This window comes from Pseudoalteromonas sp. OOF1S-7 (assembly GCF_022347765.1).
Taxonomy (GTDB): domain Bacteria; phylum Pseudomonadota; class Gammaproteobacteria; order Enterobacterales; family Alteromonadaceae; genus Pseudoalteromonas.
This window is the reverse complement of record NZ_JAKRFZ010000002.1, coordinates 519,044-567,492: the sequence shown is the minus strand read 5'-3', so window position 1 is coordinate 567,492 and position 48,449 is coordinate 519,044. Positions and strand designations below refer to the sequence as shown.

Sequence of the window (48,449 nt, the reverse complement as noted above, 5' to 3'; positions counted from 1 at the left end):
GATAAGAGCTTTATTGTAATCACGCCAGTTAGTGATACGCTTTTCTTTCAAAGTTCAGTCTCGGTGTTTGCTTTTTAGATCTGATCACACAAGGCAAGATTAGTTCAATGATTTAGGAAACAACGCCCATTTGAGGAAGATTCAGTATATCAAATAGAAGATTCAAAGTTTCTTCCCGGAAATGTGAAGCCGGTAGAGTTTTTATGGATCCCACCGACAGGGGGCAAGCTTGTTTTAGTTGAAGCCAAATCTTCGTTTTCCAATCCATCAAACGCTAAAGATTTCAATAAAAACTTACAAGAAATCTATACGAAACTGGTCGACAGCTTAACTGTATTGATAGCAACTAAATTAGGCCGACACCCAAATATAGGGCAAGAACTACCCGCTCAATTTCAGCAAATTTCCTGGAGCGATGTGACGATACACTTGCGATTAGTCATTCCAGGTTTCGAAAAAAGTTGGCTTCCCCCGATTACTGATGCTTTGAGAGTTCGACTGAAACATTTTCTTGCTGCTTTTGGAGTATCGGACATGCACTTTCAGGTTCTGAATAAAGAACTGGCTTTGAAACAAAGGTTATTAAAAGAATAAATCTGCTAACTCGCTTTTTGGCGAAATCGAGTCAACGTAGATTGGCAATCTTCAAACCGGGCGGCTGATTAAGAGCGCATGGAATAAATAATAAGGATAAAGGGTTAATGATCACAGAAGACCAACTAGAACAACAATGTCTCGACTGGTTTCAAGCGTTAGGGTATCAATACCAAAACGGCTATGATTTGGCACCGGATGGTCCGGTTCATCCAGCCACGGGCGCCCCGGAACGTGAAAACTATCAGCAGGTCTTGCTTGTGGCGCGGTTAGTGGCGGCGCTGGAAACCTTAAACCCCATTGTACCGCATGACACCTTAATCGAAGTGGCGAAAACGGTCGCCACAGCGCAAACGCCAGTTTTGATTAAAAACAACAAAGCGTTTCACCAATACCTCATTGAGGGGGTGCCCGTTGAATACTCGGTACTGGAGCACGATCAGCGGGTGACTAAACATACGCATGTCCGGTTAATTGATTTTGATAACCCCGAGCATAACGAATTTTTAGTGGTCAATCAGTTTACTATCTCGGGCACCAAAGGCAATCGTCGCCCTGATGTGGTGGTGTTTATCAATGGCTTGCCGCTGGCGGTAATTGAACTCAAAAACCCAGCCGATGATCACGCCGATATTTGGCATGCCTACAATCAAATTCAGACTTACAAAGAAGAGATTGCTGACCTTTTTGTGTTCAACGAGGCGCTGGTTATTTCTGATGGCTGGACGGCACGAGTAGGCTCGCTGACCGCGAACAAAGAGCGCTTTTTGCCCTGGAAGACCATAGAGAGTGAAGACGATAAACCACTACTGGAATTTCAGCTGGAAACCCTGGTGCGGGGCTTTTTTAAGCCAGAGCTGTTGCTTGATTATATTCGTTACTTTGTGCTGTTCGAAAACGAGGGCGGTCAGGGCGATTCGGCCACAGGCACCATCATCAAAAAAATTGCGGGTTATCATCAATTCCATGCCGTGCGTGCTGCGGTAAAAGCGACGGTTATTGCGGCCACAGCCGCTGACCAAATCACCGAGCCACGGGCAAATTATGCCAATACCGTGGTGCCCGGAAGCAAAAAAGCGGGCGTGGTGTGGCACACCCAGGGCAGTGGAAAAAGCATTTCGATGGTCTGCTACGCCAGTAAATTGCTGCAACAAGCACAGATGAATAACCCAACCTTAGTGGTGGTGACAGACCGCAATGACCTCGACGGCCAGCTATTTAACACCTTTACGATGGCGCAGGAAACCCTCAAGCAAATCCCGCAACAGGCAGAAGACCGCGACTCATTGCGCGATTTACTACTCAATCGGCAGTCCGGTGGCATCATCTTTACGACGGTACAAAAATTTGCGCTGCTCGATGAAGAAATGGCACATCCGGTGCTCTCGGAGCGCTCGAATATCGTGGTGGTGTCTGACGAGGCGCACCGCAGCCAGTACGGCAATAAAGCGCGCCTTGTTGATGTGAAAGACGACAATGGCAATGTGGTAGCTCAGCGTTATGTGTATGGCTACTCCAAGTACATGCGTGACGCGCTGCCGAATGCCGCTTTTATTGGCTTTACGGGCACGCCGATTGCGCAAGATGACAAAGACACCCGGGGTGTGTTTGGAGAGTATGTGTCTGTTTACGATATTCAGGATGCGGTGGATGATGGCGCTACCGTGCCCATTTACTACGAATCTCGCTTGGCCAAACTCGATATTAATCAGGATAAAATTGAAGCGCTTAACAGTCAGGTTGAAGAAGAAATAGGCGAAGACGAAGAAACGCAAAGTCGTGAGAAAATAAAATCACAGTGGTCAGCACTTGAAAAACTGGTTGGTGCGCAACCACGCATTGAGCAAGTTGCCCAGGATTTGGTCGCGCATTTTACCACCCGCTGTGAAACTTTTCCGGGCAAGGCGATGGTCGTTGCCATGAGCCGCGAGATTTGTGTGGATTTATACGATGCCATTGTGGCCATCAAACCCCAGTGGCATAACGATGATCCAAACAAAGGCGTAATCAAAATTGTGATGACAGGCAGCGCTGCCGACAAAGCCAAAATGCAGCCTCACATTCATGATAAAAAAACCAAGAAGCTATTCGAAAAACGCTATAAAGACACCAGTGATGAGCTGCAACTGGTGATTGTCCGTGATATGTGGCTAACCGGTTTTGATGCGCCTTGCTGCCATACCATGTATATCGACAAGCCAATGAAAGGCCATAACCTGATGCAGGCGATAGCGCGTGTGAACCGGGTGTTTAAGGATAAACCCGGCGGCTTGGTGGTTGACTATATTGGGATTGCCAATGAGCTTAAAAATGCGCTTAAGACCTATACCCACAGCCAGGGTAAAGGCAAGCCAACCGTGGATACCGCCGAAGCTTTTGCTGTCTTTATGGAAAAAGTCGATATCATCCGTGGTATGTTTGCCACCCCAGTGGATGGGGCCGTCTTTCATTATCGTCCGGACTTTGAAACCAAACCGCTGCAACTGCTTCCGGGCGCTGTAAACCATATTTCAGGGCTCTGTAATCGCAACGGCAAAGGCGAGGAAGTCCGTGATGGTAAACGCCGATTCCTGGATGTGATGGCGGCATTGATGAAAGCGTTTTCTTTGTGTAATACCTTGGATGAGGTGGGCGGATATAAGAGTGAAATTGCTTTTTATGGTGCGATAAAAACAGCCTTCTTAAAGCACTCTACCGTAGACAAAAAACGTAATGACGAGCTACGCAATTCTGCTCTGAGGCAGATCCTCAATAACGCCATTGTGGCTGATGGCGTTGATGACATCTTTAAAACGGTCGGGTTAGATAAGCCGAACATAGGGTTACTATCAGAAGAATTCCTTGAAGATGTAAAGCATATGAAGGAGAAAAACCTGGCCGTTGAACTGCTTGAAAAATTGTTGCGGGATGAGATAAAAGCACGGATGAAAAACGATGTGGTGCAGGAGAAAAAGTATTCTGACCGTATCATGTCGACACTGCAAAAGTACCATAACCGCAATATCGAAACCGCTCAGGTCATTGAAGAGCTGATCCAGTGGGCCAAAGAAATGCAGGCGGACAGCGAGATGATGGATAAGCTGAACTTGTCAACCGATGAAATTGCATTTTACCGGGCACTGGTAACCAATGAAGCGTCTGTAAGAACGCTGGGCGACGATAACCTGCGTCAACTGGCCATTGAACTGACGCAACAACTACGTAAATCAGCAACGGTTGATTGGCAAAAACGCGAAAGTGTTCGCGCAAGAATGCGCAACCTGGTGCGTCGTTTACTGCGACGCTGGAAATATCCGCCAAATATGGCCGAAGAGGCGATAAAACTCGTGCTTGAACAAGCCGAGGTGCTGGCTGATGGCTGGTATAACTGATTGCCAGAAAGCCCATTAACAGTGTGACCTTATAACACATCGGGTTTTTATCTGCTTTTATCGCGTATCAAGTGACATCTGTGGCGCACTGCATAACTATGTGGCTCTTATTAAAACGACAACAATAGGAGGCTGTTTATGCCTTTTGGACTGAAACGTACTTTGCAATGCTCCTTGCTGGCGTTTGCAACATTACCCGTACTGGCGCAGGCGAATGCCGGGTTACAGGCTGAGGATATTTTTGAGCTGGAGTATGCAAGCGACCCACAAATATCGCCCAATGGTGAGCAAGTGGTGTACGTGCGTAACAGCAACGATGTAATGAAAGACGCCAAAAGACAAAACCTGTGGCTGGTGGATGCCAAAACCGGCGCACAGTCTCCGTTGTTCTCAGACGAAAACCGTTACTACCAGCCACGCTGGTCGCCCGATGGCAGTAAAGTTGCCTTTCTGAGCGATGTGTCTGGTAGCACTCAGGTGCATGTGCATTATATCGCGCAAAACCGCACGGCTTTGCTGACTCAGTTACAGTCTGGGATCAGTGATTTAACCTGGTCGCCAGATGGTAAATGGCTGGCTTTCAGCCAGAAAGTAGAAGAAAAGCCGGCGGTGATTGCCAAAATGCCTGCCAAGCCTAAAGGGGCGCAGTGGTCAGAGTCGGCGATTGTGATCGATAAAGCCTACTATCAGGCGGATGGGCGCGGTCTGGTTAAGCCAGGGTTTAGGCAGATCTTTGTGTTGCCAAGTGAAGGCGGCACGCCTCGTCAGCTGACTTCAGGTAACTATCACCACAGCGGTAAACTGGCCTGGCGCAGCGACTCCAAGGGGATTGTATTCTCGGCTAACCGCATTGCTGACTGGGAATATAAACGCTTAGAGGGCGATCTGTTTGAGGTTGATTTTGCAGGTAAGATCACACAGTTGACCAATGCACCGGGTCGTGAGCACTCTCCGAGCTTTTCGGAAAATGGCAAGCAGCTGGCGTTTTTGAGCTCATCAGGCGAGCTGAACCCGTACCGCAATCACAAACTGAACATTATGAACTGGCAAAGCAAGCAATCTCGCATGATTGCGAAAGACTTTGACCGTTCAATCCAAAGCCCAAGCTGGATAGGCAGCGCTAAGCTGGCCGTCGCCTATGACGACCACGGTATGCGCAAGCTGGCTACCATTACCACTAAAGGCAAAATTAAAGATCTGACCGATACGCTGTCGGGCACCACGCTGGGGCGCCCCTATCTGAGCGGTCAGTTCAGCGCTAACTTTGATGGTGAAATCGCCTTTACCAAAGGCTCAGGCTCGCGTCCTGCGGATGTGGCCGTGACAACCAGTAAGGGCAAGGTCAAGCCGCTGACCGCGCTGAATGAAGACTTACTGGGGCACAAAACACTGGGTAAAGTGCATGAGATCACTTATAAATCGTCGTTTGATGGTGAACCCATCCAGGGCTGGTATATCACGCCGCCGGATTTTGATCCGAGTAAAAAGTACCCGCTGTTGATGGAGATCCACGGTGGTCCACACCTGGCTTATGGCCCACACTTCTCGGCCGAGCTACAGCGCTATGCCGCTCAGGGTTACGTGGTGTTTTACGATAATCACCGGGGCAGTAGCTCATATGGTGAGCGCTTTGCGATGTTGCTCAAATACAAGTACAGCTCAAAAGAAGACTTTGCCGACCACAACTCGGGCGTAGACGCCATGATTGCCAAAGGCTTTATCGACCAGAATAACCTGTTTATCGCCGGTGGCTCAGCGGGTGGAATTGCCACGGCGTATGCCATTGGCCTGACTGATCGCTTTAACGCCGCTGTCGTGGTTAAGCCGGTGATCAACTGGTTAAGTAAAGTACTGACGGCCGACAGTGGCCTGGTGCAGATCCCCACTCAGTTCCCGGGGATGCCGTGGGAGCACGTTGACCATTACTGGGAGCGCTCGCCGCTGTCTCTGGTAGGTAATGTCACTACACCGACTATGCTGATGACGGGCGAAGAAGACTTGCGTACCCCAATGGCTGAAACAGAGCAGTTTTATCAGGCACTGAAACATCGTAAAATTGACTCCGTGCTGGTGAAAATTCCAGGCGCACCACATGGTATCGCCGGGCGTCCTTCGCGGATGATCAGTAAAATAGAACACACGCTCGCGTGGTTCGAAAAATATAAAAAATAATAGAAAAGCCGCGCAATGCGGCTTTTTTTAACGATGTAGTTCAGGAGTTTTAATGAAGTTTTTAAAAGGATTTGGTCTGGTAGCTGCCTGCTGGCTGAGTACAGCAGCAGCCGATGTTCAACCTGCCAGTGTTTACGATAAAGCCCGTGACAGGGCCATTCCGGTTGAGATCACTTACCCGGAATCTCACACACAATGCAGTGAAAAAGCCCCTTGTCCGGTGGCGTTTCTCGGTGCGGGTTACGGTATGTCGCATACCGATTACACCTTTTTGGCCAAGGTGCTGAATAAACACGGGTATCTGGTGGTTGCAATCGGACATGAGTTGCCGGGCGATCCGCCGCTGTCTGTCTCTGGTAATTTGTTTGAAACGCGCAGCGAAAACTGGCTGCGCGGAGCAAAAACACTGGCGTTTTTACACGATGAATTGCAAAGCACTATAACCGGGTACGATTTTAATCATTTAACTTTGGTTGGCCACTCCAATGGCGGTGATATTGCTGCCTGGCTGGGCAATCAAGGCGAGCCCTATGTAAAACAGATCATTACCTTAGACCACCGCCGTGTACCGCTGCCAAAAACCAAAGCGATCAAAGTGTTGTCGATACGCGCCAGCGATTTTCCGGCAGACCCGGGTGTGTTACCCAGTGAGGCGGAGCAAGCTGAGTTTGGCAGCTGTGTGGTGACCATTCCCAAAGCGCGCCATGATGATATCGCCGACTTTGGTCCTGGCTGGTTGAAGGATAAGATCACGCTGCTTGTTCACCTGCACCTGGCTGGAGACTCGTGTCCTCAATTGCAAAAAGCGTGACGGGCTGATAGAAAGTGCAGCTGGATTTTGATATCGAAAATTAAACCATTGCACTTTTGCTAGTACATGGCAGAGGATATATTCACCCTTGCTCAATTTCCTCTAAAAATCGACTAAGTATTGCTTTACTCTCGACCAGTCGTGCCGATTGTTCTTCAACCGCTTTTATTTCACGGTGCAACAGGGTTCGAAGTTCGTCGCAGGGCTCAAAAATGGGCCTGTCACCACGAATACAGGGCAGGAACTGTAAAATGGTATTGAGTGTCATCCCTGCAGCGCTTAATAGCTGGATGCGTGTCAGTGTTTGTATATCCTTTGGGTTGTAATCACGATAGCCTGACTGGGTGCGCCCGGGATGAAGCAAGCCCTGCTCTTCGTAGTAGCGCAGCATGCGTATGCTGATCCCCGATTGTTTCGATATTTCCCCAATTTTCATTATGTTCTCTTGACTCTCACAGTGCTGTCAGGGTTTATAGTACTGGCTTCCATCAATGCATTCAAACTGGGAGTTAATTGTATGAATGAACACACTTTTACACCGCAAACTGTACTTAATGGCCGGATAATTCAAGAGTCACAGATGAGTCGCCTGGCCTTTGCCGGCTTTGCACATTTTACCGCCATGCAGGTACGAGATGGTATGGTAAAAGGCATGGACTTGCATCTGGACAGGTTACGCAATGCGTCGGTGGCGTTGTTTGGACAAGCGCGGCCTGACGCTGACATTCTGGATTCAGTTCGCGCTGCGATGGCTGTATCGGACAAAGACGCTTCTTTGACCGTGACTGTGCACTCGACCCATGGAGAGTTTACCCCTGCCAGTATGAATGGCCAACCAGAGATTTTGGTGCGTACAGGCGCGCCTGCAAATGGACCTACCGGGCCGCTGAAACTGCTGGCCACGGAATATAGTCGGCCGTTGCCTGAGATTAAGCATGTCGGTGAGATCAGTAAAACTTACTATCTCCACAGGGCGGTAGAGCAGGGCTATGAAGATGCAGTGTTCACAGATAAGAAAGGTTATCTGAGCGAAGGGACCATCTGGAATCTGGCCTTTTGGGACGGTGAAGCGGTAATTTGGCCACAGGCTCCAAAACTGCAAGGTACCATGATGAGTATGGTACAACGGCAACTACGGCTGCTTAACATCGCGCAGCGAACCGAGCCTGTGACATTGGCGAGCTTGCCATCGCTGCGCGGGGCTGTGGTGATGAACTCCTGGACACCGGGTGTGGCGGTGGCAGAAATTTCGGGGCATAAGCTGAGAGAGTCTGAGCCTTTGCGCACGCTACTTCATCAGGCATATCAGGTGGAACCTGCTCGGGCAATCTAGTGCGCTGAGCCCCGTTGCGACGGCATTTCGGGGCTCAATGATGCACTGCGAAATGTGTTTATTCGTCATTCAGTTCATTCAGCTGCTGTTCGACGCGTTCAAGCAAAGGTCCAAACCTTTTCCTGGCGGCGCGTCTATTCCAAAAGTAGATCCCCACCATACCAAGCAGTACGAGCAAGTAATACAATTGCATGTGTGGCTTGAGTTGAATAACACCTTCATCATCCATATTGGCGCCCAGCGTGATCAACATGACACTGATAAAAATCGGTGCTATGTACCACCACACAATGTTCTCCAGTAGTTGCTTTTGCTGAGCAAGTCTTTGCTGCTCCTGGTGTAAATACGCACGGATACTGTCTTCTTTGCAAGGGAGCAGGCGTCGGGCTTTTAGCAATTTGTACGGAATATACAGGCTCGTTAGCGTCGCCAGAATACAGCCTGAAGACTGGACCCAGTTAGCACTGATAGTCAGGCCGTACAGCCAGACCGGGATAAGCAGCAATGAAATGGAGATTTCCATAAAATCACGCATTTTAATATCGCGCTGATACTTTTTTGTTTTGGCTTTCAGTTCGTCAACTTGCAACGCCAGCTGTGCTTCCGCGCTGCTGTCTGCAATTTGCTGCTCAAAGTTGTGCTTTAGATCATCCAGTTTCATGGCTCATCTCCTACAAAGTTTTGTTCAAACTCACGTTTAATGCGTTTTATTCGCGAGCGCACTGCGTTATCGCTTATCCCCAGGACTTCTGCAATATCCTCAGATTTGAGCCCGTCCAGGTACATGATGAGGACACCCACATCAATATCACCCAGTTGATCCATAAACTGCGTCAGAATATCGGCCTGGCAGCCTGTGTGCTCAGCTTCTGATTGCAGCTCAACGTGTCTCGATATCGAATGCCGGAGGTCGTTGTGCTTGATTCTGTTTTTGACAAATGAATTGGCAGTGTTGAGCGCCACTTTATACACCCAGGTGCCGATTGATGCGTGCCCTGAAAAGCTTTCATAGCTGCGCCACAATTGCAGTAGGATCTCCTGATACATATCATCGCGCTCACCCGGGCCACCATAGCGTGAAGCAATGTACCGTATTCGCCCGTCGTTCTCAGCGAGCATGTGTTCGAATGAAGGTTGGGTGTTCACTTTGTCCCTGCTTTTTGTTGTTGATGTTATTAGGTTAGTTGTGTTCAGGACCTGAATGTGTCACAACCTGTCAAAAAAAGTGCGGTGAATTTAAGGGTGGGGTGGTATGCCATAACTTCAGATATGGGTTATGGCATGTCCCCCGGTTGACCAGCCGGGGATGATTGTATCGAGCGTGCTAGAGTTTCCCTTCAGCCAGGCCAATGATAAAACCATAGCTCAGCGCAATATCATTGATGCGCTTAAAGCGGCCCGATGCGCCACCATGTCCGGCTTCCATATCGGTTTTTAGCAGCAAAGTGTTGTCGTCCGTCTTATACTCGCGTAGCTTGGCCACCCATTTGGCTGGCTCAAAGTACTGTACCTGAGAGTCATGCAGGCCCGTGGTGACCAGCATGTTGGGGTAGTTCTGCGCGCTCACCTGATCGTACGGAGAATAAGAACGCATATAGTCGAAGTAGACCTTGTCATTTGGGTTGCCCCACTCATCGTATTCATTGGTGGTCAGTGGCAGTGAATCGTCCAGCATGGTATTGATCACATCCACAAAAGGGACCGCAGAGTGCACACCGTGATACAGTTCAGGCGCCTGATTGATCACCGCGCCCATCAACAGGCCACCGGCGCTGCCGCCACGGGCATAGAGACGTTCAGAGTCGCCATAACCTGACTTAACCAGAGCCTTGGTGACATCAATAAAGTCATTAAAGGTATTCTTTTTATTAAGCTTTTTACCGTCCTCATACCAAGGTCTGCCCAGTGCCTGCGAGCCACGAATATGCGCAATGGCATACACAAAGCCACGGTCCAGCAAGCTCAGGGTGCTGACTCGGAAATAAGGGTCACGGGTTGAGCCGTACGAACCATAGCCATATTGCAATAGCGGGTTCGTGCCGTCCTTTTTGAACATCGACTTTTTATAGACCAGCGTCACAGGCACCTTGACCCCGTCTCTGGCTTCAATAAACAAGCGCTCGGAAGCGTAGTCATCGGCATTGAAGTCGCCCAGAACCTTAGTTTGTTTACGCTGCGTTTTTTCCAGTGTGTTCAGGTCAATGTCATAAATGGTTTTAGGCGTGGTCATGCTCTGATAGCTAACCCGAACAAACTGGCTGCCTAATTCGTGATTGCCTGTTAGTGAGGCCATATAGGCGGGATCGTTAAAGGTCAGTGTCTGGTGCTTTTGGGTTTTCAGACTCAACACATTCAGTGTACCTATGCCTTCAACGCGAGACTGATACACCAGGTGATCATTAAACAGCTCCACGCCTTCCAGCTTGGCATCCGGGTTATGTGCAATGATGGTTTTCCACTTACCTTTGTCCGTTACGTCATTTTTGTGGGCTTTCATGAGCTTAAAATTGACGGCATTGTCGTTGGTGTAAATAAAATAGAAGTCGCCCTGCTTAAGCAGGCTGTATTCATGGCCTTTGGTACGTGGCAGCAGACGTTGTGGTTTAGCCTTAGGATTATTGGCATCGAGGATAGAGAGCCCTTTGGCTTCTGTCGCATGGTGGACGATATGGACTTCGCTGCCGTCTTTGCTTTTGGCCAGATAAGTGTAGTACGTATTGTCTTTTTCTTCGTAAACCAGTTCATCCTGCGACTGGTCCTGACCTAATACGTGACGATAGACCTGGAAACCGAGCAAAGTAACCGGGTCTTTTTTAATGTAGTAAATACTGCGGTTGTCATTGCCCCACTCGATGCTATCCGCAGCGCCTTCGAGCTTATCTGTGTATATCTCACCGGTTGCCAGGTTTTTAACGCTGACCGTATAGATACGGCGGCTGAGCGTATCTTCAGCAAACGCGATGAGTTTACCATCCGGGCTTACGCTCAGTGCACCCAGGCCGTAATACGATTGACCTTCAGCGCGTTCATTAGCGTTAAAAATCTCCGCGGCTTCGCTGCCATCGGCGTGTTTGCTTCGATAGTAAGTACGGTACTCCTGATCGCCCTTGACTTCACTGAAATAGTAATAGTCACCGCGTTTGTGCGGCACGCTGCGATCGTCTTTGGCGATTTTATTTTTTATTTCTTCGAACAGAGTACTGCGTAGCGTGTCAATAGGTGCCAGTTTTGCATCGGCGTAGTGGTTTTCCTGCTCCAGGTGAGACAATACCTGAGCTGAGCTGCGCGTGTCATCACGCAGCCAGTGATAATTATCGACCAGCTTATAGCCATGGATCTGGGTTACATGAGGTATTTTTTGAGCGACAGGTGGCTGGACCTGTTGCTGGTTAGCCTGGGTGTCTGTGCTGTGCGTTGTTTGGGTTTGTACATTCTGTGTTGATGTCATCTGACTGCACGCGCTTGCCAGCAAAACCGCACCGGCAATGGTGCTTAGTTTAATTGTTCTCATGTTTGTCCTTTTTGACACTCGGGGTGTATACCGGTTGGTCAGTAATGTGAGCAGGTGCCCAAAATGTAAATAACTTGATTGTTGTCGGATTGTAATCACATCCGAAACAAAAGTACAAAAGGGCTGAGATAAGCGGGGTAGTTTCGCGGATAGTTGAAAAGGGACGAAGGGGCCAGCTCTGTTATGAGCTGGCATGCCCTGCTGTTAGCAGTTTTCGTTTTCTGCATTAAGGTTTTCTTTGGCTTTTTCACACAAATCTTCGGCCTTGTTTTGAACGTCTGTGATGGCTTCGTCTACGCGCTCGCCAGCGTCTTCTGCCGGGCCGTCAGAACAACCAGCCAGACCTAAAATGGTGATAAAAAAAGTGGTCTGAAGTGCAGTAATAATGTGGTTCATAATGAGCTCCTTAATAAAATTCAAACTGGGTTATTTGTGACTGCTATGCGTTTGGTTTTTTAATCACAGGCAGCACAAACGACAGCAAAACCAGAGCAATAAACACAAAGAATAGTATCTGTGCAATGCCTGCAGCGGTGCCGGCGATGCCCCCAAAGCCTAAGATGGCACTGATCAGTGCAAGGACTAAAAATCCAAGTGACCAACGTAACATGTGAACCTCCTGTTGGTGTTTAATCAAGCAGGGCCCTGGCCCTGCGTCATCAATAAAGCGGTGATCATCACTACTATGCGGTCAGCTTCTGCAATGTTTTCATTTCATTGTGGCAGGCCTGCATGCGAACCTGGATTTGCCTTAGATCCTGAACACACTGAGGCGGTAGTGCCTGCTCCAACGCATCGGCTACTTTTTCCAGCACCTTGTCTTCGACTTCTTCAAGCTGCGCGATGTAGGTGTGTGTTTTGTCGGTACTCAAAACACCCAGCACTTTAGTGTAATGTTCACGCAGCGTAACCAAGGTGTCTGAGTCAGTTTCGCGCTCGCCTTCATCAATCAGCACATAGGTTTGCAGCTTCGAGATAGCTTGTACCTTTTCAGTGATCATCGTGTTGAAAATGGCACTGATATGCTCATCGTCCACTTTCTCCTTGGCGTCTTTGTAAAATTCCACCCCACCATTGAGCACCTTCACTAATTCCTTCAAAGGCGCCATTTCGTAGTTTGAATGTGACATAGTGTAACTCCTTACTAGATTGCTTTAGTTCGATACTTGGACTGATGCATGGCCCGTACCAGATTTAAATGTGTTTAACATCAGATGTTTAAGTGTTTTCAGTTGAACGGGCGATGCAAGCTTTACCGTGTGTCTGTAACTTTTACGCTTAACTGTTCTGTACTTCTTTCTCACTTTGCTGCTTGTGTGCTCGCTGGCGCATATTGATTTGCATGTCTTCCAGATTGGCACCGCCCTTGGCATTAAAATCCAGCGTACGGATAGGAAAGGGGATAAGAATGTCGTTTTCTTCCAGGGTTTTATGGATTGCAATAATGGCTTTATGGCGCATCTGCATAAAGCCAATCTCCCCCGGATAGTCAATCCAGAACCACACCAGTAAATTGATAGAGCTGTCGCCAAACCCGCAGGCATAGACATCGGTTTCGTGTTGCTTTACAACGCCATCCAGCGCATTTATTGCTTCCACAATCACAGACTCGGCCTGCTCAATATCATCGGCATAAGAGATCCCAACTTCTATTTCAATACGTCGGGTGGCCAGGCGTGAGTAATTGATCAATTCATTTTTAAACAGGATCTTGTTGGGCACGATGGCCAGCTGACCATAAAAGTTCTCAATTAAGGTATTACGTAGATTGATACGTCGGACTGTGCCGAAGGTGTCGCCGGCCTCTACAACATCACCAACCCGAAAAGGTTTGCGAATACCCATCACGACCCCGGCTATCATGTTTTCGGTCATATCCTGAAAGGCAAAACCAATGGCCAAACCTATGATGCCGGCACCGGCAAGTAAAGAAGCCACCGCTTTTGACAGCCCCATGATGTCCAGCGCAAAGAAAAATCCTATTGCAACCAGGACCATGCGGCAGATCCCCGCAATCAATCCGGCAATCTGATTGGACTCAAATAAGCGTTTCAGTAAAGTCAGCAGCCAACGAGCGAGGAATTTAGAGAGGAACACAAACACAATAAAAATGAGTGTTGCTATGACCAGGTTTGGCAAATTCTTAATCGTAAGTTCGGCCCAGTGGACGAGCTTTTCATTGATCAGCGACCAGAACTCTTGTGGGGTAAATGTAAATGACATAACGCCTCCTTATTTGTATCTGGTGATAGCAGCAGGGAGCGTGCCATTGAACGATGTGTTTAATTTCAATAGGTTAGTAAAAAGCTCGACGACTTGTGTAGAAATTGCCAGTAAATAGTTCCACATCGGTATGTAAAAGATACAGGCGAAAGGCAGAGGGATTTGCTTAACTTTTTGATTTTAAATGGCTAATTCAGCTGGCATGTAAGCTGCAAATGTGAAAGTGAACTCATCCACAAGGAGAATGATTATGAAACGCACAATTTTAACACTGGCTTTTGCGACGGCTTTTTCAACTACTGCGGTTAATGCTGCTGACAATCAGTGGGAAAAAGAGGCCAGCGACGCCTGGATAGACGGTAAAGCCGAAGCCACTTTACTGTTCAATGGCAACCTGAATTCGTTTGACATCAATACAGATGTAAAAAACGGCGTGGTGATCCTCACAGGTAAAGTTGACCACAGTGTTGATAAAAAACTCGCCACTGAGCTGGTGATTGGTATTGACGGTGTAAAAGAAGTAGACAACCGCCTGACTGTGGTACCAGAGAAAAAAGATAAAGACGACAAAGGCGATGTTGAATCTGACTTTGTCGATGCCAAAATCGCGACAGTGATTAAAACACGTCTGCTGTTCGATACTGACATCAGCGGTACCGACATCGACGTTGATGTCGACAATCAAACGGTCACGCTCACCGGTGAAGTAGAGTCAGACGCCGAGAAGCAGTTGGTGGTGAATATTGCAGCCAATGCAGACGATGTAAAACGCGTTAACAACAAGCTGACTGTGGTTGATGAACGCTCTTAAAGCAACACAGATTACTCCCTTGACTTACAGGCACGCACAGCGTGCCTTTTTTATACGCTTTGCACAATGGCGGCCAGATCGGGGAGTGAAACGGGTTTTAGCAGCACCTGGCTGACCGGGTAAGAGAGCAGGGCGTCAGGGTCGGGTTCACTGCCGCTAACCACCACCAGTTTGGCCTGGCTCTGGCGCTTATTAACAGCCGCAACCAGTGCCAGCCCGGAGCCATCGGGTAAGTTCAGGTCCAGCATCACAACATCAAATTCAAGGTGTTTGTTCAGCTCATTCAGGCCCTCAGCACAGCTGCCCGCAGCGATGACCTCACACTCTAATGATTCCAGTAAGAGCTTCATTAAGTTGCGCGCATCCGGGTCATCTTCAACCAGTAAAATCCGCTTGTTTTTGGCGTGTGAATCGCCCGGCTGTGTGGTGAGCGTGTCTTGTGCAGGTTGCGCGGATAAATATTCCTGCAAGCAGGATTCAAGCTGAGTAACATTTATGGGCTTAGTCAGTGTGTCATTAAAGCCGATGGCTTTGAGGGTTGCCAGGTTACCTTTTTGGGCTGCGGCTGTCAGTGAGATAATCGGTGTACTAATGCCCTGTGCGCGCAGTTTGACAATGGCGTCTTTGCCGTTTAATACCGGCATGTGTAAGTCCATAAACACCAGGTCAAAATCCGCATCAGCCTGCGTGAGTAAATCACACGCAACTTTGCCATTTTCAGCAGAGCTGACCTGGGCACCGGTGGCTGTAATGAGCTGCCCCAGTAGCTGGCGAATTTCGGGTAAATCTTCGACTACAAGCACCTTGCCGGATAAATTCGTTATTTTTGCTGAAGGCCGATTAACGGTCGTACCCAGCAGGTTTAACTGACCAAGTCGCCCAGAGCACTGGCCTGCCTTGATGGTAAAGGTAAAGGTACTGCCGCTGCCCACGGTTGATTCAACCTGCAAACTCCCTCCAAGCAGTCGGATCAGGGCTGAACTGATTGCCAGTCCAAGGCCGGCGCCTTCCTCACTGCGCGTTGTGCTGTCCTGCACCTGCTCAAAGGGTTTAAAAATATGGGTCAGCTTATCTTGTGGAATACCTATACCAGTATCTTTAACGGTGAAACAGAGCTTACTCTCTGCGGCTGGTTGCACCCGAATTGACACCTGACCACTCGGCGTGAACTTTATGGCGTTGTATACAAGATTAATCAAAACCTGCTTCAGCCGTTTTTCGTCAGATTCTAAGTAGGCGGGCAAAGAATCGTCGGTGTGAATGGCGAACTGAATACCTTTCTTGTCAGCAGCTATAGAAAACAGGTTATGCAGATCGGCAAGTAACGAGGCCAGGCAGATCTCGTCGAGTTCAACCTGCAGGCTGTTGGCATTGATTTTCGACAAATCCAGCACGTCATTGAGCAGGTTTAGCAAATGCTGACTGTTATTGTGAATAATCGACAGTTCGGGTTTGATATTGTCCAGCTCACGGCGGGTCAGTAACAGGTCGGTATAACCCATGATAGAGGTCAGGGGGGTACGTAGCTCGTGACTCAGGTGCGCCAGAAAGCGGTCTTTGGCGCGACTGGTGGCTTGTGCCCGCAGCCGCTCCAGGCGCTCACTTTCAAGCTCTCGACGGGATAAGGCGTAGCGGATGGCACGGATAAATCGCGGGCTGCTGATCTCAGATTTAAGCAGGAAGTCTTCCGCGCCCAGTGCCAGGGCATCGGCGTCCAGTACCTCATCAGCCTGGCCTGTGAGCATCATAAACGAGGTATTGATGGGCAGCGCTTTGGCGGCTTCAAGAATGGTCAGACCGGTATGTCCGCCAAGCTGATGATCGAGCAGGCAGAGATCGAACTGATCAGATTCCAGTGCCTGAAGCACTTCATCGAGTTCACTGAGCCAGGTCACTTCAAACTGGTAGTTGGGCACTTGTTGTAAGTAATCCAGTGCCAGTACATAGTCGTCTTCATCATCTTCTACCAGCAGTAGCTTAACCACCTGCGCATGTTGCATCTGGGCCTCCTAAGGTAACTCGACGATTTCGATCCAGTATTTACCCAACTGACGCATCAGCTCGACCAGGCCATCAAAGTTCACGGGCTTGGAGATGTAAGAAGCGGCACCGAGGTCGTAGCCTCTCAGTTTATCTTCTTCTTCCTTTGAGGTGGTGAGGATCACCACGGGGATTGAACGCAGTGTCGGATCAGCCTTTATTTTTTGCAGTGCCTCACGACCATCCATACGCGGCATGTTCAAGTCCAGCAGGATTATACTGGGCCTGGGGTGTTTGGTTTTATCTTCGAACGGTGGTTGATTGTTAAGGTATGCCAGCAGCTCAACACCATCTTGCACAAAGTTCAGATTATTCAGTACCCGACTTTCCTGCAGGGCGTCCTGGGTAAGCAAACGATCGTCTTCATCGTCGTCTGCCATCAAAATGTTAATGCGTCTGGTCGGTAAACTGCTCATCGGCGGTATCCTTTAAGGTGAGAGTGGAAGCAAGGTCGGGTAACAGGATCCGAAAAGTGGTGCCCTGGCCTTCAATACTGTGCGCGCTGATCTGCCCGCCATGGCGCTCGACAATGCGTCGGCATACGGCCAGGCCAATCCCTGTGCCTGCATAGGTTTTGCGGTTGTGCAGGCGCTGAAATGGGGTAAATATTTTCTCGCTGTATTCGGTGGCAAAGCCAATACCATTGTCGGTCACATCAATTTCCAGCCAGTCGCATTCCATGTCTTCGAGCAACTTGTTGGGGGCGGTGGTTTGGCTCATGGTAATGGTGATCTGTGGCGGGATGCCCTCGCGACGGAATTTCATGGCGTTGGATAACAAATTCAAAAACAGTTGATGGAGCTGGCTTGGATCGCCTTCAATGGTCGCCAAGGGGGCGACCTGAATGCTGGCCTGGGCGTCACTGATAGCGAGTTCAAGGTCATCCAGTACAGTGTCAATCAGTGGGTTCAGTGCCACGTCTTCGAATTCCTTGCCTTTGGTGGTCACCCGGGAAAGCGCGAGCAGATCGGTAATTAACACCGACATGCGGGTTGCGGCGTTATCCATTCTCGACAGGTAGTCTTTACCTCTGTCGTCAAGTAGCGTCTCGTAATTGGCTTTGATGCGATCGGAGAAGGCGCGAATTTTTCGCAGTGGCTCCTGCAGGTCATGCGAGGCAATAAAGGCAAAGTCTTCGAGCTCCCGGTTGCTGCGGGTTAGTTCATCTGCATATAGTTCCAGTGCCTGGGTGCGCTCTTTGACTTTGTCTTCAAGTTGCTCGTTGTAACGTTCAAGCTGCTCTTTAGAGCTGCGAATATTATGCAGGTGCTTAATTAAAAACAATAAAAACAGCGCACTAACCGAGATGCTCAGAACCGTAAACCAGATCAGGTTGCCTTGTGCACTCTCGCGTGCCTGTGTCAGCCGTGCCATCAGCAGGTTTCGGATCTCGGTTTCTTCGGTCATGATGGTGGCATACAAGGTACGCAAATCTATTCCGGTACTTCGCACGTCGTCCAGCATCCTGTGTGGCTCAAGCTGCTCATTGTTACGGGCAAGCGCGACACTGGCCGACAATGACTCAAACTTTATCCGGGCGTACTGAATGTAACGTTCAAGTCGCTTTTGTTGTGGCGGACTTTCTGACTGAATAGTCTGCGCCTGACTCAGGCTGTGTTCAAACTTTTGCAGTGCAATCTTGTATGGGGCCAGATCGCTTTCGCGCTGAGAAATCAGATAGCCCCGTTGTCCTGATTCGGCATTAAGAATATCTATGTGCAGCTGATCAACCCTCAGCATAACCTCGCCTGTATTTTGCAAGCTCCGCTGGATCCGGGCGATTTCGTCGGTATTTCTTAACCCCAAAGTGGCAACTAACAGGATCCCGGCCAGGATCAACAGAGGGACCAGCCAGACCACATTTTGAATGCGGCGCGGTTGAGTGAATGCGTGCACATCGGCTCCTGCTAATCTAGTTCCATCAAGGTTTGTAGTAACTCACTACAGGCCTTGCTGGCTTTAATGATGTCGTCGGCTGAGTGCTGAATTTCTGTTTCTGAGCCCGGCTTTTGGCTCAGGATCTTAATCAGCTCCGCGTGCATGGAAATATGATTAAGTGGCTTTCTGGCATCATGGATCAGGGTCGCCAAATCGGTTTTGTCTGTCATGTTTCCCCTCGCTTCACTTTGTGTCTTCGGGTGATGATTGTTCGTAAGCGTTCAAACGGTTATACAATGTTTTAGTGCTGATCCCCAGCATTTTAGCCGCCAGGGTTTTATTGCCGTTCACTGAGCCCAGAGTCTGATATATCAGTTTTTTCTCGACTTCTTCGATGGTTTCTCCGACTTTAACCGGTGCGGATGGGGTTGTAATACTTGCGGTTCTGGCAACGGGAGCCGGGGTCTGGACTTGTTTGTCCGGCTCTTGTACGGCTGCAAATGGTGAACTGACAATCTCGTTTATCGTCAAGGTTGTTGTATCGGGATCGGCCATGATAAATGCCCGGTGGATACAATGTTTAAGCTCGCGTATGTTGCCCGGCCAGCTGTGTGCAGCCAGTACTGAGTGGGCCTGTTCGCTGAGCTGATAGTGTGTTTTATACTCCTCATTAAGCTGGTGGACAAAGAACTCACTGAGCAGCGGAATATCCTCTGGGCGTTCGCGAAGCGGTGGAATTTCAATGGGAAATACAGCCAGGCGAAAATAAATGTCTTCACGGAGTACATTTTTATGTGCGATTTCAGCCAGTGTACGATTGGTGGCAGAAACCACTCGACAGTTCACCTCTATGGGTTTTGCGCCTCCCACCCGAGTAACCGTTTTCGTTTCAAGTGCCCGTAGCAGATTGGGCTGCATTTCTATGGGCATTTCGGTAACTTCATCCAAAAATAACGTGCCGTCCTGTGCCAGTTCAAATACCCCTTGTTTTTGGCTGATTGCGCCGGTAAAAGCGCCTTTTTCATGGCCAAATAATTCGCTGCCGATCAGATCTTTGGCAATCGCACCACAGTTAATTGAGACTTGCTCGCCACGACATTGACTGGCGTTATGAATGGCCTGAGTAACCACTTCTTTACCGACGCCGCTTTCTCCCATCAGCATCACATTAGCATTGGTTTTGGCGACTCGTTCTATCATAGTGACCAGCTTTTTCATAGCAGGTGAATGGCCAATCAGACAACCAAAATGGCGCTCAAAGGGATCTGTCTTGCGATGCTTTGGTGCGGTTTTTCTGCTCAATACGCGCTTAACGTCATCGGCCTCAATTGGCTTAGTCAGATAGTTGATTTGTTCGTCGCACATGCTGGCTAATGCAGTTTTGACAGAAGGATGGCCGGTGATAAGCGTAATGTGTGCTGAGAGCTTTTGGTCACGTATGTGGTCTATCAGGTGCAAGCCACTGCCGTCGGGCAGCATAAAATCCAGAAAAAGGTGATCAAAGTGCATATCAGCAAGCCACTGTTTTGCTTCACTAATGCTACCTGCGGTGTACACGTCACAACCGATAAACTCGATGATCCGTGCGGCGATTGTCGTAAATTCCTGGTCATCATCAACCAGTAGAACTGTCTTCATTCGGATTCCTTGCTATCTTAGATGCGCGGCTCTGGGTGCCATTATCCATAAAGAGTCTGGGTTCACCTCAATATTCAGGCTTTCGGCACTTTTCACTTCGCCATCAATACTATACTGTATTGATTCGGAGTCTGTGTGTAAAGTCACTCGCTGGCAGCGGGAGTGTGATGTGGCGCTTTCTTGTGCCGTTAAGCCCGAGATGCCATGTGCGATAAGCTGCGCCACACTCAAAGCTCGAGATGCAGACTCAGGCTCGTGACGGAGCAATGTCAGGTCCAGCAAACCATCCTGATAATCCGGCTCTCCTCCACCTTGTGCCAGCACTGTGGTAACGGGGGCGGCGTTGGCCACCACCAGGCTGGCAATATCCAGGCTCTGCTGCGGTTGGTTATCGACACTTAATGTCACGCGTTGCTTTTGACCATCAGAGACCGCATTAATAAAGCCGCTGATGTAAGCCAGCTGGCCACTGCGGTTTTTTTCGCTACGATTAGCATGCTCAATCATTTGTGCTTCAAAGCCAAAGGCAGCGACCAGCAGACCAGTTTCGCCGTTGCAGCGCATGGTATCTATCCGGATGTGATGCTCGCTCAACAAGGTATCACAGGCGCTGTTGATGGGATCAACCTTACTGCGCACGCCCAGTAGTACGTGCGCCAGCGCATTGGCAGTGCCCAGCGGAATAAACCCCAGTTTACATTCACGATTGACCAGTGCATGGGCAACGGCAGTCAGAGTGCCGTCACCGCCACAGGCAACCAGGCGCGCGGTGTTTTGGCTCAGTTTGTTAGCCAGTGCCGCAACGTCGGTGTCTTTTTCAGTAAAGTGCAGCTGGGGAGTATATTGGCTGCACAGCAAGCCAATCACCTGATTATCGTATTGATGCCACTTTCCTGAGCCCGAAACAGGGTTAATGATCATCGGCAGGCGTGGGCTTGGGGTCTCGTGCATATACCGTATGAGCGCACTGAGACGGCGGTGCTGGTAATGGTTTAAACGCGCCGTCTGACGTTTGTAATTGATAAACTGCATGGCATCATCCACACACAGAGATGGGTCTTTTGCCATCAGGTACGCCGCAACCACAAACACCGAGCGGCCGCGCCCTAGCGCACAGTGGACCACCACCTTTTTGTTGAGCTGATGCATGACACTGAGCCAGCTCAGCGCATGCCTAAGCTGGACTTCGCTGGGGGTCTGGTGATCTAAGATGGGAATGTTCAGATAATACAGGCCTTGCTCTTCGGCAGACCAATTCAGCCCGTCAAACTCGGCGGTCACATCTAAAATGGCCTCAACCCGCATGGATTGCAGCATGGGGATGTCGCTGGGAAATAACCGACAGGCCAGAAACAGGTTGTCTTTCACTTCCTGAATGGGTGGAACGCAGTCCTGATATCGTTGCCAGGCGTTGTAAAGCTGAGCGCCCATAAAATAAGGCATGAGTAATACCTTAATATACAATGGCACTTGTCCTGTGGTGCGCTTACGGAATAGCCCCGGCCTGTCCAGCGCGTAGGCCACATAGACACAAGCAACAGAAGCGCTGAGCCAGATAGCGGGCAAGAAAAACACGCTGTTCAGGCTAAGCATGGTCAGTACCAGGGTAAACAGTAATAGAGCAAGATAGTAGTGCGCAGTGCTCATGAATACTCCTTAATTGAGAGACTTACCGACACTATTCAATTTTCATTCCGCCCTGAGGGCCGCGAAAACTGTGTGGGCTCCTGTCAGCGTAGGTGAGTTTTACAGGGTGTGTAAAATTTACTGACCCATATCGGCACATGAGTACTTGTCGGTCTGGGCCTTAAAGAATTTACAAGAAAGGTGAGATGTAAATGAGTTGGACGAACGGCCTCACAGAAAAAGCACTTTGCCGGGTGATTCGTCACAAGCATGGGTACCAAGCGGTACCCACATCCCGGCAACCAGGTTCATGTTCTGGCCAGTTTTTTCAGCGCTGAGCTGGCTTTTTTCTTTAGCTGCTTGCTTAGCGTTTCAGTAATTACTTCGTCCAGTAGCTGTCTTGCCATTGCGGTTTTGCTTCTATCTATGGCTAGCTCAGCCAGCCTGAATTTGACCTGGCTTTTGTCGGGTAAATCGTAGTGATAGGCCGCCTCTTCCAGATACTGATGCAGCGCTGCTTCGCCTTCATCCTGGTATTTTCCAAGTTGCTGACTTAGTGTTCCGATGAGCACCAGTGCGTGGTATCTGGCTTTTTCCTGCTGTGTGGTGGTGGTTTTCATGGCGGCGGCTTTGCGGAACTGGAGTAAGGCTTTTTCGGGCTGTTCGAGCTCTCGATATACCTGGCCCAGAGTATAAAAGAACCGGGGATCAGCAGCAAAGCTCTGCTGCCCGATAGCAATTAAGCGTTTGAACTCATTCTGTTCATCTGACTTTCCATACAGGTGTAAGTGAGTCAGGAAGGCTTCAAAGGGAGCGATTTTTTCTAACTCTCTGATATGTGTCAGTGCAGCTTGCTCATCGCCGCCAAACATGGCTGGGGCGTTGATGTAGAACTTTATCAGCGCACTGCGATACTCAGTATTGTCTGGCGCTAACTCTACAGCCCTGATAAATGACGCTTTGAGCTTTTTGATGTAACCAGAGACTCGAAAAATACTCGCCTGCTCAGCGATTTTGGCGACCACTTCAACATGGGCAAAATAGAGTTCAGGGTTGTCTGGATACTGCGTAAGGGCATTTTCTATGTGTTGTAGTGCGGCTTCATCCTGATCACTTTTCAGCGCAATGCGGGCCAGAAGTAAAGGTTTTTGATAGTCAGCGCTTTGTTGCTGCACTAAAAGCGTGTGGGCCAGGCGTAGATTACCTTTGTCGAATTCTGCCCGGCCCTGTTCAATACTGGCTGAGGCTAAAGGGCAAATAAAAAGTAATGTAAGGGGTAACAAGAGTGTGTTTTTCATGGGTACGTTTCCTTCTAAATAGCTAAAATACAATGTGATAATTCAATTCCTCAGTGCGTTGGTGCGCTGAACACCCCGGTCCTAGGGCTAACTTATCGGGCTTCGTCGGGGGAAGGTGTCAGGTGTCCGCCATCGGATAGCCGTCCACGCAATGGTGAGAAGCAAGGCGAGTTGAATAGAGGCCAGGAAAAGATAGAAAGGATCCGTCTCCACACCGCCCAGTATAAACAGAAACGTTAACGGGACAGCTACCAGGTTACAGAAGCGGTTTGGCCGGTAGCCGAGAAATTGAGATAAGAAAATCATCACAATGGGCACTTCGATCAGTAAGGCGGAAATCAGTAGCAGCGGTTGAGATAGCTTGACCGAGCCGGAATATCCGCTCATCAGTGTGTCAATAACGCCGGGCGTAATAAAGGCCGAGACAAAGGCCAGAATATCGGCGTAAATCATATTGAGCATGACCAGCAGCCAAAGTGTCGCAAGTTTGCGGCGAATGCGGTCATCCTGTGATGTGTCAGCGGTTGAAATTAGGTTTGTCATACGCGTTTCCTTAAGTCATATTGGATGTCCATGTAAAGGTGTTTACCCTGATGTATCCGGGTTGCACTCAGACTAGCCGCACTGAATGAAGGTGTCGTCCTGGCGTAAAGGCTCGGACAGTTTTTGTGACAAAGAAAAATTAAACGTAAATAAAACAAACAACTAAAAATGGCTTTATATCAAGTGTCAGGGGAGAGAAGTGGCTGAACCTATTGTGATGGTACTCACGGCAATGTTAATCGGGCAAGTGGTATTGAGTGTTCCGGTGTTGCTGATCAATAGAGCGACACGCCTCTATCGACTGCCGCTGGTGTTGTTTCTCAGTGCCTGTGGCATACTCGCGTTGAATGCAATAGTTCCTGTTATGTTCCCTCGCTGGTACCAGGTTTATACTGTCATTGGGTTTCCCATGCTGTTTGTACTGTGCCCTGCCTTGCGCTTGTACATTGAGGGACTCACCACGCAAAAAGTGTGGCTTTTCTGCACACTGAAGCTGAAGCATTTCGCTTTGCTATGGCCCGCCATCGTTACTTCCTGCGCGATCGCCTTGTTGCCGCCACAACAGCACCGGGCACTGTTTGTGACAGATGACATGCCCGGCGGGCTTAACGTTGTGATACTGGCCGGTGCTATGCTGGCGCTGGTGTGCCTGTGGTTGCTGGAGTGTGGGTTAACCCTGCTGGTGGTAGCAAAGCGCCTGTTGGCTTTCAGAACGGCATTAAAAGCACGTTACTCCAATCTTGGCGACCCCAGAATATTTGCTGCTAAAAGGCTTGTTTTTTTGACTATGTGTTTCTGGGTGCTGGCATTGAGTTCTGCTTTTTTGTCCAGTCTGTTCGGGCATGTCATGCTGACGCCGGGGGCCGAAATGTTCACGGCACTGATACTGATCTGGAGTGTCACGTTTTTTGCTATGCAGCAAACCACACCACTATTAGCGTCTGAACCGGATTGTGCGGCGAACAAGCAGGGTGAGCCAGATATATCGTTAAGGGAAGAGGCCGTCAGTAAATATGATAAATCAGCATTGGACGAGGCCCAGTCTGCCCGGATAGTTAAAAAAATTACCCTTGCTATGCAAGAGAAGCAACTCTATCTGGATGCTGATCTGACACTGCAAAAACTCTCGCAAGTAAGCGGTGTCTCTCCTAACTACCTTTCTCAGGTGTTAAACGAAACACTGCAAATGAACTTCTTTGACTTTGTTAATCACTGGCGCATTGAAGCCTCGAAATCGCGCTTACTGGCCAGTAAAGATTCGGTGCTGCATATCGCGCTTGAGGTTGGGTTTAACGCCCGCTCTTCATTTTACAAGGCATTCAAAAAGGAAACGGGCCTGACTCCGGGGGAGTTCAGGCGTGAGAACGTCTCGGCAAGCGAATAATGGGTTTGCCTGTTTTAGTGATGAGCTGGCGGGAAAATCAGTAAAACTTACACATTCCCAGCCCCAGCGTTTCGCCGTCGCGCAATGCATAGCCGTAGCGCTGGTAGAAGGCCTCTTTGCCCTGTGCTGCCAGCAATGCCGCGGTTGCGCCGCCGTGACAATGTGCAGATAGGTATTGCTCTATATTGTCCATAACGATATGGCCAAGGCCGCAGCCCTGATACGCCGGGTGCACAATAATATCCTGAATGTAAAAGTACATCTGTCCATCGCCGACCACCCGGCCACAGGCAACCAGTTGCTGCCCTTTTCGGCATTGCACCCAGTACAGTGAGGCCGCAATGCTGGCTGCGACTTGCTCAAGGGCCGGGTTTTGCCAGCCGACACTTTCGCGCAGCACACTGAACTCAGTCGCTGTGGGTGGTGATTGCAAGATCTCCAGCTCAGTCATCAACATCAAACCTGTCCACCAGTTGGTCAAGGTTATTGGCCAGTTCAACTAATTGGGTTGCGCCGGCGTGCAATGCATCGGCAGAATCCCCCACTTGTTGTACCGACTGGCTGACGCCCTGAATGCGAGACTGGGTTTCTTCGGCGGCTTCGCCCTGAGCGTTGGCCTGGCGGGAAATATCGGCAATGATATTTTTAACCCGAGAGACCGAGCTGGCGATGTCGTCGAATGCCTGATGTGCCAACTCTGATTGCTCTATGGCTTGCTTGGATTCATCCACACTGGCGGTCATGCGCTCAGACACACTGCGAGTCTGATCAATTAGTTTTGTCAGTACCTGTTCAATATCCTGAGTTGCATCATGAGAGCGCTGTGCCAGTGTTCGCACTTCGTCTGCCACCACGGCAAAACCGCGACCTTGTTCACCGGCGCGCGCGGCTTCAATGGCGGCGTTCAGGGCCAGTAAGTTGGTCTGCTCGGCAATGGTACGGATCACTTCCAGAATATTGGTGATATTATTGCTCTCGTTTTCGAGTTTACTCATGGCGGTTGCGGAGTCGCCCAATGAGTCGTTGAGCTTGGCAACCTGAGCCACGGTGCTTTGGATCATCTTATTGCCGGTCTGAGTGTGTTGCTCTGTGGTGGAGATTTCGTTGAGCGCATCGCCACAGTTGTCGCTCACCGTCATGGCCATGGTAGCCATGGACTGCGTGGTATCCGTTGCCGTCTGCGAAGTTTTTTCCTGGTGGCGACATTGGCTACGAATGTCATTGATCTGCGACTGGGAGTTATGCGCTTCACTGTTCAGGGTGCGTGCATTGCCCTGAATGTCTTTGACCAGCGCATTAATTGAATTTAAAAATTGATTGAACCAGGTTGCCAGCTCACTGATTTCATCATTACCGATCACCTGAAGTCGTTTTGACAAGTTGCCTTCACCCTGGGCGATTTCTTTGAGGCCGTCCGAGACCATTTCTATGGGGTAGACAATTTTGTTGGCCAGCACAATGGCAATCACCACAAACAGCGCCAGCATTATCACAGCGATGATACTGATGCTGTAAGTCATGTTGTAAGACGAAGTGAGGATCTCGTCTTCTTCAATGATGGCAATAAAGGTCCAGCCGAGTTCGTCAGAGCGATAAAACTTGGCGTTGAACGTCTTGTCCTGGTGCTCCAGCGTAATAAAAGGCGTATTTCCTGCGTTGCGAATTGCCTGATACCGTGCGTCGTTCAAATCGCGGATGTTTTTAAAGTTATTGTCGGCATTTTTGGGGTCTGCCAGTACGGTTCCCTGATTGTCGAGCAGCAGTAAATAGCCGGTATTACCAAGCTTGATGTTGCTGACAATGTCGGTGAGTGTCGATAAGGTCACATCCAATGACTGAACTCCGAGCATGTCGCCGTTTTTCATGATCCCGGTGGCCACGGAGACCATGGCCTGCCCGGTTACCCCCTGATAGGGCTCGGTGATCACCACCTCAGATGGGTTAGTACTCACTTGCTGATACCATGGCCGCTTGCGTGGGTCGTAGTTGCCAAGCGGCTCAGCGGGGTACTGGATAAAGCCGCCGTTACGAGTCCCTAGGTAAACGAACAACAGCTCCGAATGCGTTTTGCCAAAGGTCGTGTATAGATCAAAAATGGCGGCCTCAGCTGCCCCGGAGGCTTCTGGCGTCATCATTTTTTCGGCACCAAAATAGGTTGTGGTGTCCTGAGATACCGACTGCACCGTTTTACTTTGTGCTAAAAACCGGGCATTGCTTTTCATCTGGTCGAAAAAAATGATAAAGGCGTTTTCAATTTGTCGGATCTCGTTGACAGATGTTTCTAAGAATCGGTCCAGAGACTCCTGTTTGGTGCGCGAGATACTCATGATGGATATGGCAAGAATTGGAATGATAACGGTCATTACAAAGCTTAAAATCAGCTTTTTACGCATTCTCATGGGCAACCACCTCGGTTTTTATTGTAATAATAGTGTAGTTGTGAACGAAGCAAATTGCTCCGAATTCGCCCAATTTATGGGCTTTGCATTAATATTGCAAACTTCTGAGGGTTGAACAAGGCGTGCTGCGATAAAAGTAACAGCGATTGTTGCAGGTTGGGTAATGCAGGACCCCAAAAAGCGGGATCCTGCATGATGATTTGGCTCGCAGGAGGTTATTGTATATCGTGCTTTTTCATGAGTTTATAAAAGTCGGAGCGGTTTCTTTGTGCCAGCTTAGCGGCTTGCGGCACATTGTTTTGACACAAAGCCAGTACTTTCAGTATATAGTCCCGCTCAAACTGACGTTTGGCATCATTAAGTCCGATAAACGCCTGGCGGTCGTCCTGCGCCGGCAAGGCATTAAGCACACTGTCCTCAGAAATATGGCTGCCTGGCGTCATTGCCACGCAGTACTCAATCACATTGTGTAACTGGCGGATATTGCCGGGCCAGGCATAGCTTAAAAGGGCGGTCATGGCATCCGGCGAGAGCCGTTTGGGTGCTTTGCTCAGCTGTTTTAAAAACAGGTTGGCCAGTAAGGGAATGTCTTCAACACGCGCTTTGAGCGATGGCAGCGATAACTGCACAACGTTAAGCCGGTAGTAGAGGTCTTCTCTGAACTTACCGTCGCTGACCGCCTGTGCAATGTTTTTGTGGCTTGCCGAAAGAATACGCACGTTAACGGCTTGCTCCTGATGCCCGCCAATCGGGCGGACGGTTTTTTCCTGTAAAACCCGCAGCAACTTGACCTGCAAATCGAGTGGCATATCACCGATCTCATCCAGCAATAATGTGCCCTGATCAGCGCTCTGAATGAGTCCCTGTTTATCTGCAATGGCACCGGTAAACGCGCCTTTTTTATGACCAAATAATTCGGACTCCAGCAGATGTGCTGGCAGGGCACCACAGTTTATGGCGATAAATGGCCCCTGAGCATGGCTGCTTGCCCAGTGAATGGCCCGCGCGGTGACTTCCTTACCGGTACCGCTTTCGCCCTGGATCAGAATATTGGCCTGACTGGGGGCAATGGCTTTAATTTGTTGCACCAGCTGGCGCATGCTCGCGCTCTGGTGGTACAGGCCATGAAAATTATCCGGCTCGGGGGCGTGCGATGTACTTTGCTCCGGCAGCGCTTTGTTAATTGCCGCCAGCAGCTCGTCACTGTCGATTGGCTTAGTGATAAATGCCGTGATCCCCTGCTGAATGGCATCTACCGCATCGGGAATAGAACCGTGCGCGGTCATCATGATCACCGGCAGGCCAGGATAGCTGGCCTGTAACTTTTGATTCAGGGCCAGGCCGTCCATGTTATCCATGCGTAAGTCGGTCAGCACCAAATCGATGGCGGTGTTTGCCAGTTGTCGCAGTGCCGCATGCCCACTGCTGGCCAGCGTTACCCGAAAGCCATGACTTTCCAGCCGCATTGCCAGCAGCTCGCTGAGGGCCGGGTCGTCGTCTACCAGCAAAACAGAGGTGCTGTGCGATGCAGGCTGAGGATCTGTGGTCTCGATTTCTGTGTAAGACATTATTGCTGCTCCTTGGGTGTCTGAGGGGACTCATTCAGGGGCACGTCCTGAAGTCTTTGTTGCTCTATGTCGGCAAGCTCCTGCTTGAGGGTCATCAGGGCCTGATTGGTTTGATTCAGCTGTGATTGGATCTGGCTCAGTTTGGCATTGCTGCGGTGCAGGCGGATTTTTTGTCCCCGCAGCACCTGAGTGTGTTGTTTCAGCGTGTTAAACCACAGCTGATAGTGCTCCGGCCAGGGCTGGCTTTGCTCAAGTGCGGTGATCAGTTGTAACTGTTTAGTGGTCGACACGGTGTCGCAGTAGTCATTAATAAAGGTTTCAATGGCAGCCTGACCGATATAGCGCGCCGACTGGTTATGCTTTGGCGGCAAACCCTGCTGGCAAACCTGTAAATAACGTTCGAGCAGAACCGCCAGTGACGCATAGTCCGGGCTCACTGTTTTACTTGGCCCGATAAAGCTACTTTTGTGTGTACTGGGGCTTAGCTGACAGCCACTCAGAGCGACAACGAGCACTAAGCTAAAAAACGGGATTCTCATTTGCTTTTTCCTTGTTTTGGCAAAGTTAAACTAAACTCGCAGCCCGGGTAGATATTTTGCCACCCTAACTGGCCGCCAAACTGGGTCACACATTCCTCAACTATGGCCAGTCCCAGTCCGCTGCCAGCAACCTGGTTACGCTGTTTACCTCGAACAAAGGGTTTAAACAGATGCTTGGCTTCTTGCGGGTCGAGCCCGGGCCCATCATCACGGACACTGACTTGCCAGTGGGTTGGTGAGTCTGTGAGGTCTATGCTGATTTGGCTCTGGGTATACTGAATGGCATTGCCAAGCAGGTGTGTTAGTGCCAGTTTGACTGGCATTTCGGGTAAGTGAGTGAGTGCGGGGTCAAAGCGCCAGTCAATCTGAATACCTGTGCTTTGCAGCCGCTGTGCAAAGTGCTCTTCAAGCTGCTCTTTGATTGCCTGGGCGCTACAGCGCGCCTGTTGACTGTGCGGATGGCTGGCAGCGCTGAACGTGAGCAGATCTTCAATCAGCTGAGTCAGTTTGGTCACTGAGGTGCTCAGAATGCCGATTATGCGCCGTTGCTTGTCGTTCAGCTGCCCCAGATGCGGTGTATTCAGTAACTCGGTGCCTTCTTTGATTGAGGACAGCGGGGTTTTTAGCTCGTGTGACACATGGCGCAAAAAGGTCTCTTTTTGCTGCTTGCTGGCGGCCAGCTCATTACGTAATTGCTCGAGTCGTTCACCCAGCTGAGTAAATTCGTGACTCCCGGACAGTTGAATGGGCGTGGCTAACTGGCCGGCACCCACGACCTCAATGGCCTGCTCCAGCTGAAACAACTGGCGGGAGATCCGTTTTATCAGCCAGATACTGAGTCCGATCAAAACAGGTAACAGTATGCTCAGCCCGATTAAAAAGCGTTGCCGGATCTTACTTTGCTGTGCCAGCGCGTCGTTGAGCGTGTTATCAAGGGATTGCTGGAGCGATTGTGACTCGCGAGCCAGGGCAGTGACTATAGCTGATAAGGTTTTACTGTCGGGTGCCTGGGCTTGTGAGAGGGACTGTTGCCAATTTGCAACGGCTGCGCTTTTTTCGAGCTTTATCAGCAGTGTTTTGAGCGAGTTTTTACGCTTTTGCCAGTTGTCGTTGATACTTTTTTGCAGTTTTTCGCTTTGTAGCAGCTGATTGTTCAGCTGGGCCTTTTCGAGCGCCTGTAGCGCGTTTCTCAGCTCATTAAACTCTGATATAACCTTCTGATTATTGGCATAAATATCCTCTACTACTCGCTGCTGGTAGGCTACCGATTGAATAAACCACAGGGTGAGCAGTAACAGGGGCACCAGGGCCAGCAGCAGCGCCATCAGTGCCTGTTTCCATAACGCCTGAGAAAAAAATTGTTTGAGCGGCTCACGAGCGCGCAGTTCTGAGCTGGCATGCTGCATAAAATATCTGGCTTTTTAGTGCGTTTTCAGTCCGCTGTTGCTAAATGGCAACAGGTGTAAGTTGTTGATTTTTAAAATTGAGCCAAAAACGCAGGTGAAACAGTGTTGCCATTTAGCAACAAACCACCTTAATCCCATCTGAACTTTTTTACCCATAAATAAGTAACCTGTTGAAAATAAAGAGCTAATAAAATCTGGCATCAAAGTTGGAATAGTCATGTCAAACGCAGCCAACAAACTCCAAGCGGTTTCGCGGCAGCTGATTTAACAGCAAACATTCAAATAACAGAAGGAAAGTAACATGAAAACATCTATGACAATGATTGCAGCTTTGGGTCTGACTGTGCTGGCAACAGGTGCGATTGCAGGCGGTGACTTCGAACAATATGACGCAGATGGTGATGGCGCTATCAGTCTGAGTGAATCAAAAGCAAACCCCAGATTGATGGGTCAGTTCAAAGACCTGGATAGCAATGGCGACGGTCTGCTGAGCAAAAGTGAATTTTCTGGCTTCAACGGCTAAGCATTACTCTGGAAGGAGGATTAATTATGCAACTAAAACATGTATTTGCACTAACAATCGGTATGTTTACCAGTGCACTCGCACTTGCTTCTGAGGTGGATTTTGCGCTACTGGATGCCAACAACGATGGATTGATCAGTCTTTCAGAGGCGAAACAAGTCCCTCAGGTGGCAGAAGCATTCAGACGCCTGGACAGAAATCGCGATGGTGCACTGAGCGCCAAAGAATTTAGTCACTTTTAACCCAAGTTAGTGAGGAAATAATGATGAACAAACTAATGTTAAGCACAGTATTGATGCTGGCCAGCCTGGGCGCACATGCAGCAAGCAGCTCATTTTCTTCCTTTGATACCGACGGTGACGGGTTTATTACAAAGTCTGAAGCTGCAGGCTCAGAAACCCTGACGGTTATTTTCGACAAGCTCGACAGCAATGGTGACGGTAAGCTTTCCGAGCAGGAATTTCGCCAGTAACTGAATGAGCGCGATAAACCAAGTGGCGCCATTGTCGCGCCACTTCCCCCAAGGTTAGATAAAACAAATTTAAGTCTTACGCTAAGGAGCTAAGTATGAATAAGTTAATGATCACAGCAGTCTTTATGATGGCCAGTCTGGGTGCACATGCAGCAAGCACGTTTTCGTCGTTTGATAAAAATGACGATGGTTTTATCAGCAAGTCAGAAGCCGCAGTTTCAACTGAACTGAGTTCTGACTTCGATACACTTGACAGCAATGGTGATGGCAAGCTGTCTAAGCAGGAGTTTCGCCTGTAACAGCCTGAAGTAACACAGATACTCTCCCCCAATTTTGTATTTTTACGCAATGATCTTCATGGGTCCTTCCATGAACCAAGGCTCCTGATAAGGGAGCCTTTTTCGATTCTTAAGCCGTTGCAGCCATGCCATGTTCACTGCGTAACAGGCCGTACATATAGCCATCATAATAGCCATGGCTGAATTTGAAGTGCTGACGTAAATGCGCTTCCTGCTGCATACCCAGCTTTTGCATCAGCCGCCATGAAGCCTGATTTTCAACCGCGCAAAATGCACAGATCTTATTGAGCCCAAACTGCGCAAAGGCAGTCTCTATCAGAGCGTTTGCTGCCTCAAATGCATAACCCTGACCGATATATTTCTCATTCAGGCGATAACCGATTTCGGCTGTTTTAGCGTTGTGACACAAAAACTTATACATGAGTTCACCGACCAGCACATTGTCTTCTCGTCTGACTACAGCCAGCAGCAGCCGCTCGTACTCGTTTGCCTGCCAGGGAGCACTTGCCTGATCAATGCGGGCCTGGGCATCTTCCAGTGTGGCCGGGTCTCCGATATATCTGGATGTCTGTGGGTTACGTCTGCTCTCGTAAATGGCGTGCAGATCACCTTGCTGCAATGGCCGAATGGTAAGGCGGGCCGTGTTAAAATGAAGTTTTTCGAACATGAAAGATCCCAAAAAGTATACGTTAAGTGTGTTCAAAATGTGGTCGCTGAATGCGGATAGTACGCCAGCTTAATAACAGCAGCACGGCGCACACTGAAATCAACAGTGACAGAGTTTGCGTGTTGTCTGGCAGCCATAAATTAACCAGCCAGGCAATCACAGAAAAAATCAGCAGCTCGATTGCTCCGACCAGGGCGTTTGCAGTGCCCGCCTGAGTGGGGTGGAGTAGGCCAATCAGGTGCATGTAGCTTGGAAAATACCCGCCAAATACCAGCATAATGGCTGCATACGCCAGCAACACGGCCAGAGCGTGGTCGCTGGCCAGCAAAAAAGTCAGTGCGCTCATGAGTAATGCCGGCCACAGCCACAACACAATCTTCAGATAGCTGACACGGCGCTGCAATACCTTAGCAAACACAGCGCCCAGCAGCAGGCCCACCATGGGCAGCATCATCGCCTGGCCGGTCTGGCTGGTAGTGAAACCGAAACGCTCCTGAAGTAAAAATGGTAAGTGCAGTTGAAGCGTTAAATACAAAAAGGTGGGCACCCATTTGAGGCTGGCCAGAGATAAAAAAACCTGGCATCTGGCCATATTCTGATAGTGCCTGATAAGGCTCATTGGGTTAATCGCAATAGGCTGAGGTGCGCGGGTCTTGAGCAGGCTCAGTCCAAATAGCGTGATAAACAGATAGTAAGTGATGAGCGCCAGAGATAAACCCTGCCAGCCAAACCAGCTGCTTAGCATGCCGCCGAGCAGCGGGGCAATAATGGCGGTGACACTGGCTGAAATGGCAACCGTGGCCATGGCACTTTTCAGTTTGGCGCCAGACAGGCGCTGAGCCAGCAATGTGCGGCTTATTAACACCGGTGACGCTGAGCCTGCGCCTTGTAAAATTCGACCAATTAAAAAGGTGCTGCTATCTGGTGCAACGGCGCATAACAGGGTGCCGATCAGCAAGACGATTTGCCCGGCAATAAACAAAGGCCGATCACCAAATTTGTCGCGCAGCGGGCCGACAATCAGCTGCGCCGCGCCCAGGGTAATAAAATAGCTGATGATCATTGCCTGACTCAGACCATTGGATAGCTTCAGGCTGTCAGCAATATCTGGCAAAACAGGCATATAGACCTGGCTGACCAGCTGAGAGCAGGACATCAGTAAAACCGCGAGCATAGTAAACAAGTACACAGGCACTCCAGGTACAGAGGATTTGACCTGGGCACTATACGCCGCTTTCATTGTCCTAAAAATAAGGTAATAATTAAAATACTATTTCCTGTTAGGAATTAATTGAATGGATTGGTTAACGGCGACACGCAGTTTTTGTGTTCTGGCGGAGCTGGGCAGCTTCACCAAGGCGGCAGAACATCAGGGGGTTTCGGCATCTGCCATGAGCAAACGGATTGACTGGCTTGAGCGGCATCTGGGACAAAGCTTGTTTATTCGCACCACCCGGCAGGTCAACCTGACCGAGCAAGGGCTGCATTTTTTCCCTCGCGCCAGAGACTGGCTTGCTCAGTTTGAAGCGCTGGTGGAAACCGCACAAACTGAGCCGTGTGAGTTACAGGGGAGTCTGAAAATTGCTGCCACGCAGGCGGTGGGCAGCAGTGTGTTGATGCCCAAGATAGAGCTGTTTTTAGCGCTACATCCGCAGATCACCATTCACCTGAACGTACTGGCACCGGGCGAGCCACCGGATCTGCAACACGACGTGGTGATCACCCGTTATAACGAGGCGTTCGATTCGGTTTCGCACAAGGGAACCCGATTGTTCGATTATCAAATGCAGTTATTTGGCGCACCCGAATATCTGGCCCGTTGCAATGAGATAGCCAGCGTTGAGGACCTGGCAGCGCATAAAATGTTACTGAGTAGCTACTACCACAAAATTGGCGGGGTGGTGCTTGAAGATGGTCGGCTGTTTGAGTTCACTAACTATAATTTTGTGACCGATCATCTGGATGCCATTTTAAAGGCGGCTGTGCAGGGGATCGGCCTGCTATTTATCGCGCCCAGTTATATTGAGCGGGAATTAAGCTCAGGCGCACTGGTGCCGATTTTGCCGGATATTCGTTCTGAGGTTAAACAGCTCTGGGCTTATTATCCCAAGGCGAGCTACACCCCCCGCAAAACCCGGTTGTTTATCGAGCACCTAAAAACGACGTTGTAGCAGTAGCAGGGGCATTTTCCGGCTTGAAAATGCCCTCACACCGCGTCATTCCGGCAAACGAGCCGGGAACTACTTACATTCAGCTCAACTGCCTGTGGTTGCATTGGTGTTGCAGTTTCATCGGATACGCGATGGCCGACGAAATAACGCCGGCCGGGCAAGTTAAAACCGGTAAGTCAGGCCCACATTCAGCTGGAACTGATTTAGTACATCGCCGTCGAAATGCCAGGCACAGGCATCCTCGTCGCTGCCATCACAGCGTACTTTAGACGAGTTCTTGATAGCAGAGGCAAGCCAGCGTATTTCAGTTTGCGCGCTGAACCCGGCTCCCAAATCATATTTCAGGCCACCATAAAAGCCCGCAGCAAAAAAGTGATCCGGTTCTTCAAAGTTAGGGGTTACTTTATTCACACCGATTTGGGCACCGATGTAGCTGTCGAGATTGTCTGTGATATCCACATCTATGGCGCTTTGAAACATCAGATATTCCATATCCACTTTCTGAACTGGGGCATCTTTAAATTCAGTTTCGAGCATACTGTAAAACAGGCCATAGCGTTTTTTATCTAAATAGCGATCAAAGCTTACCCCAAAGTGATTTTCATCGGCCAGGTCGACCACGGCTTTTTGACTGGTATGCAACTCCTGATTGCTACTTTTACCACCATACAAAGTGACACCAAAGCCGTTTTCGGCCAGAGCAGGGCCACAAAACAGCCCTAAACCAAGTGCTAACCACACATAGCTGCGCATAATAAATCCTTGTTATCTCGTGTGTTGTCGGATGAGTTGATTGCCAAGAAAGTAACATGCCTTTACCTCCAATAACAGGCATTTAGTGACTTAATTTGCGCTGGTTTATAGATTTGTGCCATCAGCATTGGCACCGCCTTGCAACCTCAAGTACAATAGGGGTTTTCGATTGCAATACACCGGAACCTTCCCCCATGGAAATCAAAGTAAATTATCTCGATAATCTTCGAATTGACGCCAGATTCGATGATTTTTCTGTCATTGCCGATCAGCCTATTCGCTACAAAGGCGATGGCTCGGCGCCCAGCCCGTTCGACTATTTTCTGGCCTCATCAGCGCTGTGTGCGGCTTACTTTGTGAAAGTGTATTGCAACGCGCGCGACATTCCGACCGACGGCATTCGCGTGGCGCAAAACAACATTGTTGACCCCGAAAACCGCTATAATCAGATCTTTAAAATTCAGGTTGAGCTGCCAGAGAGCATTTCTGAAAAAGACCGTCAGGGCATATTGCGCTCTATTGACCGCTGTACTGTGAAAAAAGTGATCCAGACCGGTCCTGAATTTCAGGTTGAAGCGGTAGAGAGCCTGGATGACGATGCACAGGCTATGCTGATGGTAAACACCGATTCAGATGCCAGCACTTTCATTCTGGGTAAAGACTTGCCGCTGGAGCAGACCATCGCCAACATGACCGGTATCCTGTCGGACCTGGGCATGAAAATCGAAGTGGCGTCGTGGCGTAACATTGTGCCTAACGTCTGGTCTTTACATATTCGTGATGCCGCATCACCGATGTGTTTTACCAATGGTAAAGGTGCAACTAAAGAAAGCGCGCTGTGCTCAGCACTGGGCGAGTTTATTGAGCGCCTGAACTGTAACTTTTTCTATAACGATCAGTTCTTCGGTGATGAAATTGCCAACGCTGAGTTTGTGCATTACCCCAATGAAAAGTGGTTTAAACCGGGCGACAACGACGAACTGCCAAGCGAGATCCTCGACGGCTACACGCGCGAAATCTACGATCCGGAAGGCGAGCTGCGTGGCTCAAACCTGATAGACACTAACTCGGGCAACGTGGAGCGTGGGATTTGCTCTATTCCTTACACCCGTCACAGCGATGGTGAAACGGTTTACTTCCCGTCCAACCTGATTGAAAACCTGTTCCTGAGTAACGGCATGAGCGCGGGTAACAACCTGTTTGAAGCCAAAGTTCAGTGTTTGTCTGAGATCTTTGAGCGTGCGGTGAAAAAGCAGATCATAGAACAGGAAATTGTGCTGCCGGACGTACCTGAAGACGTACTGGCTAAATTCCCGGGCATTGTGGCGGGTATTAAGGGGCTTGAAGAGCAGGGCTTCCCGGTTGTGGTAAAAGACGCCTCCCTGGGCGGCCAGTTCCCGGTCATGTGTGTGACCCTGATGAACCCGAAAACCGGCGGTGTGTTTGCTTCTTTTGGTGCGCACCCAAGCCTGGAAGTCGCGCTGGAGCGCAGCCTGACCGAGCTGTTGCAGGGCCGCAGCTTCGAAGGCCTGAACGACGTACCTAAGCCAACCTTTAACAGCATGGCAGTGTCTGAGCCGGAGAACTTTGTTGAGCACTTTATTGATTCTACCGGTGTGATCTCCTGGCGCTTCTTCAGTGCCAAGCACGATTATGAGTTTGTGGAGTGGGACTTCACGGGTACCAACGAAGAAGAGTGCGACAAACTGTTCGCCATTTTGAAAGACTTAGGTAAAGAAGCTTATATCGCTGAGTTTACCGATATGGGCACAGCGTGCCGTATTCTGGTACCTGGTTACTCAGAGGTTTACCCGGCAGAAGACCTAATCTGGGATAACACCAACAAAGCCCTGCAATACCGCGAAGACATTCTGAACATACATTCGCTGGAAGATGAAGCACTGGCCGATTTGGTTAATCGCCTGGAAGAAAGCCAGCTTGATAACTACACCGACATCATCACCCTGATCGGCGTAGAGTTCGATGAAAATACGGTTTGGGGCCAGCTGACCATCTTAGAGCTGAAGATCCTCATCTATCTGGCGCTGGGCGACATTGAAGCCGCTATTGAGCTGGTCGAAACCTTCCTGCAATACAACGACAACACCGTTGAACGCGGCTTGTTCTACCAGGCAATGCACGCGACGCTGGAAGTGGCACTGGATGAAGAGCTGGAAATTGAAGACTACATCCACAGCTTTACCCGCATGTTCGGCAAAGAAGTCATGGATGCAGTGATCGGCTCAATCAACGGCGACGTGAAGTTCTACGGCCTGACATCAACCAACATGCAACTGGAAGGCCTGGACAAGCACCTGCGCTTAATCGACAGCTACAAAAAGCTCCACGCCGCACGCGCTAAATTTGCCAAGGGGTAAATCGCTAAGTTGTTATTAAAGCCCGCAGGTTAATTACCAGCGGGCTTTGGTTGTGCAATGTGTGTGGAGCGCAGAATTTGGGGCGGGTGATGAACGTCGAACCGAGGCTCTGGCGCTATGTAAACTGAGTATTCTCGCTACAAACAGGCTCCTTTTTCGATTCAATTATGCTCCCTGTATAAAGTCATACCGGCCTTGAGCCGGTATCTTTTCAGTGGCGAGTGGGTGTTTCAATTTGGGTTATTCCCATTCACCAGGGCCTACGTAATTAAATATACAACCCCTGCTGACTAATCGTCTTCTCCGTCAATGCTTTATCCAGCCAACCCAGTTTAACCGGTGTATGGTACAACCTTGGATTACCTAGTTGTGGCCAGATGTGGCACAGTCCGGGTACAAAGACTTTAGCCGTACTCAGCGGAATAGGCGAGCGGGAATAATCCAGTGCCAGTGTTTCCATATCCAGGCTGTGTAATTGTTCAACTATGGCCAGAATGTCATCTTTCAGATCGCCGCTCTGAGTCAGCTTATAACTTGCCCTTGGTGCCTGGTCGTCTGGCAAAAGTAAGCTGTCATCTGTAATGGCATCAAAATCAAACGGTGCACCATTTTGGTCCCGGATAGGAATAAGCTGGCATAACTCAGTGAGCGCACGTTGCGCCGCCATTTCTGGTTTTAAATGACAGCCAAATCCAAATACATACCCCTGGGTTGTTTTGTTACGACCAATCGCTGCCATTACAGGCACGCCGGTATCCACAGTGAGGTCCAGCACCCAATAGTCGTGTTCAGCGGTGATGGCTTCATGCAGCGGTGCCAGATAATCCGGGTCCAGACCACTTAACTCAAATTGCGGGCGCGGTAAGCGGTTGTACCACCAGATAGCAGTTGCATCACGCTCAAGCAACTCAAATAAAGCCTGTAAAATGGCTTCTTCCAGGTTATTACCAGCGGCACAACCATTGGAGTGCCATTTGCCAAAGCGGTCTTCCTCAAACGGCGTATTGGCAAAGCAGCAAACGGTAGGCACGTAAACCTTTTCATCGCGAGTGAGTGACCAAAGTGCAGTCCAATTGACGGCTTCCCCAGTATAAGGCAACGCAGCTTGTTTACGCTGAGATTCAGAATCAGCGGGGTCTGAGAAACGGGCGTATTGCTGCTCGCTGTAGGGCAACAGCTGTGCAAAATCATAACTACGGGCATCAAGTTGTTGAGCCTGCACCACCTGACTTGGCTCATCGCCAATATACTGAGCGTTCTTGCGTTCTATTGCTTCACACAGAGCACTGGCTTTGGATTGCTCGTGCGTGACGCCTTTGCCAAGGCAGGTTTGATTGAACTCATCGACATTGAGCGTTGGTAAGCTTTTGTTCGGGCATTTGAAAAATGCGCTACGGTATATTTTTATTGCTTTTGAATTACTCAGAGTTGAAAGCTCATTAATTAGGCCAATGCATCGGTTGATATAGGGAGAGATTTTGCTGTTTGTTAGTTCTGGTTTCATGCTTCTCGAGCCGCCATCACGACCAAAAACTATCGGGCAGTTTTCTAGTGCAATTTTTGTTGACCATTGCTTTGCATTCTTATGGCAGGAGCTAAATGGAAAAGTATCTATCTTTAAGTCATCAGACACGATGCATACTTGATCAGAGGACAGCAGCTGTTTGGACACAACTAGCGCGAGTGCCTTGTCAATAAAGTTGCTTGATTTGCGATAGTACCGTGTTGTTGCATTATCAGAGTTTTTTAAAAAATAGGAATTCATGGGCAGGTTATTGGCCCTGAGTTTTACATAATACTCAAAATCACTTGCTGATTTTAAGGGCGGGCTAATAACAAGCAGATTGAAGAAGTCTTCGACTATAACCAGGCATTTATTATGTGCCTGAAACGTTTGTGCCGATAGTTCTAGAATATCTTTTGTTATAACTAAATTACAACCAGATAAGTCGGTTTTCCTGATATCACGGTTTTCAATAAGAGCAACCTCGGAGCACTCTATGTCCTGTTCCCATACTTCCTCTGGTCCTTGCAGTGATATTACAAGCCCTGCTTGGATCAGGTTATCAATATAATAATAGAACAAGGCTGATTCTTGTGGGTCGTTAGATTTAAGAGCAATCTCTTGGATCGTGTGCTTACCATCAATGTACTGAAAAAGTGGAAACCGATTGCGTTCCAAGACATAATTTTGACTGTAATGTGTTAGAAATACATTCCCTTGTTTGTCCGTGATGACGGTAAACTTAGGGTTCCACATTATAAAACTGCTCATTAGTCTTTTTCTCTTATATTAATGATGGGCAAAGGCGAGGGTTATTTAGTATGTCACTATACCCATAGTCAGGAGTGCTTCTGTCTACACATAAATCTTCTGTATACACGCCAACGGATAAAGCGATTCGAGCTTTATCACTGGTATTTGCATCACTGCCATGAATTAGATCCCAATGATGTAAAGAGAAACCTCCGAGAGGAACTTCTACAGGTGTTTCTGAGTATTTTCCAGTTGAAAAATGTGAAAGGCGTTGAGTTTCTGCTCTCAGATTAAGCTCCTGACCTCCCAAAGGCTGAACGTACTCTTTTGTGTTTTGTGAACCGCCAATATATTTCAAACAGCCCGTATCCAAAGAGGTCGCAGAAAATGGGATCCACAAAGTTGCAACGCCTGATTTAAAAAAGGGCATATGCTGAGAATCTCGGTGCCAGCCAACGTTGAGTGAAGGAGAGTGACCTGGTGGCTTAATATAAAGCTGGCTGCCCCAAACCTTTAACTTGCGGCATTTCAAAACGTCAGCGATCAAAGGTCCTATGTCGCTTTCAGTTAAGAGCTGATAAAACGCCTGGCTACAAAAATGAGGCTGAGCAATTCTGGTCAACGAGTTATTGTCGATGCCGTTTACAAGGCCCCAATGTGACTGCCCAGTATCGCTGTGTCCATTAATTATGCGACCAATTTGTTGGTGGGCTGAGTCAAGGAGTGTATGGTTAATGATTTGGCTATCGAAAATAGCAAAACCCAATGTAGAGCAATTATCCACGGAAACTTCCAAAGCATTTTAGTGGGTTTACTTCTAGGATTTGATTAACAATTTCTTTGCTTAGAGATGTTTCTTGATATATACACTCTGTGTTTACCCCTTCATGATCAGGGTGTGGGAAATCAGAACCAAATAGTAGTTTATCACTTCCTATGAGCTTAACAACTTCGTTCAAGCAAGGCTCCTGAGGTTCAATACTCACCCAGCAGTTTTGTTTGAAATAATATGATGGTTTATTTGGCAACTTATCTTTGATTAATTCAGGAAACTCTTCATAACAAATGTTGTCTAGCCTCCACAGCCAGTAAGGGACCCAAGCGGCGCCGGCTTCTAGAAAGACGAATTTTAGTTTTTTATATTTCTCTAGCACACCACCTTCCAGTAAACTCAGAAAAGCGAGTTGTGCTTCTAAGGCATGTGAACAGGCATGTAAGCTGAAACGAGAATTAAATCGATCTGCTCCTACGGTAGGGCCATGTAAATGAGTACCACCATGGAACGCAATAGTGATGTCGTTTTGTTCACATAATTGCCAAAAAGGCTCGTACTCTTCGCTGCCTAGGTGCAATCCCATGATGGGTTCAGGTCTCAGGGTTACTGTACTAAAACCTTGCTTTAATATAGTTTTCAACTGGTTTACAAGGGTGCGCGGGTCGTGTCTACTCACCACTGCGGCAGGAATCATTTTCTCGTAATTCATTGCGCAGTAATTAAGAATCCACTTGTTGTAAGCGTTAGCATACTCTATCGATACAGGTGCGGGCAATGCCTGATGGTTTACTATATAGCCTGTAAAGGTAGGGAATATAACTGCACGGTCTACACCGTCGTTAAGCATGCTTTGTAGTTGACCCATACCACTGCTGGCAAGCTTTCGGTCTTCAGTATTTCTTGGCCTTTTGGCGGTTTCCTGCTGTATGTCTGCCCCCCAGTTATTCAGAATTGGATGGTCACCGATATAATATGTTGGAGGGAGTTTTGCTGCTTTTTCGGCATTTTGAATACTATCTAGAGCTGTTTTCTCAGGTGAACTTTCATTTCGAAAATACACGGGGTACTCTTTAAAAACCTCTGGATGGACATAGTCTTGCCACAAATGTAGTGGCTCCATTACATGCCTGTCACAGTCTATGAGTGTCATATGGGCCTTCTTTTGGGTTAAACGAGAAGCAGCAGTAGCTGCTTCTCCGTATTTTGATGCGTAATTAGCACGAGGTAAATGGCTGGCTTCTACAAATATCCATGAAGTCGCTTATAGCTTGTGATTCAACCATTGACTTTTGTGATTCGTTATCTATGTGTGATAAGTCTGGTTTTGGTGGAATGGTAACAATGAAGCAGCCCGTTAATTCGCTCATATCTTTGAATTGCCATCCATTGTGCAGCGGTGGAAGATCAGAGCCGTCAGTGTGGCCGTCAAGTCCAAGCATTTCAATGAGCTTATTTTTGATTTCTTCATCTGAAGGTGGCTGTTCGCAATCACCACAAATGCTTGTTACAGATTCTATGTTACTACTAGTTTGAAAATCAGGATTATTTGATATGTAATCTGGGCACGGTTGTAATTGTTCTACAATCTGCTGAGTTTCCGGCTCACCAGCAACTGTTGCTGATATAGTTCCTCCAGCATTTCGGTCACCATGTGTGAAAGTGACAGAGTCGCCTTTACGAATTACAAATCGAACCTTAGTTTGATAGGCTGGGATTTGTGGGAAAAAGCCAAATTTTGCTAAGTAATACTCAGGGAACTTTACGATATAATCTAGCTCTTGATCATTGTCCCAGTTTTTCCAAGTATATGCGATCATCCGGCTCAGGGCGGAGTGCCATGCACTAATTGCTAATACATTATCTACAGGAGTTGGCTCGGACTCCTCTACATGGCTACCAAAGCCATATCTTGTACCTAGTTTATGAAAATTGTCAGACATTTTAGTTTTCCTCGTTTAATAGTCTAGAAAGTTTGGTGAAAACAGGGCTATCTTCTAGTTGCTCGTTGTTCACAAACCAGTGATAGTTTTCTCTTAGTAGCTCAAAATTTTCTCTATCCTGCTTTAGAGAGTACAAATATAGACGGCTTTCGAGTTCAAAAAACTTTGCGCTTTGGCCTTTAGCTGCATCTATTGAAGAATGTAACAAGGAGATAATTTTCTCGTTAGCACTCCCTTGTTCCAGGTACATACACTCAGCTAGCGTTTTTTTAATAAATGGCATCACTGAAAGCTCTCCTTGGCGTTCACAGCGTTCGAAAGATGAAGTCATTAAGTCAAGCGCTTCACTCAAACCGCCTTCTTCTATATATGCTTCTGCTAGGTGTGTTACGTAGTACCCTGCAGCAAAAGTTTGTCCCGTTTCAATTTGTTTGTTCAGCGCCTCACGCGCCATTCTCGTGTCTTTGGCAGATGAATAGCTGTAGCACTCAAGGAAGTGTAAATGAAACACATTCCCCCTTGCTTGAGCACCATATAGCTCCTGAAAACGAGACCAATTATCGACAACTTTATCGTGTTGTTTCAGGAAAATGTGATAGAGGGCTACAAAAATATTTGCAAATACTATCTCTCCAATGGAGTTTAGGTCCTCTGCATAACGTGCAGATTCATAAGCACAATATTTAGCTTTTCTCAGTAACCCTAAATGGAGGTAGTTATATGATGCGAGAGATAAAATTTGAACCTTAATGTTCATTCCGTACTCAAGAGCGAGTGCGGCGTCTTGTTCATCATTGTATAGCTCTAGTGCCTCTTCATATAGTTCACTAGCAGATAAAAGGTCGCCGTCGATATTGTATGCTTGAGCTACGTGGACGAGCACTACGATAATATCTTGTCTATTCCCTTTTTCTCTTACAGCTTCAAGTAAACTTTCCCCTAAAGCACGAGCTTTGCTCCTGTGCGAAGCATAATGTGCCGACATGAATAGAGTCCATTGACTTTTCTTGTACATGTCGAAGAGAGAGTCTTGCTGTTTGTCGTCGAGCCAAGGACTTTGAACAATTTCGGCAACCCGATTACCCCAACTTAAAACTCTTTCTGCACCATAGCCAAACAGAGTCATGATAGAAGGTAGCATGGCTTTGTGGAGGTCTAGTTCATTCAACATAGAGCCTTTGTGCTCTTTGTAGTTTTCAAGCCAGCTGAGAGCTTCGTCACCTATCACAATTGCTGATGAGTGAGCCGAACTTCTCACTTGCTTATTAATTGCTTTGGTGCGAAATGATACTGCGTTATCAATTTTATCTGCATTGTAGTAATGATTAGATATGACTAGCGGTTCATCGAAATTAGAATTAGCATATTCAATGCTGAGGGTGTCTCCAATTCTTCCGTGATTCCTGACCTTGTCTTTTGGGTTCATACTCCCATAAGCCGCATCTCTCACCAGCGCGTGTTTAAAGATATAACTGTCACTTTCAACCCGGCGTTGTTGAATGATGAGGTCTTTCTCGATCAGTTCATTCAGGTCGTTTTGGATCTGATCTTCGCTGAGTGATGACGCGGCGACGAGCAGGTCGTATTCGAATTCGCGGCCTATGGTGGCGGCGAGCTGTGCGGTTTCTTTGGCGTGTACCAGGCTGTCGAGTTTTTGCTGTAGTGATTCGCGCAGGCTGCTGGGGACCTGATCGAGTTTATCCGGGCTGACGAAGTTGACTTCGCCGCTTTGCTCGCTGACGAGTGCTTTTTGTTTCAGCATATCGACCAGCTCTTCGATAAACAGCGGGATGCCATCGGTGCGGCTAACCAGGATATCGCGTACGTTTTTCGAGACGGCTTTGCCTTCGAACAGTTGCTCGATGAAGTCTTCGGTTGCTTTGGCGGTGAGCTTGTGTAGCTCCAGCTCCAGCAATGTCAGGTCGTGCAGGCTGTCTGGCTTAGGCTGGCGCGAGGTGCTGATCAGCACGCTACCATCGCTCAGGTTGGCTGCAAAGTGGTGGATAAACTCCAAAGTGGTGGAATCTGCCCAGTGAATGTCTTCAATGATGTACAGCTTGTGGTTGCTGAGGCTGAATTTGTGCGACAGCAGCAGGGCACTCAGGCCTTTGAACAGCAATTCTTTTTGTGCGTCCGGCGCCAGTGACGATGGCTGCATGTCTTCGGGCAACTCAATATTCAGCCACACCAGCAGGATTGGCAAAATAGTCTCGGTGTTGAGTGTGCTGTCTTGTTCATTAAGCAGCGATACAAACAGGTCTATGACCTCTGTATTGCTGAGATTGCTGGTATTAAACAGGTAACGCACCAGCGTCAGAATAGGGTAGAGCGCGTTGTTCTGGTGCTCGGGCAAACACTGGGCAACCAGGTGCTGGTATTTACCGGCGTTGGCGCGAATTTCTTGCAATAACCGAGACTTACCAATGCCGGCTTCACCGTAAATATGGGCAACCCGGGTGGTTTGTTGTTCGTTATTGATAATAGACAGGGTTTTGTCCAGTTCGCTCTGGCGGCCAATCAGCTTGTGATGATGGCGTGTACCACGCATAAAGCCAAAGGCTTCTACACGTTTTTCGCCCTTGAGGTTATAAATGGCCTGTTGTTCAAACGCCATACCCAGCTGCATATTGTCGAAATAATCGAACTCACTGTAAGGCTCAAGGATGGCGCGGGATTCTGCGGTACACAAAATCTGACGTTCACCTGCCATGCGAGCCAGCTGCATGGCTGTGTTGGCAATGTGGCCCTCTGGCACGGCATTGGCGTAGGTGACAAAAATGCCCGAATGCAGGCCAATATGGGCATTGAGCTGCACGCCGTGGGCTTCCTGCATCAGTGCATTACGCTTGCCCAGTTCACTGATCACATCCAGTGCGGTACGTGCGCTCAGCCGGGTGTCGTTGTCGCTGGCAACGGGGTAACCAAAGTAGAACAGCGCAGTATCGGCCAGATTGCCTACATGATACGCACCAAAGCGGGTGGCAATATCAATACAGGTGTTGCGCTGCGACTTAAACAGGGTGTCGATGACATCTAAGTCTTTGGTGTTTTCATCGAGCATTTTAGCGCTGAGGCGCAGTGCCATAACGGTGATCTGTTTGCGCTCTGTCAGCGTGGTGTAATCCTGCTGGCCGGGGTGATTAGGGTCGTCGGTGCGCAGGACCACAGTGGCATCGTCGTAACCATGTTGCGCCTGGACATCTGCCAGTACGCCCACCAGGTTCGACACATTCATGGAGTTAAGTTCACTGAAGGCCTCTTCCCCCGTGATCACCCGCTCTGTGGCATTCTTTTGTAGCACACGGCGCAATAATCCCGACAGCGGGTGGCCAAGCAAGGCGCTGGGCAGCGGAATATGAACATCGCTCAATTGCTTGTGATAAATCGAGGCAATACTGGAGCCGGTAACGGCTGGTAAGCCGGTCAGACATTCTAAAAATACCAGACCCCATACATAGATATCGGTTTTGGCAGAGGCCGGTTCACCACGTAACTGCTCGGGGGCACTGTACGAAGGTGTACCCAGAGTTTCCTGGGTGAGTGTCAGCGTGGCAAAGTCCTGATGGCGGCTTTCCTGGCTGAGCGTGCCGATACCAAAGTCGAGGATCTTGGCGTAGGTTTTTGCGCCAGCCTGGGTCAGCATGATGTTGGCAGGTTTAATATCCCGATGGACTATGCCTTTTTGGTGTGCATGGATCAGGGCATCCAGTACCTGCAACATAATGTCGGTGGCGTCTACTGCGTCTAACGCACCTTCCTGGATGAGGTGCTCGCGCAGTGACTGGCCTTCCACATATTCAAACACGCCATACAGCAGGTTTTCGTCTACCTGGCCTTTATCCAGCAGGCGAACAATATGCGGGTGCTGCAGCTGACTGCTGAGCGAGGTTTCACGTTTAAATCGCTCAATGTAACGGTGTTTTTTGGCTTCGTCCAGATGTGGCTCAAGTGCCAGAAACTTGATTGCCACTAGCTGGTCGGTGTTTTTATTCTTTGCTTTGTAAACCTTACCAAAACCGCCTTCGCCTATCTTGTGAATGAGCTCATATTGCGTCGACTGAAAGCGATCCTGAATGTAAGGATCAGAAAATTGAGTTAGTGGCATAGTCTTTTATTTTTATCTAATTTGTTAACAGGGCTCGAACCTAAGCTCTAAATTATTGTTAAGAATTACGATTATTACAATGTTTTTTCAACATCCTTGCCATTAGCATCGTTTTATTTGACATCAGACAGGTTTCACTAAGATGAAGGTCGTATTGATTATCGGCAACTTATCCCACCACATGAGTAAATTTCAACAATTTCAATCGTTACTGATTAGTCCGAAGTATGCTGTATTTCTTGGCCGGTAATCTTTACCGATTATCAATAGAGGGTCAAATGCTTCTGACTGGGGATTGGAATAAATTACGGTGAGTAAGTGCTAAATTCCTATATTTATAACAAGTTTCAATACTAAATTGGTAGGTCTCGCGTGTCGTGTAATATCGTGTAATATCCAATTATTCAGTAGTTTGTAATAATCCCCCAGTTTTTTGGCTGTTAAAGGTATATATAGATGGAACGTCGTACTTTTCTTAAATCAGGCTCTCTCTTGTGTGCCAGTGGTGTACTGCCCATCGGTGCATTCGCTGCTAACACCAGTACATTTACATTTTCTGAACAAGGTACTCAGCGTGTTGATGCCAGTACATTGGACAAACTGGGCCTTACAGCACCAAAAATATCCGTTCAAGCGCCAAGTGGCGAACAGGTTGCGTTAACACTCAAAGCATCGGTTGCCAGGCGCTACGGTGATTTACTGTATGTCTATTTTGAAATGAGCAAAGAGATTGCAGTGTTCGACGTTGATGGCAATCAGCAAAGTGCAATAACTCTGCCAGACGGGTTTGGCGTACTCAGTGATTTTGCCGTTGAGCCTTCACAACAACTACTTTACCTAATTAAACGTGGTCATCACCACATTACTGTAGCGAGTTTTTACGGTGAAAAACTCAGCCAGATTGGTGAATTTGGTATCGATCTGGCTGCCCAATTAAATGGGCCAAAAAGCATTACGCTGGATG

At 48.6% G+C, this 48,449-nt stretch carries 43 protein-coding genes (1 of these 43 cut by a window edge); 14 read left to right on the top strand and 29 right to left on the bottom strand.

Going from position 1 to position 48,449, the window contains the following annotated elements; translation table 11 throughout:
* Positions 1–183: 183 nt before the first annotated feature.
* The 4 genes from MHN33_RS05100 (at position 184) to MHN33_RS05085 (ending at position 6,948) form a co-directional block, all read left to right on the top strand.
* Entirely contained in the window at positions 184–594 is a 411-nt protein-coding gene (locus tag MHN33_RS05100; protein WP_239396645.1) for a hypothetical protein, read from the top strand.
* A gap of 107 nt (positions 595–701) precedes the next feature.
* Positions 702–3,965, top strand: coding sequence for a type I restriction endonuclease subunit R (locus tag MHN33_RS05095; RefSeq protein WP_239396643.1), 3,264 nt, complete (start codon positions 702–704; stop codon positions 3,963–3,965).
* Between the two features lie 138 nt (positions 3,966–4,103).
* The gene (locus MHN33_RS05090) at positions 4,104–6,137 is read left to right on the top strand and encodes a S9 family peptidase (protein ID WP_239396641.1); all 2,034 of its coding nucleotides are present in this window, start codon (positions 4,104–4,106) and stop codon (positions 6,135–6,137) included.
* 52 nt (positions 6,138–6,189) lie between these two features.
* Entirely contained in the window at positions 6,190–6,948 is a 759-nt protein-coding gene (locus MHN33_RS05085; RefSeq protein WP_239396639.1) for an alpha/beta hydrolase, read from the top strand.
* An 82-nt stretch (positions 6,949–7,030) separates the two neighbouring features.
* Here MHN33_RS05085 and MHN33_RS05080 read toward each other — a convergent pair whose 3' ends face one another.
* A complete protein-coding gene (locus tag MHN33_RS05080; RefSeq protein WP_239396637.1) occupies positions 7,031–7,384 on the bottom strand; it encodes a MerR family transcriptional regulator in 354 nt (117 codons plus the stop codon).
* 81 nt (positions 7,385–7,465) lie between these two features.
* Between MHN33_RS05080 and MHN33_RS05075 the strand changes: the two genes are divergently transcribed.
* Positions 7,466–8,281, top strand: coding sequence for an aminotransferase class IV family protein (locus MHN33_RS05075; RefSeq protein WP_239396635.1), 816 nt, complete (start codon positions 7,466–7,468; stop codon positions 8,279–8,281).
* Between the two features lie 58 nt (positions 8,282–8,339).
* On the opposite strand, the gene MHN33_RS05070 is transcribed toward MHN33_RS05075, so the two are convergent.
* From MHN33_RS05070 to MHN33_RS05040, 7 genes are all read right to left on the bottom strand, one after another.
* Positions 8,340–8,942: a hypothetical protein gene (locus tag MHN33_RS05070; RefSeq protein WP_239396633.1), complete on the bottom strand. Its 603-nt coding sequence runs from the start codon at positions 8,940–8,942 to the stop codon at positions 8,340–8,342.
* On the bottom strand, positions 8,939–9,427 hold the full coding sequence (locus tag MHN33_RS05065; RefSeq protein WP_239396631.1) for a sigma-70 family RNA polymerase sigma factor: 489 nt from the start codon (positions 9,425–9,427) through the stop codon (positions 8,939–8,941). The genes MHN33_RS05070 and MHN33_RS05065 overlap by 4 nt, the downstream gene beginning before the upstream one ends.
* 178 nt (positions 9,428–9,605) lie before the next feature.
* The gene (locus tag MHN33_RS05060) at positions 9,606–11,792 is read right to left on the bottom strand and encodes a S9 family peptidase (protein ID WP_239396629.1); all 2,187 of its coding nucleotides are present in this window, start codon (positions 11,790–11,792) and stop codon (positions 9,606–9,608) included.
* Between the two features lie 204 nt (positions 11,793–11,996).
* Positions 11,997–12,188: a hypothetical protein gene (locus MHN33_RS05055; RefSeq protein WP_239396627.1), complete on the bottom strand. Its 192-nt coding sequence runs from the start codon at positions 12,186–12,188 to the stop codon at positions 11,997–11,999.
* 43 nt (positions 12,189–12,231) lie between these two features.
* Positions 12,232–12,402 (bottom strand): DUF1328 domain-containing protein, encoded by a 171-nt coding sequence (locus MHN33_RS05050; RefSeq protein WP_239396625.1) that lies wholly within the window; start codon positions 12,400–12,402, stop codon positions 12,232–12,234.
* A 73-nt stretch (positions 12,403–12,475) separates the two neighbouring features.
* Positions 12,476–12,922, bottom strand: a complete 447-nt coding sequence (locus MHN33_RS05045; protein ID WP_239396623.1) for a PA2169 family four-helix-bundle protein — start codon at positions 12,920–12,922, stop codon at positions 12,476–12,478.
* A 148-nt stretch (positions 12,923–13,070) separates the two neighbouring features.
* Complete coding sequence (locus tag MHN33_RS05040; RefSeq protein ID WP_239396621.1) at positions 13,071–14,015, bottom strand: mechanosensitive ion channel family protein; 945 nt, start codon at positions 14,013–14,015, stop codon at positions 13,071–13,073.
* 250 nt (positions 14,016–14,265) lie between these two features.
* Between MHN33_RS05040 and MHN33_RS05035 the strand changes: the two genes are divergently transcribed.
* Entirely contained in the window at positions 14,266–14,826 is a 561-nt protein-coding gene (locus MHN33_RS05035) for a BON domain-containing protein (protein ID WP_125720402.1), read from the top strand.
* A 50-nt stretch (positions 14,827–14,876) separates the two neighbouring features.
* On the opposite strand, the gene MHN33_RS05030 is transcribed toward MHN33_RS05035, so the two are convergent.
* The 8 genes from MHN33_RS05030 to MHN33_RS04995 all read right to left on the bottom strand — a co-directional run bounded on the left by MHN33_RS05030 (position 14,877) and on the right by MHN33_RS04995 (position 23,849).
* The gene (locus MHN33_RS05030) at positions 14,877–16,826 is read right to left on the bottom strand and encodes a response regulator (RefSeq protein WP_239396619.1); all 1,950 of its coding nucleotides are present in this window, start codon (positions 16,824–16,826) and stop codon (positions 14,877–14,879) included.
* A gap of 9 nt (positions 16,827–16,835) precedes the next feature.
* Positions 16,836–17,282 carry a response regulator gene (locus MHN33_RS05025; protein ID WP_239396608.1) on the bottom strand — a complete coding sequence of 149 codons (447 nt, stop codon included), beginning with the start codon at positions 17,280–17,282 and terminating at the stop codon, positions 16,836–16,838.
* Complete coding sequence (locus MHN33_RS05020; protein WP_239396606.1) at positions 17,254–18,762, bottom strand: sensor histidine kinase; 1,509 nt, start codon at positions 18,760–18,762, stop codon at positions 17,254–17,256. Before MHN33_RS05020 ends, MHN33_RS05025 begins: the two co-directional genes overlap by 29 nt.
* An 11-nt stretch (positions 18,763–18,773) precedes the next feature.
* Positions 18,774–18,974 (bottom strand): histidine kinase, encoded by a 201-nt coding sequence (locus tag MHN33_RS05015; protein WP_239396596.1) that lies wholly within the window; start codon positions 18,972–18,974, stop codon positions 18,774–18,776.
* Between the two features lie 13 nt (positions 18,975–18,987).
* Positions 18,988–20,382, bottom strand: coding sequence for a sigma-54 dependent transcriptional regulator (locus MHN33_RS05010; protein WP_239396594.1), 1,395 nt, complete (start codon positions 20,380–20,382; stop codon positions 18,988–18,990).
* Positions 20,383–20,394: 12 nt separating this feature from the next.
* Positions 20,395–22,029 carry a diacylglycerol kinase family protein gene (locus MHN33_RS05005; protein ID WP_239396592.1) on the bottom strand — a complete coding sequence of 545 codons (1,635 nt, stop codon included), beginning with the start codon at positions 22,027–22,029 and terminating at the stop codon, positions 20,395–20,397.
* A gap of 287 nt (positions 22,030–22,316) precedes the next feature.
* Positions 22,317–23,306, bottom strand: coding sequence for a hypothetical protein (locus tag MHN33_RS05000; protein WP_239396582.1), 990 nt, complete (start codon positions 23,304–23,306; stop codon positions 22,317–22,319).
* An 87-nt stretch (positions 23,307–23,393) separates the two neighbouring features.
* Positions 23,394–23,849 (bottom strand): DUF6326 family protein, encoded by a 456-nt coding sequence (locus MHN33_RS04995; RefSeq protein ID WP_239396580.1) that lies wholly within the window; start codon positions 23,847–23,849, stop codon positions 23,394–23,396.
* 199 nt (positions 23,850–24,048) lie between these two features.
* Between MHN33_RS04995 and MHN33_RS24015 the strand changes: the two genes are divergently transcribed.
* On the top strand, positions 24,049–25,233 hold the full coding sequence (locus tag MHN33_RS24015) for an AraC family transcriptional regulator (protein WP_239396578.1): 1,185 nt from the start codon (positions 24,049–24,051) through the stop codon (positions 25,231–25,233).
* A gap of 37 nt (positions 25,234–25,270) precedes the next feature.
* Here the strand turns inward: MHN33_RS24015 and MHN33_RS04985 are convergent, their stop codons facing one another.
* The 5 genes from MHN33_RS04985 to MHN33_RS04965 form a co-directional block, all read right to left on the bottom strand.
* A complete protein-coding gene (locus tag MHN33_RS04985) occupies positions 25,271–25,690 on the bottom strand; it encodes a GNAT family N-acetyltransferase (protein ID WP_239396576.1) in 420 nt (139 codons plus the stop codon).
* On the bottom strand, positions 25,677–27,632 hold the full coding sequence (locus tag MHN33_RS04980) for a methyl-accepting chemotaxis protein (RefSeq protein WP_239396574.1): 1,956 nt from the start codon (positions 27,630–27,632) through the stop codon (positions 25,677–25,679). The genes MHN33_RS04985 and MHN33_RS04980 overlap by 14 nt, the downstream gene beginning before the upstream one ends.
* A 215-nt stretch (positions 27,633–27,847) precedes the next feature.
* Positions 27,848–29,200 carry a sigma-54 dependent transcriptional regulator gene (locus MHN33_RS04975; RefSeq protein WP_239396572.1) on the bottom strand — a complete coding sequence of 451 codons (1,353 nt, stop codon included), beginning with the start codon at positions 29,198–29,200 and terminating at the stop codon, positions 27,848–27,850.
* Complete coding sequence (locus tag MHN33_RS04970) at positions 29,200–29,739, bottom strand: hypothetical protein (RefSeq protein WP_239396570.1); 540 nt, start codon at positions 29,737–29,739, stop codon at positions 29,200–29,202. Before MHN33_RS04970 ends, MHN33_RS04975 begins: the two co-directional genes overlap by 1 nt.
* A complete protein-coding gene (locus tag MHN33_RS04965; protein WP_239396568.1) occupies positions 29,736–31,145 on the bottom strand; it encodes a HAMP domain-containing sensor histidine kinase in 1,410 nt (469 codons plus the stop codon). Before MHN33_RS04965 ends, MHN33_RS04970 begins: the two co-directional genes overlap by 4 nt.
* 301 nt (positions 31,146–31,446) lie before the next feature.
* Between MHN33_RS04965 and MHN33_RS04960 the strand changes: the two genes are divergently transcribed.
* From MHN33_RS04960 to MHN33_RS04945, 4 genes are all read left to right on the top strand, one after another.
* Complete coding sequence (locus MHN33_RS04960) at positions 31,447–31,668, top strand: EF-hand domain-containing protein (protein WP_239396559.1); 222 nt, start codon at positions 31,447–31,449, stop codon at positions 31,666–31,668.
* A 26-nt stretch (positions 31,669–31,694) separates the two neighbouring features.
* Positions 31,695–31,910 carry an EF-hand domain-containing protein gene (locus tag MHN33_RS04955; RefSeq protein ID WP_239396557.1) on the top strand — a complete coding sequence of 72 codons (216 nt, stop codon included), beginning with the start codon at positions 31,695–31,697 and terminating at the stop codon, positions 31,908–31,910.
* Between the two features lie 20 nt (positions 31,911–31,930).
* Entirely contained in the window at positions 31,931–32,140 is a 210-nt protein-coding gene (locus MHN33_RS04950) for an EF-hand domain-containing protein (protein ID WP_343224814.1), read from the top strand.
* A 95-nt stretch (positions 32,141–32,235) separates the two neighbouring features.
* Positions 32,236–32,439, top strand: a complete 204-nt coding sequence (locus MHN33_RS04945) for an EF-hand domain-containing protein (RefSeq protein ID WP_239396555.1) — start codon at positions 32,236–32,238, stop codon at positions 32,437–32,439.
* A gap of 109 nt (positions 32,440–32,548) precedes the next feature.
* Here the strand turns inward: MHN33_RS04945 and MHN33_RS04940 are convergent, their stop codons facing one another.
* Positions 32,549–33,106 carry a GNAT family protein gene (locus tag MHN33_RS04940; protein WP_239396553.1) on the bottom strand — a complete coding sequence of 186 codons (558 nt, stop codon included), beginning with the start codon at positions 33,104–33,106 and terminating at the stop codon, positions 32,549–32,551.
* A 22-nt stretch (positions 33,107–33,128) separates the two neighbouring features.
* On the bottom strand, positions 33,129–34,295 hold the full coding sequence (locus tag MHN33_RS04935) for an MFS transporter (protein WP_239396551.1): 1,167 nt from the start codon (positions 34,293–34,295) through the stop codon (positions 33,129–33,131).
* 106 nt (positions 34,296–34,401) lie between these two features.
* On the opposite strand from MHN33_RS04935, the gene MHN33_RS04930 reads away from it, so the two are divergent.
* Positions 34,402–35,277: a LysR family transcriptional regulator gene (locus tag MHN33_RS04930; RefSeq protein WP_239396549.1), complete on the top strand. Its 876-nt coding sequence runs from the start codon at positions 34,402–34,404 to the stop codon at positions 35,275–35,277.
* A gap of 162 nt (positions 35,278–35,439) precedes the next feature.
* Here the strand turns inward: MHN33_RS04930 and MHN33_RS04925 are convergent, their stop codons facing one another.
* A complete protein-coding gene (locus MHN33_RS04925; RefSeq protein ID WP_239396547.1) occupies positions 35,440–36,030 on the bottom strand; it encodes a hypothetical protein in 591 nt (196 codons plus the stop codon).
* A 194-nt stretch (positions 36,031–36,224) separates the two neighbouring features.
* Here MHN33_RS04925 and MHN33_RS04920 point away from each other — a divergent pair, with 194 nt between their 5' ends.
* Positions 36,225–38,408 (top strand): OsmC domain/YcaO domain-containing protein, encoded by a 2,184-nt coding sequence (locus tag MHN33_RS04920; protein ID WP_239396545.1) that lies wholly within the window; start codon positions 36,225–36,227, stop codon positions 38,406–38,408.
* Between the two features lie 268 nt (positions 38,409–38,676).
* On the opposite strand, the gene MHN33_RS04915 is transcribed toward MHN33_RS04920, so the two are convergent.
* The 5 genes from MHN33_RS04915 to MHN33_RS04895 form a co-directional block, all read right to left on the bottom strand.
* On the bottom strand, positions 38,677–39,912 hold the full coding sequence (locus MHN33_RS04915) for a YcaO-like family protein (RefSeq protein WP_239396535.1): 1,236 nt from the start codon (positions 39,910–39,912) through the stop codon (positions 38,677–38,679).
* Between the two features lie 784 nt (positions 39,913–40,696).
* Complete coding sequence (locus MHN33_RS04910) at positions 40,697–41,449, bottom strand: phytanoyl-CoA dioxygenase family protein (RefSeq protein ID WP_239396533.1); 753 nt, start codon at positions 41,447–41,449, stop codon at positions 40,697–40,699.
* Positions 41,442–42,590, bottom strand: a complete 1,149-nt coding sequence (locus tag MHN33_RS04905) for an amidohydrolase family protein (protein WP_239396531.1) — start codon at positions 42,588–42,590, stop codon at positions 41,442–41,444. Before MHN33_RS04905 ends, MHN33_RS04910 begins: the two co-directional genes overlap by 8 nt.
* A gap of 64 nt (positions 42,591–42,654) precedes the next feature.
* Positions 42,655–43,380, bottom strand: a complete 726-nt coding sequence (locus MHN33_RS04900) for a hypothetical protein (RefSeq protein ID WP_239396529.1) — start codon at positions 43,378–43,380, stop codon at positions 42,655–42,657.
* Position 43,381: 1 nt separating this feature from the next.
* Positions 43,382–47,485: a TOMM system kinase/cyclase fusion protein gene (locus tag MHN33_RS04895; protein WP_239396527.1), complete on the bottom strand. Its 4,104-nt coding sequence runs from the start codon at positions 47,483–47,485 to the stop codon at positions 43,382–43,384.
* A 456-nt stretch (positions 47,486–47,941) separates the two neighbouring features.
* Between MHN33_RS04895 and MHN33_RS04890 the strand changes: the two genes are divergently transcribed.
* Positions 47,942–48,449, top strand: the 5' portion of a protein-coding gene (locus tag MHN33_RS04890) for a hypothetical protein (protein ID WP_239396525.1). The gene runs 221 nt beyond the window's last position; only the first 508 of its 729 coding nucleotides appear in the window; its start codon is at positions 47,942–47,944; its stop codon lies beyond the right edge, outside the window.

Excerpts from the sequence above, each read along its gene's own strand:
- MHN33_RS05030 (WP_239396619.1), bottom strand. The coding sequence starts at position 16,826 with ATGCAACATGCGCAGGTGGTTAAGCTACTGCTGGTAGAAGATGATGAA.
- MHN33_RS05075 (WP_239396635.1), top strand. The coding sequence starts at position 7,466 with ATGAATGAACACACTTTTACACCGCAAACTGTACTTAATGGCCGGATA.
- MHN33_RS05035 (WP_125720402.1), top strand. The coding sequence starts at position 14,266 with ATGAAACGCACAATTTTAACACTGGCTTTTGCGACGGCTTTTTCAACT.
- MHN33_RS05005 (WP_239396592.1), bottom strand. The coding sequence starts at position 22,029 with ATGAGCACTGCGCACTACTATCTTGCTCTATTACTGTTTACCCTGGTA.
- MHN33_RS04950 (WP_343224814.1), top strand. The coding sequence starts at position 31,931 with ATGATGAACAAACTAATGTTAAGCACAGTATTGATGCTGGCCAGCCTG.
- MHN33_RS04895 (WP_239396527.1), bottom strand. The coding sequence starts at position 47,485 with ATGCCACTAACTCAATTTTCTGATCCTTACATTCAGGATCGCTTTCAG.
- MHN33_RS04985 (WP_239396576.1), bottom strand. The coding sequence starts at position 25,690 with ATGTTGATGACTGAGCTGGAGATCTTGCAATCACCACCCACAGCGACT.
- MHN33_RS04970 (WP_239396570.1), bottom strand. The coding sequence starts at position 29,739 with ATGAGAATCCCGTTTTTTAGCTTAGTGCTCGTTGTCGCTCTGAGTGGC.
- MHN33_RS04940 (WP_239396553.1), bottom strand. The coding sequence starts at position 33,106 with ATGTTCGAAAAACTTCATTTTAACACGGCCCGCCTTACCATTCGGCCA.
- MHN33_RS04925 (WP_239396547.1), bottom strand. The coding sequence starts at position 36,030 with ATGCGCAGCTATGTGTGGTTAGCACTTGGTTTAGGGCTGTTTTGTGGC.
- MHN33_RS05060 (WP_239396629.1), bottom strand. The coding sequence starts at position 11,792 with ATGAGAACAATTAAACTAAGCACCATTGCCGGTGCGGTTTTGCTGGCA.
- MHN33_RS05090 (WP_239396641.1), top strand. The coding sequence starts at position 4,104 with ATGCCTTTTGGACTGAAACGTACTTTGCAATGCTCCTTGCTGGCGTTT.
- MHN33_RS04960 (WP_239396559.1), top strand. The coding sequence starts at position 31,447 with ATGAAAACATCTATGACAATGATTGCAGCTTTGGGTCTGACTGTGCTG.
- MHN33_RS04900 (WP_239396529.1), bottom strand. The coding sequence starts at position 43,380 with ATGTCTGACAATTTTCATAAACTAGGTACAAGATATGGCTTTGGTAGC.
- MHN33_RS04980 (WP_239396574.1), bottom strand. The coding sequence starts at position 27,632 with ATGAGAATGCGTAAAAAGCTGATTTTAAGCTTTGTAATGACCGTTATC.
- MHN33_RS05015 (WP_239396596.1), bottom strand. The coding sequence starts at position 18,974 with ATGACAGACAAAACCGATTTGGCGACCCTGATCCATGATGCCAGAAAG.
- MHN33_RS04945 (WP_239396555.1), top strand. The coding sequence starts at position 32,236 with ATGAATAAGTTAATGATCACAGCAGTCTTTATGATGGCCAGTCTGGGT.
- MHN33_RS04930 (WP_239396549.1), top strand. The coding sequence starts at position 34,402 with ATGGATTGGTTAACGGCGACACGCAGTTTTTGTGTTCTGGCGGAGCTG.
- MHN33_RS05045 (WP_239396623.1), bottom strand. The coding sequence starts at position 12,922 with ATGTCACATTCAAACTACGAAATGGCGCCTTTGAAGGAATTAGTGAAG.
- MHN33_RS04905 (WP_239396531.1), bottom strand. The coding sequence starts at position 42,590 with ATGACACTCATAGACTGTGACAGGCATGTAATGGAGCCACTACATTTG.
- MHN33_RS05040 (WP_239396621.1), bottom strand. The coding sequence starts at position 14,015 with ATGTCATTTACATTTACCCCACAAGAGTTCTGGTCGCTGATCAATGAA.
- MHN33_RS04995 (WP_239396580.1), bottom strand. The coding sequence starts at position 23,849 with ATGACAAACCTAATTTCAACCGCTGACACATCACAGGATGACCGCATT.
- MHN33_RS05085 (WP_239396639.1), top strand. The coding sequence starts at position 6,190 with ATGAAGTTTTTAAAAGGATTTGGTCTGGTAGCTGCCTGCTGGCTGAGT.
- MHN33_RS05010 (WP_239396594.1), bottom strand. The coding sequence starts at position 20,382 with ATGAAGACAGTTCTACTGGTTGATGATGACCAGGAATTTACGACAATC.
- MHN33_RS04955 (WP_239396557.1), top strand. The coding sequence starts at position 31,695 with ATGCAACTAAAACATGTATTTGCACTAACAATCGGTATGTTTACCAGT.
- MHN33_RS04920 (WP_239396545.1), top strand. The coding sequence starts at position 36,225 with ATGGAAATCAAAGTAAATTATCTCGATAATCTTCGAATTGACGCCAGA.
- MHN33_RS05000 (WP_239396582.1), bottom strand. The coding sequence starts at position 23,306 with ATGAAAAACACACTCTTGTTACCCCTTACATTACTTTTTATTTGCCCT.
- MHN33_RS05025 (WP_239396608.1), bottom strand. The coding sequence starts at position 17,282 with ATGAGCAGTTTACCGACCAGACGCATTAACATTTTGATGGCAGACGAC.
- MHN33_RS04965 (WP_239396568.1), bottom strand. The coding sequence starts at position 31,145 with ATGCAGCATGCCAGCTCAGAACTGCGCGCTCGTGAGCCGCTCAAACAA.
- MHN33_RS05095 (WP_239396643.1), top strand. The coding sequence starts at position 702 with ATGATCACAGAAGACCAACTAGAACAACAATGTCTCGACTGGTTTCAA.
- MHN33_RS04915 (WP_239396535.1), bottom strand. The coding sequence starts at position 39,912 with ATGAAACCAGAACTAACAAACAGCAAAATCTCTCCCTATATCAACCGA.
- MHN33_RS05070 (WP_239396633.1), bottom strand. The coding sequence starts at position 8,942 with ATGAAACTGGATGATCTAAAGCACAACTTTGAGCAGCAAATTGCAGAC.
- MHN33_RS05080 (WP_239396637.1), bottom strand. The coding sequence starts at position 7,384 with ATGAAAATTGGGGAAATATCGAAACAATCGGGGATCAGCATACGCATG.
- MHN33_RS05050 (WP_239396625.1), bottom strand. The coding sequence starts at position 12,402 with ATGTTACGTTGGTCACTTGGATTTTTAGTCCTTGCACTGATCAGTGCC.
- MHN33_RS05055 (WP_239396627.1), bottom strand. The coding sequence starts at position 12,188 with ATGAACCACATTATTACTGCACTTCAGACCACTTTTTTTATCACCATT.
- MHN33_RS04975 (WP_239396572.1), bottom strand. The coding sequence starts at position 29,200 with ATGTCTTACACAGAAATCGAGACCACAGATCCTCAGCCTGCATCGCAC.